The following is a 56,816-nucleotide window of genomic DNA, read 5'->3' on the forward strand; positions in this document are numbered from 1 at the left end:
ATCTGCCTGCCGCTGACACTGTATGTCAGCCACTTTCTGCAAGCTTCGGTGGGCCGTGCGCTGGCGCTGTGTCTGGCCTATGCCACCAGCAGCGGTATCTTCTCCACATCGATGTTGTTGTGCGTGGTGGTGATGTTCAACGTCGGGCACAAGCGCGCCGCCGCGCGAATCATCCGTGAATACTGCCCGCGCCCGCTGTTCCTCATCGGCTTTCTCGCCGCCCTCAGCGATGCCCTGACCAGCCCGCAGATCGCCCGGCAACTGGGCGGCAATATCACCAGCAGCATCGCCGTGTTCACCGGACTGATCGCCTCGGTGATTTTCGGTTTGCTGGTGATTCGCCTGCGCCGGCCGGTGGCACATCTGATCCGCAATCGCCCGCTCGCTCAGCGCTTGAAACAACCGTCGCTGCAGGAATCGCTGCGGATATTTTCCGGGCTGTGGTATTGGCCGATCGTGCTGATGGTGCTGGTCTCGGCAGTCAGCCTGATTGGCATCGGCGAGGACAATCAGAAAGCCCTGCGCTGTGCCTTGTTCACTACCGTGCTGCTGATCGCCACAGTGTTTCTCAGCACCGTGTTGCAGCATTTGTTCAAATCACGCAAGGCTGAGGCGATCCAGCGCAGCAGTGCCTACAAGGAACGTTTTCTCAGCCTGTTGCATGCGTTGCTGCGCATCGTCATGGCGATTGTGTTCATCGATATTCTCGGGCGGATCTGGGGCGTGTCGTTGCTCGATTTCGCCCAGAGCAGCACCGTCGGTCGAGCGATCAGCAACGCCTTGAGCAGCATCGGCCTGATCTTCCTGGTGACGTGGCTGCTGTGGGTGGTGCTCGACACGGCGATTCAGGAGGCACTGAAACCGCCGCTGAGCAAACGCGCGGCACGCCAGCCGAGCACGCGGGTGAAAACCATCCTGCCGCTGTTGCGCAATGCGATCAAAATCATCCTCGTGGTGATCTGCGCGATTACCACCATGGCCAATCTGGGGATTAACGTTGCGCCTCTGTTGGCCGGTGCGGGCGTGGTCGGTCTGGCGATCGGTTTCGGTTCGCAGCAACTGGTGCAGGACGTCATCACCGGGTTGTTCATCATCATCGAAGACACCCTGTCGATCGGCGACTGGGTGGTGCTCGATTCCGGCCACGCTGGCACGGTGGAAGGCCTGACCATTCGCACCTTGCGCCTGCGGGACGGCAAGGGTTTTGTGCACTCGGTGCCGTTCGGCCAGATCAAGGCTGTGACCAACCAATCACGCCAGTTCGCCTTCGCATTTTTCTCGGTGCAGTTCACCTACGACACTGACGTCGACAAAGCCATTGAGCTGATTCGCGAGGCCGGTGATTCGATCCGCGAAGACCCGTTCCTCAAGTACAACCTGCAAGGGCCGCTGGATGTGTTTGGCGTGGACAAAATGGATCTCAACGGCGTGGTGTTGACGGCGCAATTCCGCACGGTGTCCGGTGGCCAATATGCGGTGAGCCGCGCGTTCAACCAGCGCTTGAAGAAGCTTGTGGATAACACACCGAATGTGCATTTTGCGCAGACTTATCCACAGCAGGTGTTGTTGCCGAAGCGGCAGGAGGAGGGGGCGGTGGTTGCGGATGAGGTACCGCAGGAGTCGCGGACCTGACGCCTGTTTGTGTAGAGACAGGGCCGGCGCTTTCGCGAGCAGGCTCGCTCCCACAGGGGCAATGGGATTGGACTGTGGGAGCGAGCCTGCTCGCGAAGACGCCGGTGCGAACACTCTCAATGCCGGATCAGCTTGGCATGCAGTTGTCCCATGGCTATCGGATCCAGCTCTACCCAAACCTGCTGCTTGCCGGCAATCACCGCGGCCACCGGCACCCCATCGCGATACACCAGCCGATTGCTCACCAGCGCCGGCACTTTCACCCCGGGCAATAACGTTCCGGCCAGATTCAATGGATCAACCCCACACACCGCCACCAGGCTGCCGTCCTGCGGGCGTCGGCGTACTTCGCGCAGCAAGGGAATGGCTTCGGGCAAAGCAAACTGCTCGCCAGCCAGACCACTGACAAACCGCCCGCCACGAATCTCGCCCCGCGCCTCCAGACGATGAAAGGTGCGCAGCAATTCCCGCCAGCTCGGCAACCAGTCCGCTTCGCGTTCCAGCAGACGCCAGAACACCACGCCATAGCGGCGCAGCAGGGTCATGGCGACATGTTCGAGCGTCTCAGCGGCATCTGCTGACGAACCCCGGCGCAGCAATGCCCAGCGTCCAGCATCGTCCATGCCGCCGATAAACGCCCCGCGTCCGCGTCGACTGCTGCGCTGCTGGCGCTTGCTTGCGGGAGTGATCAGCGCGCGCAGACCGGCGAAGCTGTCGGCGTTCACCAAACCTGCGGCGACCAGTTCCTGCAAGGCGATTTCCAGTTCGCTGCGCAGCAGGCGCGCTTCATGAATCAACTCATCGAAAAACAGCGCGCCATGCTGACTCAGCGCCTCGAAGACTTTCTGTGTTTTCGGCGATAACTCGCTCACTGGCGTCTGCTCAGCCAACGCACTCCACAAACCCACCTGGCTACGCGGCAGCAGCACAATCGGTGTACTGCGCAATGCCGAGCCGCTGACTTTCTGCCGCGCGCTGATGCGCGTCCACACCAGTTTGCCGTTGCGGCACAGTTCATCCAGCCAGCTCGGCGAATAGTCCTTGAGGCGTGCCGGCAGGATGTCGCTGTCCCATGCCGAGGCTGCCGCCGGGTAGCCTTCGAACTGGCCGACAATCGCCGGCAGCACCGCACTGCCCTGACCTTGGGTGGCCGGCGTCAGATGCTGCCAGTCGAACAGAAAACGCATGAAGTCCTGCAATGCCACCGGTTCGATTTCCCGGCGCAGGCGCTTGACCGTGTAGCGATGGATGCGCGCCAGCAGATGGCGTTCGCACCATTCTTCAATCGCGCTGTTCGGCGTGAACTGGCCGCGCAACACGTACCCTTCACGCTCCAGTTGCGCGAGGGCCTGACTCACTTGCGCGGCGGGCAGGGCGAGCGGCTCGGCGATGGCCGGCAACGGGATCGGCCCAAAGGCGCCGAGGCGGGCGCGGATCACTTCGACCAGCGCCTCATCGAATGCCCATGCGTCGTCGAAGCCGGGTAGCACGACTGCTGCGCTTGCCAACGTCGCCTGTGGATAAAGTGCTTGCAGGCAACTCAAGCGTTCGCGGGCCAGCCATAACTGATGCTCGGCGTCGATCTGCAACAGGCAGGCGCGGCCGCTGGCCATCAGCGTTTGCAGCCAGTCCGGCCAACCCGCATTGGCGCGGGCTTCGGCATCGCTGATGCAGGCGAGGCTCATCAGCGCTTCGTGCATTTCATCCATGGAATTGGGCGACGGCCAGGCTTCTTCGCGCACCGCCGTGATCGCGTCGGCGTCCAGCGCGCCGAGATCATCGGTCGACTGCGGATCGCTCCAGCGTCGATTAATCACCGCTTGCGTGCGGCGTTCCTCCAGCGGCGCGTCGTCGAGAAACGTGTAGGGGCGGGCGCTGAGGATTTCTGCCGCGAGCGGCGACGGCGCAGGTAAATCCCGGGCGATCAGGCGCACCTCGCCACGCTCCATGCGCCGCAGCAGGGTCAGCCAGCCTTCGCTGTCCATAGCTTCGTGCAGGCAATCGTCGAGGGTCTGTTCCACCAGCGGATGTTCGGGGACTTCACGCTCGCCGGCGAGGTTTTCCAGGCAGGCGATCTGGTCGGGAAACACACTGGCGATCAGGTCTTCGCTTTTCATCCGTTGCAGTTGCGGAGCGACTTTGCGCCCGCCGGTGAAGCGCGGCAACGCCAGCGCCACCCCGGCATTCCAGCGCCAGCGCACGCCAAACAAGGGCGCATCGAGCACGGCTTGAATAAGGGTGTGTTCGGCGCTGTTGCTGTGCAGGTAACGCCAAACCTCGTCGAGCTCGAAGCTGTGACTGGTGGACAGCGACAGCACGATCGCGTCTTCGCTGGCGGCGGCCTGCAACTCGAAGTTGAAGGTGCGGCAGAAACGCTTGCGCAAGGCCAGGCCCCAGGCGCGGTTGATGCGGCTGCCGAACGGCGTGTGAATGATCAGTTGGGTGCCGCCGGACTCGTCGAAAAACCGCTCCATCAACAGCGTGTCCTGCGAGGGCAGGGCGCCGAGGGTTTGCCGCGCGCGCGCCAGATATTCGACCAGTTGCTCGGCGCTGGCGAGGTTGAGGCCGAGTGTGGCGGTCAGCCAGTCGAGCGCCGGTTGCAGATTGCCGGGGCTGGCGCTGAGCAATTCGTCCAACTGCGCTTGCAGGCGCGCGACGGCCGCCGACAGTTCATCACTGCGCCCCGGCGCTTCGCCGAGCCAGAACGGAATGGTCGGCGGCATGCCCTGCGCATCCTCGACCCGCACTTTGCCGCTTTCCACCCGCAGGATGCGGTACGAGGTATTGCCGAGCTGGAACACGTCGCCGGCGATACTTTCCACGGCGAAGTCTTCGTTGACGCTGCCGATGTTCAAGCCCTGGGGTTCTAGCAATACGCTGTAGTCGGCGTTGTCCGGAATGGTGCCGCCGCTGGTCACGGCGGTCAGTTGCGCGCCCCGCCGGCCACGCAAGGTGCGACTGACGGCATCGCGGTGCAGGTAGGCGCTGCGGATGCCTTGGCGGCCGTTGTAACCCTCAGCGAGCATGCTCAGCAGGGCCTGATAGTGTTTTTCATCGAGATCGCGATACGGCCACGCTCGGCGGAACATCGCCAGCAACGCGTCCTCCGACCATTCCTGGCAACTGACCTCGGCAATGATCTGCTGCGCCAGCACGTCCAGCGGTTTTTCCGGAATGTGCAGCGTATCGAGCTCGCCCCGGCGCACGCAGTCGAGCAGGGCGGCGCACTCGATCAGGTCGTCGCGGGTGGTGGCGAACAAACGCCCCTTGGGGGTGCCGCCGACCTGGTGTCCGGAGCGACCGACTCGTTGCAGAAACGCAGCAATCGAACGCGGTGAACTGATCTGGCAGACCAGGTCGACTTCACCGATATCGATGCCCAGCTCCAGTGATGCAGTGGCGATCAGCACTTGCAGCTCGCCGCGTTTGAGGCGCTGTTCCGCATCGAGGCGAAACTCTTTGGCCAGGCTGCCGTGGTGCGCCGCCACGGCCTGCTTGCCGAGGCGCTCGCTCAGATGCCGGCTGAGGCGTTCGGCAAGGCGTCGGGTGTTGACGAAAATCAGCGTGGTGCGATGCTCGCGGGCGAGTTCGGCGAGGCGCTCATACACCAGTTCCCAGACATCATTGGCCATCACCGCCGACAACGGTACCGGCGGCACCTCGATGCCCAGATCCCGAGGGCGGGCGTGGCCGATGTCGACGATTTCGCAGGGGCGATCGTGACCGACCAGGAACTGCGCCACGGCTTCCACCGGTTTCTGCGTGGCGGACAGGCCGATGCGGGTCAGCGGTTCGGCGCACAACGCTTGCAGCCGTTCAAGGCTCAAGGACAGATGACTGCCGCGCTTGCCGGCGGCCATGGCGTGGATTTCGTCAATGATCACCGTGCGCGTGTTGCCGAGCATCCTGCGCCCGGATTCCGAGCCGAGCAGCACGTACAGCGATTCCGGGGTGGTCACCAGAATATGCGGCGCGCTCTTGCGCATCGCGGCGCGGTCTTTTTGCGGCGTGTCGCCGGTGCGTACGGCGGTGGTGATGGTCAGCTCCGGCAGGCCCATTTCGCGCAATTGCGCGGTAATGCCGGCGAGCGGATTCTGCAGGTTGATCTGGATGTCGTTGGACAGTGCCTTCAACGGCGAGACATAGACCACCAGGGTTTCGGCGGGCAGACCGTCGGGGTGTTCCAGACCACGATGGACAAGCTCATCGAGCACGGCGAGGAACGCGGTCAGGGTTTTGCCGGAGCCAGTGGGCGCGGCGATCAGCGTCGACCGGCGCTGGCGAATCAACGGCCACGCACGGGCCTGAGCGGCGGTGACCGCCGGGAAAGTTTTGTTGAACCAGGCGCTGACGGCGGGGTGAAAACCGGCCAGCGCGCTGTTGGCGGGGAGGGGCAGATTCATGACTGGAGTTATGCGGGCGGGGGCGGGAAGATGCAAGTACCGTTCGGACGCCTTCGCGAGCAGGCTCGCTCCCACCTTGGAATGCGGTCTCCTGTGGGAGCGAGCCTGCTCGCGATAGCGCCAGTGAGGCCGATACAAATCCGCGCATCTACACTTTACGGATGACGGTTGCGCACTAAACCCGCAAAATGCAACGATTCCGGCAATTATCGACGACGGTTCCACAAGAACTGTCGCTAAAGCCATCGTTCCAATCAGACTGGGCCTGCTGACTCTATGCGAATGCGCCTTATGTTACTGGGCGGCGGAAATGCCCTTGGGCAGGCGCTGATTCGCCTCGGTGCGGAAGAAGACATCGGTTTCCTCGCCCCCCGCCCGCCCGAAAACGGCTGGGATGCCGCGAGCCTCACCCAATTGCTCGACGACACCCGTCCCGATGCGTTGATCAACCTCGCCTACTATTTCGACTGGTTCCAGGCCGAGAGCGTCAGCGAAAGCCGCATGATCGGCCAGGAACGCGCCATCGAGCGTCTGGCCGAACTGTGCCAGCACCACAACATTGTCCTCGTGCAGCCGTCGAGCTATCGCGTGTTCGACGGCTCACGTGCTACCGCTTACAGCGAAAAAGACGAACCGGTGCCGCTGGGCCTGCGCGGTCAGGCCTTGTGGCGCATCGAGCAAAGTGTGCGCGCGACCTGCCCGCAACATGTACTGCTGCGTTTCGGCTGGCTGCTCGACGACAGCCCGGACGGCACCCTCGGACGCTTCCTCGCCCGCGCGGAAAAACCCGAAGAGTTGCTGCTGGCCGATGATCGGCGCGGCAATCCGACTCCGGTCGATGACGCCGCGCGAGTGATCATCTCCGTGCTCAAGCAACTCGACTGCGCCGCGCCGCTGTGGGGCACTTACCATTACGCCGGCCACGAAGCGACCACACCGCTGGCGCTGGGCCAGGCGATTCTCACCGAAGCACGCAGCCTGCATCCGTTGGCGATCGAAGCACCGACCGCGCAGGCTCACGCCGCGCGCCCGGACGCCGCCGAAGAGCCGCAACATGCAGTGCTGGCCTGCAAGAAAATTCTCCACACTTTCGGGATCAAACCGCGCGCCTGGCGTGCCGCACTCCCGGGTCTACTGGACAGGTTCTACCGACATGGCTGAAGCAACGGTTTTAATCACTGGCGGAGCCGGATTCATCGGCTCGCACCTGACCGATGCCTTGCTCGCCAAGGGCTATGCGGTACGCGTGCTCGACGACCTGTCGACCGGCAAGCGCAGCAACCTGCCGCTGGACAATCCCAAGGTTGAACTGGTGGTCGGCGATGTCGCCGATGCCGCCCTGGTCGCCCGCGCCATGCAAGGTTGCAGCGCCGTCACGCATCTCGCGGCCGTGGCCTCGGTGCAGGCCTCGGTGGACGATCCGGTGAAAACCCACCAGAGCAATTTCATCGGCACCCTGAATGTCTGCGAAGCCATGCGCCTGGCCGGGGTCAAGCGTGTGGTGTACGCCTCCAGCGCGGCGGTGTACGGCAACAATGGCGAGGGCGAGTCGATTGATGAAGACACGCCAAAAGCGCCGCTGACACCCTACGCCTCGGACAAACTGGCCGGTGAGCAATACTTCGATTTCTACCGTCGCCAGCATGGCCTGGAGCCGGCGATTTTCCGCTTCTTCAACATCTTCGGCCCCCGCCAGGATCCGTCCTCGCCGTATTCCGGGGTGATCAGCATCTTCAGCGAACGTGCGTCGAAAGGTTTGCCGATCACCGTATTTGGCGATGGCGAGCAGACCCGCGATTTTCTTTATGTCGGTGATCTGGTCGATTTGCTGGTGCAGGCGCTGGAAAAGCCTGAAGTGCAGGAGGGCGCGGTCAATGTTGGCTGGAATCAGGCGATGAGCCTGAAGCAGATGCTCGAAGCGTTGAAATCAGTGGTCGGTGAACTGCCGCCCGTGAGTTACGGGCCGGCGCGTTCGGGTGATATCCGCCATTCGCGAGCGGATAACCGACGCTTGCTGCAGCGCTTCGAAATGCCGCCGCAGACGCCGATGAGTGTGGGCTTGGCGCGCTTGCTCGGGCGCTCCTGAGAAGCCCCTCACCCTAGCCCTCTCCCAGGGGGAGAGGGAACTGACTGAGGTGTTTGTGAGAAGTACGCCGACTTGCGATACCCAGTCGAACTCAGGTTTTGAACAACACACAAATCGGCTCCCTCTCCCCCGGGAGAGGGCTGGGGTGAGGGGCCCGGGCCTCCAACGCCCCACATGACTCAGCACCAAATGAAAAAGGCGCCCTGCAACAGGCGCCTTTTTCACGGCCGGAATATCGCTATTCCTGTGGCGAGGGAATGTTATTCCCCGATCGACTGCGTACGGTCGTCGTCAGGTCTGTGCCTGCCCGCCACCAAGCCTCATTCACCACCACGTGAACGTTCGGTCAAAGTCAGCTTAGAACTTATAGCCCAAACCGACCATGTAGATGAACGGATCGACATCCACATTCACCCGTGCGCGGGTGCCGGGTGCGACGGCGTTGTTCTCGACGGTCGCGCGTGTATCGATATCGATGTAGCGCACTTGGGCGTTGAGCATGATGTTGTCGGTGATCATGTAGTCGGCGCCGACCTGCCAGGCCAGACCCCAGGAGTTTTTCGCCTTGAAGTTGCTGAAGCCGTTGGCGCTGGCTTCGCTGCCGACGTGTTCGTCGTAAATCCAGGTGTAGTTGATGCCACCGCCGACATACGGCTGGAAAGGCGATTTCGAATCAAGCGGGTAGTAGACGACGCTGAGGGTCGGCGGCAGGTGTTTCAGGGTGCCGAGCTTGCCGTTGGCGGCGGGCAGGGCGGTGCCCTTGAGCTTGACGTCATGCTCGAACGGCGTGGCTGCCAGCAGCTCGATACCGATGTTGTTGGTGAGCATGTAAGCGAAGTTCAGACCCAGTTGGGTGTCGCTGCTCATGGTCGCCTTGCCGCCCAGATCAGTGCCGCTCAGCGGACCCTGATCGACCTTGACGCTGGAGCTGTCGGCCTTCGGGTTGACGGTGATCGCGCCGGCGCGCACGAGAATGTCACCGGCTTCGTGGGCGTGGGCGAGCGGGGCTGCGAGCGCGAGGGCAAACAGCGAGGCGCTGAGCAAGGACTTGTTCATGGGGGCTCCGAAAGGACATAAAAATTCGATGTCCTAGGGTACGAAGCCGTCTGATACGGTGTTTTGACTCAGCTCAATGAAACAGTGAAGGGGCGGGGTTTTGTGGAACCTTTGAGGGCCTATTCGCGAGCAGGCTCGCTCCCACCTTGGAATGTGATCACCTGTGGGAGCGAGCCTGCTCGCGAAGACGATAGACCAGCCAATACAAAATTACCGGGAATTACTCCGGCAGTTCATACGCATAAATCTTCTCTGCCTCCATCTGATACCCGGCATCGGCCAGCTCACTGCTCGAGGCTTTCACCTGCAACGGTCCCTCAACCCAATACGGCTGATACAGCTCATCGAGCTTCACGCCCAGTTCGCTTTTCACGTGGACGATCTGGTTCGACGGCGGTGGCGGGACGTGGATGCAGGCGCCGAAATATGGCACCAGCAAGAAGTCCGTGGTGCGCCCCTCTTCGCTGACTTCCAGCGGCACGATGTAACCGGGCAGGCGAATGTTCTGCCCGTCGAGGCTCTTCACTACCGGTGCATTGGGCATGTCCTGCTTGGCCGCCGGAGCGGACTCGGCAGAGAGTGCGTCGCCCATCTTCGACAGGTCGTGCAGCGGGGTCATGTTCGGCACTTCCGGCGCGGCGTCCGGTGGGATCATTTCCGACCAGGTCAGGTCTTTCGGCGCCGCCGCCCACACGGGCAGGGCGACCAGCATCAGCAGCGCAAGCAGGGCGCGGGGCATGGTGAACATCCTCATAAACGGATCGACAGGCCATCGGCCAATGATTGGCGATACGCGCGCCAGGCCGGCACGCTGCCCATCAGCAGCGCGGCCGCCAGAATGCCACCGAGCAGCGTCCATTCATACTCGCTCGGCCATGCCAGCGGCAGATACAAACCGTAATTGGCCTGCACGTAACCTTGCGCAGCGGCGATGCCGATGTATAGCAATGCCAGTCCGGCGATGACTCCAGTCAGCGCCAACGCAAAGGCTTCCAGCACCAGCAGGCTTGCGATGTGCCACGGCCGCGCCCCCACCGAACGCAGAATCGCCATCTCGCGGCGACGTTCGTTGAGGCTGGTGAGAATCGCCGTGAGCATGCCGATCAACCCGGTCAGCACAACGAACAGCGAGACCACGAACAAGGCTTTCTCGGCCGTACTCATCAGGCTCCACAATTCCTGCAAGGCCACGCCCGGGAGGATCGCCAGCATCGGTTCGCCCCGGTATTCATTGATCTCGCGCTGCAAGGCGAAGGTGGAAATCTTGCTGTTGAGGCCGAGCATGAACGCGGTGATCGCTTGCGGCGTGAGGTCCATGTTGCGCGCCTGATCAGCGCTGATCCGCCCGTTGCCGCGCGCCGGCACACCGTTGTGCCAGTCGATGTGGATCGCCTCCATGCCGCCGAGGCTGATGTGCAACGTGCGGTCCACCGGGGTGCCGGTGCGCTGGAGGATGCCGACCACGGTGAACGGTTTGTCGTCGTGCTTGACCAGGCTGATCGCCGCCACGCCATGGGCCAGTACCAGTTTGTCGCCGAGCTTGTAGTGCAGCGCTTCGGCGACTTCGGCACCGAGCACCACTTCGAAAGGATCGGTGGCAAACGCGCGACCGTCGGCCAGCGCCAGGTGTTGCTGGCGCCCATACTGGTAGTGCTCGAAATAGGCTTCGGTGGTGCCCATCACGCGATAGCCGCGATGGGAATCGCCCAGGGACATGGGGATTGCCCACTTCACTTTCGGGTTGTTAGCGAAGTGTTCAAAGCTGTCCCAGCGAATGTTGTTGGTAGCGTTGCCGATGCGGAACACCGAATACAGCAGCAGGTTCACCGACCCCGAACGAGCGCCGACGATCAGGTCAGTACCGCTGATGGTGCTGGCGAAACTGGCCTTGGCTTCGGTGCGCACGCGCTCGACGGCGAGCAGCAGGCACACCGAAAGAGCAATGGCGAAAGCAGTGAGCAATGCGGTGAAACGGCGGTTGGCCAGGCTGGCCATGGCCAGACGAAACAGATACATCTCAGACCTCGGCGGACGTGGCGGCGCGATTGAGTTCGGCCAGGGACAGATGACGGTCGAACAGCGGCGCCAGGCTCTGGTCATGGCTGACGAACAACAGACTCGATCCGGCCTCGCGGCACTCGGCAAACAGCAGGCGAATGAAATTTTCGCGGGCGTCGTAATCCAGCGCCGAGGTCGGTTCGTCGGCGATCACCAGCTCCGGTTGGCCGATCAATGCGCGTGCGGCGGCGACCCGTTGTTGCTGGCCGATCGACAGCGAGTCGGCGCGGCGGCTGAGGATGCTTTCGTCTTTCAGACCCAGGTGGGCGAGCAACGTGGCGGCGGCTTGATCGACGCTGCCGTGGCGCTGTTTCGCCCGTTGCGCACGCAGTTTTGAAAAATGACACGGCAACTCAACGTTCTCGCGCACCGAGAGAAACGGCAGCAGGTTGAATTGCTGGAAAATGTAGCCAGTGTGATCGACACGAAACGTATCGCGCTTGCCGGCAGAAAGCTCGGTCAGCTCCTGGCCGAGCAGGCGAATGCTGCCGCGATTGGGCTTCTGCACCCCGCCAAGCAGGCCGAGCAGGGTGGTCTTGCCGCTGCCGCTGGGGCCTTTGAGAAACAGGGTTTCGCCGGCTTCCAGACGAAACGCCGGGATGTCCAGCAGCGGCGGGTGACCGGGCCAGTTGAAGCCAAGGTCGGAAAGTTCGATGAGTGCTTGGGTCATGGCACCGATTTTCATGAAGTGAACACATAACCCTGTGGGAGCGAGCCTGCTCGCGAAAGCGCTGGGTCAGACACCCACCTGTCAACTGACACGCCGCCTTCGCGAGCAGGCTCGCTCCCACAGGGGATTTCGGTGGATCCTAGAATTTCAGCGCAGCTGACTTGGCCGTCACTTCGGTACCTTGCTGGCCGGTCGCGCTGATCAGTTGTACCTGAATCTTCTGTGTCGCCGGGAAGGTCTTGAAGATGTTTGCCAGATTCAGCGTGTTCAGCGCGCCCGGTGTGGCGCAGCTGAATTGGTAATGCGCGTGGATTTCGCTGTGGTCGTGGTGATGCTCGTGACCGTCCTTGTCCGCTTCATCTTCGTCGTGATCGTCGGCGTCCGGCTTGTCGCCGAACAGCGGGCTTTCCAGTTCCTGGCTGACCACCTTGCAGCCGGCCGCAGCGGGCAGGCTGAACAGGGCCAATGGTTTTTCCAGCTGCGCACGAGCGGCAGCGACTTTGGCCTTGTCGGCATCCGACGTCGCGGCGTGTTCAAAACCCACCAGATTCATCGCCGGGCTTTCCAGCTCCAGCTCCAGGGTCTGACCATCGAGCGCGGCATTCAGGCGACCCACACCATGCTCATGGGCGCCGAGGCTGCCGTGCTCATGATCGTGATCGTGCTCATCCACCGCATGAGCAGCGGCCAGCGGCAACAGGGCAAACGGCAAAGCGAGCAGCAAACGACGCATGACGGACTCCGAGAAAAATGAAAAGTTTGTTATGTAATCTTATAACGAAAGTGCGCAGAGTGTGCCCGTGCGCTTGAGATTGCGCAAGACATGGCTAAGCACCGCCCGGGATGAGGTCGCGGGCGGTGCTGGGATTGAATGTCATGCTTGCAGAATCAGAAGCCTGCGCCGGGATAGTCGAACCAATAGTGTCCCGAAAGGACATCGTTGATCAGATTTGCGTCGAGCACGCTCGGGGCATCGCGACTGAAACGCTGTCGCCAAGCCGGAAGCCACCAGTAGTTGATGGCTGTTCCGCGCGGAAATACCACCAGAGTCAGCACCTCCTTATCCATTTTGCCCTGCGTGTAGAGTTGATGACTGCGATCCATCAGGGCCATGTACTGGTCGATTGGCAGTCTGAACATAAGTGCCATGGTGAAGATTTTTTCACTCTGACTGAACGCCGGACTCTGCAGTACCCGCAATGCTTCGCAAGTGTGTGAATTCGGTTGACTCGCTATGCTCTGGCCTTCGGGGGTTGAAAGTATGTCGAAACGATCATCCATGTCTCGCCAGTCGGTCCGGCTATTGCGCTCAAAGTAATCACGAATAACAAGGGTCAGTGGACCTGCAGTTTCCCCGTCAGCGGGACAAGCCGAAAGATCGGCAGGCAACCAGATGCGCCATGCCACGATGAGCAAAAACGGAATTATGAGGAGGAGCGAATAAGGGCGTTTCATTGTGGCGTGCTGTGTTTGTAGCGTCGGAAAATAGTGAAGTCATGGTCGCTGGGATTTGCATTGCCGGTCGCATGGCGAAAACCTGCGTCGTTAACTTCAACTTTTTCCCACCCTGCAGAAATGCATACGCCCTTCGTTAGAACGAAGCCGACATGGCCGCTGGCGTCGGAATAATTCATTGCGTAAGCGCCGACGTCCCCGGGCAACGGCGTGCGCTCGACTTTCCAGCTGTTGAGCAATCGTTGTCCATTCGCCCATTCACCCGCGAGCGGAGGACTAACCTTGGAGAAATATGGCAGGTATTTCGATTTGCCATGTTCAATCAACGCCACGTTGACCCCAATTGCGGTCAGCACGTCGTAGACGAACAGATTGCATTTATTTGTGTTTGGTGGAAATTCCACGCTCTGGCTGAGAGTAGGGTGTGGCAGCGACTTTTTGCTTTTATTCCCTGCCCACTGTGTTGATCCCCGGTGTGACAGCGCCTCCATCAGTATCCTGCGCGGCATGTCCTGAATGACGACTTTCACCGTTCGGGTTTCATTTGTACGTTTCACACCATATTCGACTTCGTAGAATGCGTCGTTCGAGACAGCGCCGCTGGTCGTTAGCGGGACTTTTACCCACGGTGATATCGCTACGATCGAAAGAGACTTCCCTGGATTCAACGTAGCAGTGTGCATACCTTTTTTTGTACCGGAGTTCCCCACAATCTGAACCGTCACTTCGTGGGTGTCTCGGGTTTTGATCGACGGTAGTTCCTTGCCCGCGAGCGTTATAGCGATCTGGCCGTTTTTGGATATCAATGAATAAATGCGAGGCCTGTCATCGTTTTGAACGATGTTGTCATCTACGACCTGACCGTCGATAAGCAGCTGAAATTTTACGCCTGGCGGTGGCTGCATCAGAAAGTCTTTAAAGATGAGTTTGATTTCCGATTTCATGACAAATCCTGTGTCAAGGGCTCTTCATAGGCATAGAAAGTCCATTCGGAATCTTCCCCTACCAACAGGGTGTCGTAATCCGAAGCGTTTTTTACCGGGTGTTCGCAGCCTTCGCCTGTGAGGTTGCAAGTGCTGTCTTGTAAAACGGCAACCTTCGCCTTGTCCTTGAGTTTGTAAGCCAAACCTGGCTTTTCCGTGTCATCAAGGCGTTCGATGATGACCTGCAAGTAGCGATAAGAGGTCAGGGCAGCAATCGGTGGCCCCATGTCAATTGGAGCGGGCCGGCCAATTCCTGCGAAACCACTGTGTTGCTGAGTGAGCAGCTTATTGGTCATGGGCGGACAACCGCAGGCGACGTAGTCACCCTCTAGCGCAGCTGGTCCGGCAGGTAAAATCAGCGTTCTTTCACCCACTGCTACGATGTGGCCTTTGCCAGGCCCACAGACCGGACAACTGGCGAGTTGTCCAATGGAAGCGATTATTCTTCCTTCGATATTGAGGTTCTCATTTCCTTCAAGTATCACGCCACCTGTAGAGGTCGGGCCTCCTTTAGAGGCCAGTTTTCGTCCTGAAGACATTGGGAATCCTTCCCGCAAAAAGAGATTAATTTAGCCGATCAACCGGGAATTACCAGATGTGTTTGGCGCCCTTTACTTGGCGTTGCACAAGTCCCGTGGGAGCATGCAGGTCAGAAAAGTGCAGGAGCGAACTTGATGTTGCGGATACGCGGAACGGTCGGCGAGGTGCCGGTGGATTTGACGGTGGAGCTGGATGACAGCGATTGGGCCAGGCTGGGTTCGGCGCTGAGCGGGCAGGCGCCGGTCGCGCAGTCCGAGGCAGTGGCGTCGGCCCCGGCGGCGAAGCCGGTGAATCAGGACGATGCGCTGTGGCAGGTGGCCAAAGACTTGCTGCGTAAGGCCGGGCAACTCAGTGGACCGGATCTGCTCGATCAACTGGAAGCGCTGACCGGCAGTGCGGTGGCGGGCAAGCGTTTGCTCGTGCGCTTGCGCCACAGTTCCGATGTGAAAGTGGCGAGCGGCGGGGATACGCCGCTCTATAGCTGGATCGGGTAAGGCCTTAATACAGCGCCGCAAACACTTTGCGACGGTAAGCCGTCACCAACGGATGATCATTGCCCAGCAGTTCGAACACCTGCAGCAAGGTCTTGTGCGGCAAGCCTTCGCCGTAGCTGCGGTTGCGGATGAACAGTTTGAGCAAGGCGTCCAGCGCCGCTTCGTATTGCTGGCGCGCCAGTTGCTGGATCGCCAGTTGGTACACCGCTTCATCATCCTGCGGATTTTGCGCCAGGCGGCTTTTCAGGTCGGCGGCGTCCGGCAGGTCGCGGGCGAGGCCGAGGAACTGGATCTGCGCCTTGGCCCCAGCGAGTGCGGCTTTGTGCTCATCGCTCTTGACCGCGTCGAGCACAGTTTGCGCTTCGTCCAGTTCGCCGCGTTCGGTCAGGCAGCGTGCGTAAAGGATCAGCGCTTTGGCGTTGGTATTGTCTTCATTGAGAATGGTCACCAGCACCGCTTCCGCCTCGGCGAAGTGACCTTCGTCGAACATCGCCTGAGCCTGTTCGAACGGGTCGGCAGCAGCCGGTGGCGGCATCTGCACATGCGGTTCGAGCAGGGCGCGCACGGCGGATTCCGGTTGTGCCCCGGCAAAGCCATCGACCGGCTGACCGTCCTTGAACAGCACCACGGTCGGCAGGCTGCGAATGCCGAAGCGGGCGACGATGTCCTGCTCGATGTCGCAGTTGACCTTGGCCAGCAGCAACTCGCCCTGATAGCTCTCGGCAATGCCTTGCAGCATCGGCATCAACGCCTTGCACGGCGCACACCATTCGGCCCAGAAATCCACCAGCACCGGTTTGTTGAAGGAGGCTTCGATCACCGACTGGTCGAAATCGGCAGTCGTGGCGTCGAAGATGTACGGCGTTTGCTCACTCATGGGGGATCTCGTCAAAGCGTGGATGGGGCAACTATAAGGCTTGGTGTGGGGTGGCCGGAAGCGGGGCGGGTCGAGAGGTGTGTTGCATGGGCGGACGCCTTCGCGAGCAGGCTCGCTCCCACAGGGGATTTATGAACGACACAGATCCAGTGTGGGAGCGAGCCTGCTCGCGAAGCTTTTAGCTAGCGCCGTGCATGGTAGAGGCTGACATGTCTGAATTCCTCAGGCTCGGCCAGATCCGGCAAGGTCATCGCCTCGAGCATTTCAATTCGCTCATAAAGCGGATGCCGAAAATCCCGCACCCGTGAATCCGCCACCAGCGCCTCGCGTCCGCGACTGAGAAACGCGTCGAGCAGCGGCAAGTTCGCCCGGTCGTACAACACGTCGGCGACCAGGATCAGATCGAAGCGATCGGCCTCGGCAAAGAAGTCCATCGAGTAGCTCATCTGCACATTGTTGAGCTCGGCGTTCGCCTTGCACGCGGAAATCGCCAGCGGATCGAGATCGCAGGCCACCACTTCCAGCGCCCCGGCCTTCACCGCCGCGATACCGGCAATCCCGGAGCCGGCGCCGAAATCCAGCACGCGCTTGCCGCGCACCCACTCTGGAAACTGTGCCAGATAACGCGCCACGGCCAAGCCGCTGGCCCAGCAAAAGCTCCAATAGGGCGGTTCATGCAGGATGCGCTGGGTTTCTTCCTGGCTGAATTCGCGGGCCATGTTGTCACCGTCGATCAGCCACAGCTGCAAATCGGTGCCGGGCAACGCGCAGGCTTTCAGTCTGGCGTCGCCGAGCAATTCCCCCAAGGCCTGTTGCAGGTCGAGCGGTGCTGTCATGGCGCTTTGACGAATTGCAGCTGGCCCAAAGCCTGAGTGGTCGGTTGAGTGATGGTCTGCGATGGCAGGTGCAGAATCAGTTGTCCGGACTGGCTCGCGCGACCGCGCAGCTCAACCCGTGCGCCGGCCGGAAACGCCTCGGGGTTGAAGCGCAGGTGAAACGGCAGGATCTGGTTGTTGCCGATCAGGCTGGAACTGGCGAGCAATTGTTGCGGGCGGTCCTTTTCATCGATTACCAGCAGCGCCAGTTCGACTTCGGCGCCGGCCGGCACCCCTTGCAGGCTGCCGCTCAATTCGCGCTGATGCGCCGGCAGCGGCCCAAGGTCGGCGGCCTCTTTGGCTTTTTTCTGCGCCTGCTGCGGCGCGGGGCCTGGCGTCGGCGGTTGCGGCTTGGGTGCGTCGCTGCCACAGGCCACCAGCAGGCTGAAAAGACTGAGCAGAACGAGCGGACGTAACGGCATTGGAGGCTCCGGCAGAATGAATTCCATGGATCAGACGATCATGCCGTTCTGTATACCGCAAAGCCTATGGCTTGTCTTGCCACGGGGATGCGCTACCATGGCCCTCCCATTTTTTGTTGCCAGCCACCATGCACTGTCCCTTCTGCGGTGCCAACGACACCAAGGTCATCGACTCGCGTCTGGTCGCCGAGGGCGAACAGGTGCGCCGCCGGCGTGAATGCCTGGCCTGCGGCGAACGTTTCACGACGTTCGAGACGGCCGAACTGGTGTTGCCGCGCCTGATCAAAACCGACGGCAGCCGCCAACCGTTCGACGAAGAAAAACTCCGCGCCGGCATGCAGCGCGCGCTGGAGAAACGTCCGGTCAGTGTCGAGCGCCTCGAATCCTCTCTGGTCCACATCAAGCACAAGCTGCGCGCCACCGGCGAGCGCGAGGTCAAGTCCCTCGTGGTCGGCGAGCTGGTGATGGCCGAGCTGCAAAAGCTTGATGAAGTCGCCTACATCCGCTTCGCTTCGGTGTACAAGCGCTTCCAGGACCTCAATGAATTCCGCGAAGAGATCGACCGCCTCGCCCGCGAACCGGTGAAAGAATGACCACCGCCGCCGAGCAGGCGATCCTCGACGCCCATTTCATGGCCCGCGCGCTGGAACTGGCGCGCAAGGGCCACTACACCACCCACCCCAATCCGCGGGTCGGTTGCGTGGTGGTGCGTGACGGGCAGATTGTCGGCGAAGGCTGGCATGAGCGCGCCGGCGAACCCCATGCCGAAGTCCATGCCCTGCGCGCCGCCGGCGAGCAGGCCCGGGGCGCGACGGCGTATGTGACCCTCGAACCTTGCAGCCATCACGGACGCACGCCGCCGTGCGCCGACGCCTTGGTGACCGCTGGCGTTGCCCGGGTCGTGGCGGCGATGCGTGATCCCAATCCACAAGTTGCCGGGCGCGGTTTGCAGCGCCTGGCCGAGGCCGGTATCGCCACGGAAAGTGGGGTGCTGGAAGCGGAAGCACGCAAGCTCAATCAAGGTTTTCTGAAACGCATGGAGTTCGGCTTGCCATTCGTGCGGGTCAAGTTGGCCATGAGCCTCGACGGGCGCACGGCGATGGAAAGCGGCGAGAGCCAATGGATCACCGGCCCGGCGGCGCGTTCGGCGGTGCAGCGTTTGCGCGCTGAGGCGGCGGTGGTGCTGACCGGCGCCGATACGGTGCTGGCCGACGGCGCTCGGTTGACCGTGCGCGCGGACGAACTCGGTCTCGACAGCGAGCAAACCGCGCTGGCCATGAGTCGCCCACCATTGCGCGTATTGATCGATGGCCGCCTGCGAGTGCCGCTGGATGCGCCGTTCTTCAAGGCCGGGCCGGCGCTGGTGGCCACCTGTGTCGCGGTCGAGGAGCAATACGCCAATGGCCCGGAATGCCTGATCGTGCCGGGTGCCGACGGCCAGGTCGATCTGCATCAATTGCTCATCGAACTGGCCAATCGAGGCACCAACGAGGTGCTGGTCGAGGCCGGGCCGCGTCTGGCCGGTGCCTTTGCGCAATTGGGGTTGGTCGACGAATTCGTGATCTTCATTGCCGGCAAATTCCTCGGCTCCACGGCGCGTCCGCTGCTCGACTGGCCGCTGGCGCAGATGAAAGACGCGCCGGAGCTGAAAATCACTGAAATCCGCGCGGTGGGCGATGACTGGCGAGTCACTGCGATCCCTGTCCCTTCAGCCCGCGTATAATTCCCGGCCATTGCGTTAGCGCTGGCCTCGTTCTCAAGGAGAACCCCATGTTCACCGGCATCATCGAATCCATCGGCAGTATCCGCGCACTGACCCCAAAGGGCGGTGATGTGCGGGTGCACGTCGCAACCGGCAAGCTCGATCTGAGCGACGTCAAACTCGGCGACAGCATCGCGGTCAACGGCGTTTGCCTGACCGCCGTCGAGTTGCCGGGCGACGGCTTTGCCGCCGACGTCAGCCGCGAAACCCTTGATTGCACCGCCATGAATGACCTGAAAAGCGGCAGCCCGGTCAATCTGGAAAAAGCCCTGACCCCGACCACTCGCCTTGGCGGGCATCTGGTCAGCGGTCACGTCGATGGTGTCGGCGAAGTGGTCTCGCGCAGCGACAACGCCCGCGCCGTGGAATTTCGCATCCGCGCGCCGAAAGAACTGGCCAAGTACATCGCCCATAAAGGCTCGATCACCGTCGACGGCACCAGCCTGACCGTGAACGAAGTCGATGGCGCCGAATTCATGCTGACGATCATTCCGCACACCCTCAGCGAAACCATCATGGCTTCTTACAAGCCGGGCCGCCGGGTGAATCTGGAAGTCGACCTGCTGGCGCGTTATCTGGAGCGTCTGCTGCTGGGTGACAAGGCTGCGGAAAAGACCGCCGGCAGCACCATCACCGAAAGCTTTCTGGCCCAAAACGGCTACCTCAAATAATTCAAAAGAAGGGGGTGCCTTGTGGCGCTCAATAGCATCGAAGAACTGGTTGAAGACATCCGCCAAGGCAAGATGGTCATCCTCATGGATGACGAAGACCGCGAGAACGAAGGCGACCTGATCATGGCCGCCGAATGCTGCCAGGCCGAACACATCAACTTCATGGCCAAGCACGCCCGTGGCCTGATCTGCATGCCGATGAGCCGCGAGCGCTGCGAACTGTTGAAGCTGCCGCTGATGGCGCCGCGCAACGGTTCCGGTTTCGGCACCAAGTTCACCGTCTCGATCGAAGCCGCCGAAGGCGTGACCACCGGCATCTCCGCCGCCGATCGCGCGCGCACCGTGCAAGCGGCAGCCGCCAAAGACGCCAAGGCTGAAGACATCGTCAGCCCGGGTCACATTTTCCCGCTGATGGCCCAGGCCGGCGGCACCCTCGCTCGCGCCGGCCACACCGAAGCCGCTTGCGACCTGGCGCGCATGGCCGGTTTCGAGCCGAGCGGGGTGATCTGCGAAGTGATGAACGACGACGGCACCATGTCCCGTCGCGCTGAACTCGAAGCATTCGCCGCCGAACACAACATCAAGATCGGCACCATCGCCGACCTGATTCACTACCGGATGATCCACGAACGTACCGTTCAGCGGATTGCCGAGCAGCCGCTGGACAGCGAACTGGGCCAATTCAACCTGGTGACCTATCGTGATTCAGTGGAAGGCGACGTGCACATGGCCCTGACGCTGGGCACTGTCTGCGCTGAGGAGCCGACGCTGGTTCGCGTGCACAACATGGATCCGCTGCGCGATCTGCTGATGGTCAAGCAACCGGGCCGCTGGAGCCTGCGCGCCGCCATGGCTGCGGTCGCCGAGGCCGGCAGCGGTGTGGTGCTGCTGCTCGGTCACCCGCTTGATGGTGACGTGCTGCTGGCGCATATCCGTGAAACCGGTGAGCAGGCAGCGCCGAAAAAACCGACCACTTACAGCATTGTCGGTGCCGGTTCGCAGATCCTGCGTGACCTCGGCGTGCGCAAAATGCGCTTGATGTCGGCACCAATGAAGTTCAACGCGATATCCGGTTTCGATCTGGAAGTTGTAGAATACGTGCCCTCCGAATAATGACCGGCTGTTTCCGGACTCCGATTCGCGGCAAATAATCACTGAGGGGCGCGTAGCAGACGCGTCCCGGCTCTTTAAGAGAACTGACGAATGACCCTGAAGACCATCGAAGGTACCTTCATCGCCCCCAAAGGCCGCTACGCTCTGGTAGTGGGCCGCTTCAACAGCTTCGTGGTTGAAAGCCTGGTCAGCGGTGCCGTTGATGCCCTGGTTCGCCACGGCGTGAGCGAAAGCGACATCACCATCATCCGCGCGCCGGGCGCCTTCGAAATCCCGCTGGTTGCGCAGAAAGTCGCCCAGAAAGGCGAGTTCGCAGCGATCATCGCCCTTGGCGCGGTCATTCGTGGCGGTACTCCGCACTTCGAATACGTGGCTGGCGAGTGCACCAAAGGCCTGGCCCAGGTCTCCATGGAATTCGGCGTACCGGTTGCGTTCGGTGTGCTGACCGTTGATTCCATCGAACAAGCCATCGAACGTTCCGGCACCAAGGCCGGTAACAAAGGTGCCGAAGCTGCCCTGTCCGCTCTGGAAATGGTCAGCCTGCTGGCGCAGTTGGAGGCCAAGTGATTAGCGACGAAAGCGATCGTTTCAACCCGCGCGATCCGAAACCTGCGGATGCCGGCAAGCCGTCGAAAAGCGCCAAGCGTCGCGAAGCCCGTCAGCTCGCGACCCAGGCGCTGTACCAGTGGCACATGGCCCGGCAATCGCTGAACGAGATCGAAGCGCAGTTTCGCGTTGATAACGATTTCACCGATGTTGACGGTGCCTACTTCCGTGAAATCCTTCACGGGGTTCCGCAGTTCAAGACCGAAATCGACACCGCCCTGACGCCGTGCCTGGATCTGGCGATCGAAGAGCTGGACCCGGTTGAACTGGCGGTTCTGCGCCTGTCGACCTGGGAACTGCTCAAGCGCGTCGACGTGCCGTACCGCGTTGTGATCAACGAAGGTATCGAACTGGCCAAGGTGTTCGGTTCGACCGACGGCCACAAGTTCGTTAACGGTGTGCTCGACAAGCTGGCCCCGCGCCTGCGTGAAGCTGAAGTGAAGGCGTTCAAGCGCTGATCGGCGCTTGAATACTTTTTCTCGGCCATGGGCGAGTTTGAGCTGATCCGCAATTTCTTCGCCGCCGCGCCTTGTGCGCAGGGCGGCGAGGGCGTTGCTTTGGGGATCGGCGACGACTGCGCCTTGCTGGCAGTTCCCGTTGGGGAACAGCTGGCGGTTTCCACCGATACGCTGGTGGCCGGTGTGCATTTCGCCGACCCCTGCGATCCGTTTCTGCTCGGTCAGCGCTCGCTGGCCGTCGCGGTCAGTGACCTGGCCGCCATGGGCGCTGCCCCCGTTGCCTTTACCCTTGCCCTGACTCTACCGACGGTGACTGCCGATTGGCTGCAAGCCTATGCCCGGGGTTTGAATCGCATGGCGCAAAGCTGCGGCGTCGCCTTGGTCGGCGGCGATACCACGCGCGGGCCGTTGAGCCTGACGGTCACCGTGTTCGGCCGCGTACCCGCAGGCGAGGCCTTGACCCGCAGCGGTGCGCAGGCCGGTGATCTGCTCTGCGTCGGCGGCGAACTGGGCAATGCGGCCGGCGCCTTGCCGCTGGTATTGGCTCAACGTGATGCCGAAGCGCATATCGCCCAGCCGCTGCTCGATCATTACTGGTCGCCACAGCCGCAACTGGCGCTCGGTCAGGCCCTGCGCGGCAAGGCCACGGCGGCACTGGACATCTCCGACGGCCTGCTCGCCGATTGCGGGCATATCGCGCTGGCGTCGAAGGTGCGACTTGAGATTGAACGCGAGCGTGTACCGTTGTCGGATGCTTTAGTCGCGTTTCTCGGCCAGCGCGGTGCCGAGCGCGCGGCATTGAGCGGTGGTGATGATTACGTACTGGCCTTCACCTTGCCGTCCGCCGAGTTGCCGGCACTGCTGGCCGACGGCTGGCCGATCCATGTGATCGGGCGAGTGCTGCCGGGCCAGGGCGTGGTGCTGCTGGACCGCGACCGACACGACATCACTCCGCAGATTCGCGGCTACCAACATTTTCAGGAGACACCGTGACAGATCACCCGAAACAGGTTCCTGCCGAATTCGTGCCTCCTTCGGTCTGGCGCAATCCGTGGCATTTCCTCGCGTTCGGCTTCGGCTCCGGCACCTTGCCAAAAGCGCCGGGCACGTGGGGCTCGCTGGTGGCGCTGCCGTTCATTCCGCTGTGGCAGATGCTGCCCGACTGGGGCTACTGGCTGATGCTTGGCATCACCATGCTGTTCGGCTTCTGGCTGTGCGGCAAAGTCGCTGACGATTTGCGCGTTCACGACCACGAAGGCATCGTCTGGGACGAAATGGTCGGCATGTGGATCACCCTGTGGCTGGTGCCGGAAGGCTGGTACTGGTTGCTCGCGGGTTTTCTGGTGTTCCGCTTCTTCGATATTCTCAAGCCGTGGCCGATCCGCTGGATCGACAAGCATGTGCATGGCGGCGTCGGCATCATGCTCGACGACGTGCTGGCCGGTGTGTTCGCCTGGCTGGCGATGCAAGGGCTGGTATGGGTATTCGCCTGATTCGACTCACGTGAGGAACCACGCAATGCTGCGACGCGGGTTGGCGCTGCTGCTTCTGGCTCTGCTGGGCACGTTCGCCCATGCGCAGGCCGCCGCGCCTGTGCCTGGGGTAATCCATCTGGCCAGCGAAGACTGGGAGGATTACACCGCCGCCGATGGCCATGGTCTGGCCTGGGACGTGTTGCGCAAAGTGTTCGAGCCGGCCGGGGTCAAGCTGGATATTCGCACGGTGCCGTACACCCGTTCGATCGGGCTGGTGCAGTTGAAGGAAGTCGACGCGCTGGTCGGCTCCTACCGCGACGAAGCCACGCAGGTGCTGTACCCGCAGTGGAAGTTCGATTCCGATCACATCTACGCGCTGGGCCTGGCCAGCAGCCCGCCGCCGACCCTGGCGACCCTGGGCAGATACCGTTTGGCCTGGGTGCGCGGCTACCGTTACGAAAACTACTTGCCGAACATCCAGCGCTTCAACCAGATCGAAAGGCGCACCGGCATTCTGCTGATGCTCAAGCAGGGCCGGGCGGATTACTACATCGATGCGCTGACCGAGATTGAAGCGGTCGTGCGCGATGCCGCAGATCCCGCGCAGTTTCGCTATTCGCATCTGGCTGAGTTGCCGCTGTTTCTCGGTTTCGCTGATACCCCGCAGGCTCGCGCGTTAATGGCGCTGTATGACCGGCGCATGGCGGAACTGGTCAAGAGCGGGGAGTTGAAGCCGATCTTTGAGAGGTGGCAGCAGCCGTATCCGTTTGATCCAAAATGATCACAATGTCCTGTGGGAGCGAGCCTGCTCGCGAAGGCATTGGTTCAGCCGCATTTGAATCGACTGACACGCCGCCTTCGCGAGCAGGCTCGCTCCCACAGAGGACCAGCGCATGGCAGCTGTCATCAAACTTTTTGATGTTTATGCCCGATAATTCAGCCTAAGCGTCTACAGGAACCTGCTGTTACAATGCCGGCCTGCGAATTTTCAGTCTTCTAGATCAGGAGCACATCGGTGCCTGTCGTCTTCGTCGCCGCTTCCAAGCTGCCAACGCCTTTTGCGCAATTCACCATGCACGGCTTTCTCGATGAGAGCACCGGGCGTGAGCACGTCGTGCTGAGCCTCGGTGAAATTGCCGATGGCGCCCCGGTACTCGGTCGCCTGCATTCCGAATGCCTGACCGGCGATGCCTTGTTCAGCCAGCGTTGTGACTGCGGCTCGCAACTGGAAGCCGCGTTGCAGGCGATCGCCCGCGAAGGCCGGGGCGTGCTGCTGTATCTGCGTCAGGAAGGGCGCGGCATCGGGCTGCTGAACAAGATCCGCGCTTACGAGTTGCAGGACGGCGGCGCCGATACCGTGGAAGCCAACGAGCGTCTGGGCTTTGCCGCCGATCAGCGCGACTACGCCATGTGCCTGCCGATGCTTGAGCATCTGGGCGTGAAATCCCTGCGCCTGATGACCAACAACCCGCGCAAGGTCAAAGCGCTGACCGACATGGGCATCGTCGTCGCCGAGCGCGTGCCGCTGCACACCGGGCACAATCCGCACAACAAACTCTACCTGGCGACCAAGGCCAGCAAGCTCGACCACATGATGGGCAACGAGCATCAGGGCGAGGCCGACCGCGCGTGACCCGCGGCCAGGTGCGGCGGCGGTTGTCGGTGGCATGGTGGCAATACCTGGCGCTGGCCCTGTTGCCGCTGTTTGTGCTTAACGCGCTGTTCGGTGAAGGCCAGGGCCTGCTGCCGGTGCTGGCGATGCCCTTGTTCATCGCCGGCGTCGCCTCGATGTTTGTCAGCCTCAAGTATTTCGCCCGCTACAAACACGCGTTGATCGCCACGCAAAAAGCCCTCGATACCGCCGAAGAACCCGCCGCCTGGATTGCCCTTGCGGCGCGTCGGCGTGCGGCGTTGCTGGTGGCGTCTTTGCCGGCCTGGATCGGCGCACTGGCGGTATTCGTCGGCCTCGAAGCCGTGCCGTTGATGTTGCTGGCGCTGTCCACCGCCGTGCTGTTCTATCTCTATCGTATTCCGCGTCAACTCGGCTGATGCATCGCCTGTGGCTGGCGGTTCTGCTGCTCGCCCTGAGCAGCCCGGCGCTGGCCGCACTGCGTGTGGTCAGCCTCGCCCCCTCGCTGTCTGAAATCGTCGTTGAACTGGACTCTGCCGATCTGTTGGTCGGCGTGCTGGATGCGGGCGAGCGGCCGGCAGCCATTGCCGATGTTCCATCAGTGGGCCGCTACGGCCAGCTCGATATGGAGCGCTTGCTAAGCCTGAAACCGGATTTGCTGCTGCTCTGGCCCGGCAGCGTCGGCGCCGGGCAGCGTGATCAGCTCAAGCGCCTGAACATTCCAACCTTCGTCGCCGAGCCGCATACGTTGACGCAACTGGCGACGCAAATTGAAGCGATCAGCAAACAGCTCGGGCGTCCAGAACGTGGGGCGAAACGAGCGGCCGAATTGCGCGAGCAACTGAATGATCTGCGCCAGCGTTATAGCCGTGACGAACCGCTGCGGGTTTTCTATCAAGTCTGGGACAAACCGCTATACACCGTCGGTGGCGGGCAGATCATCAGCGATGCGCTTGAAGTGTGCGGTGCGCGCAATGTGTTTGCCGAGCTGAATCTGCCGGCACCGCAGGTGAGTATCGAGGCGGTATTGCAGCGTGATCCCGAAGTGATTGTCGCCGGTGACCAGGCGCAGCTAGGCGCGTGGAAGGCCTGGCCGCAGGTGGCAGCAGTCAGGCAGGGGAGACTGCTATTGGTCAGTGACAAAGGTCTGGAACGGCCCAGTGGTCAGATGATCAGTGCGACCGCCAAACTCTGCCAATTGATCGCGCCGGATCGGTAGACCGCATCGCCTGTATTCGCGAGCAGGCTCGCTCCCACACTGGATTTGCGGTGAAAACAAACTGTGTGGCCGCACTCAGTCTACTGTGGGAGCGAGCCTGCTCGCGAAGAGGCCAGCCAGCCAATACAAATCTCAGCTCAGAGTTCAGGAGTCCAGGTGACCCCAAACATCCACGCCCGACCTTCCTCGCGATAGCCATACTGCGCGCCGTCATAGCTGTAGTTCGCCCGGCTGTAGCCCTTGTCCAGCAAGTTATCTACCTTCAGATCCAGCTTGATCTCACGGTTCAGCGCCCAACTGCTGCGCAGCCCGAGCGTGCCGTAGCCGCCCAGCGACTGGGTGTTGTTCAAGTCGTCGTAACTGCCACTGACCAATTGCCAGCTGGCGCCCACACCCAAGCGATCGAACTGCCGATCCAGATCCCAACTGGCCGTGCGCCGCGCCCGTCGCGCCAGGGTATGCCCGGTATCGCGATCTCGCGGGTCAATGATCGCCACGCCGAGATTGCTCTGCCAGCCAAACAGCTCCTGCTTCAGCGCTGCTTCAAAACCGTTGATGCGCGCTGACGCAACGTTCTGCGGGCGTGAGTTGCTACCGAAGATGATCGCGTCTTGCAGATCGGTGCGGTAAATCGAGGCCTCCAGCCGCGCGCTGTCGCTCAATTGGCTGCGCCATTGCAGTTCGTAGCTTTTTGAGGTTTCCGGTTTCAGGTCGGGATTGCTGAAATCCGGGTAGTACAGGTCGTTGAAGGTCGGCGCGCGGAAACCTTCGCTGTAGCTCAGCAGCACGTCGTTATCCGGATTGAGCGGCAGGGTGAAAGTACCGCTCCAAGTGTTCTGGCTGCCGAACTGCTGGTTGTCGTCGTGGCGCACGCCGATCTCGGTGGAGAAGCTGTCGGCCTGATAGCGATGCTGGATGAACGCTGCGCGATTCCAGCGGCTGTCCTCGTCGAACGCAGTGCTGCTGTTGATCCGGTCTTCGTACCAGTCACCACCGAGCATCAGGCTGTTGCGCGGGTCGAGCGTCAGGTCGTTCTGCCAGTTCACTGAGTCGCGATAGGTGTTGAACACCGTGCGCTCGTCACTGAGCTTGTCGAAAGTCTTCTCGCGGTTTTCGCTGTGGCCGAATTCGACGCGGGTTTTCCAGGTTTCGTTGACCCGCGCATCGACGTAACTGCTCACGCTACTGATATTGAAGTCGCTGTACGGCTGCTGTTGCACCGACTCAAACGTGTCCATGTCGAAGCGGCCGAACGGATTGTCGAATTCGCTCCTGCCACGGTTATCCAGCAGATTGGCGCCGACTTCGATGTCCTCGTTCAGCGCGTGGCTGAGGCTCAGACTCAGGGATTTGTTGCGGTAGGCGTCATGGTCGCTGTCGCTTGGATACGACTCGTGGGTACGGTCGAGCCCGGCCGTTTCGTCGAGGCTGGCGCCGAGGTTGAAACGGGTTTTGTCGTCACCGCCGGACAAGCCGAGGCTGCGTTCCCAGGTCTGCTGACTGCCAAAGCCCAGATGCAGGCGTGGCTGCAAGCCTTGCTCGGTGCCGCGCCGGGTGAAGATCTGGATCACCCCGCCAATCGCGTCGCTGCCGTAAATCACCGAGCGTGAACCACGCAGCACTTCGACGCGCTCGATCTGCTCGATGTTCAGATGTTGCAGATTGCTGTCGCCGGAAGTCGAATTGCCGATGCGCTGGCCATCGACCAGCACCAGGCTCTGCGCCGATTGCGTGCCGCGAATGTAGATCCCCGGCAGACTGCCGCGCCCGCCAGTCTGCGCCACTTGCACGCCGGGCACCCGACGCAGCAGATCGGGCACGTCGCTTGGTTGCAGGCGATCAATGTCTTCGCGGGTGAACACGGTGTTGGCGGCGCTGCTGTCGTTGCGCGCCTCGACCTGACGATTGGCGCTGATCAGCGTGTCCGGCAGCTTCAGCGCCTGATCGCGCTCGAATGTATCGGCAAGGGCGCTGGCGGTTGGCAGCAGGAGGAGGGGCAGGGCGAGGCGCGAGAGGTTCATGGACAGTCCAACGGGAGTTTCAGGTGTACACAAATCAAATGTGGGAGCGAGCCTGCTCGCGAAGGCGGTGTATCAGTCAGTTCGTCTGTGACTGACAGTCCGCTTTCGCGAGCAGGCTCGCTCCCACAAGGGTATTGCGTTTATTGGGCGAGCAATGCCAGGCGCTGGCGAATCGACGCTTCGATCCCGGCCTCATCCAGCCCGCACTCGGCAAGCATCTGCGCCGGTTTCGCATGCTCGACGTAAATGTCCGGCAAGCCCAGATGCAGCATCGACTTGAGGATGTTCTCGCGGGCGAGGAATTCGCTGACCGCGCCACCGGCGCCGCCCATGATTGCGTTCTCTTCGATAGTCACCAGCAACTCGTGGTTGCCGGCGATCTCGCGCACCAGCGCTTCATCCAGCGGTTTGACGAAACGCATGTCGACCACGGTGGCGTCGAGCTTCTCGGCGACTTTCAAGGCTTCGCTCAGTTGCACGCCGAACACCAGCATGGCGACCTTGCTGCCCTGACGACGGACGATGCCCTTGCCGATTTCGATCGCTTCGAGATCTTTTTCAATGACTGCATTCGGCCCGCTGCCACGCGGGTAACGCACTGCCGCCGGGCCGTTGTAGAGGTGGCCGGTGGTGAGCATTTTGCGCAATTCGTTTTCATCGCTCGGGGTCATGATGAGCATGCCCGGGATGCAGCGCAGGTACGACAGGTCGTAGCTGCCAGCGTGGGTCGGGCCGTCTTCGCCGACTAGGCCGGCACGGTCGATGGCGAACAGCACGTCAAGGTTCTGCACGGCGACGTCGTGTACCAGTTGGTCGTAACCGCGTTGCAGGAATGTCGAATAGATCGCCACCACCGGTTTCGCGCCTTCGCAGGCCATGCCGGCGGCGAACGTTACCGCGTGCTGCTCGGCAATCGCCACGTCGAAATAACGCTCCGGGAAACGCTCGCTGAACGCCACCAGATCCGAGCCTTCCTTCATCGCCGGGGTGATCCCGACCAGGCGCGCGTCAGCCGCCGCCATGTCGCACAGCCACTCGCCGAACACCGCCGAATACTTTGGCCCGCTGGCGGCTTTCGGCGCAGCGGCCGGGGCGTCCAGAGGTTCGAGTTTGGTGATGGCGTGGTAGCCGATCGGGTCGACTTCCGCCGGGGCGAAGCCTTTGCCTTTTTTGGTGACGATGTGCAGGAACTGCGGGCCTTTGAGATCGCGCATGTTGCGCAGGGTGGCGATCAAGGTTGGCAGATCGTGGCCGTCGATCGGGCCGATGTAGTTCCAGCCCAGCTCTTCGAACAGGGTGCCGGGGACCAGCATGCCTTTGGCATATTCTTCGGTACGACGGGCGATTTCCCAGGCGCCGGGCAGGCGCGAAAGGACTTTCTTGCTGCCCTCGCGCATGCTTGCGTAGGTGCGGCTGGAAAGGATCTTCGCCAGATAATTCGACAGCCCGCCGACGTTGCGCGAGATCGACATATCGTTGTCGTTGAGAATCACCAGCATGTTGGCGTTGACTTCCGGCGCATGGTTGAGCGCCTCGAAGGCCATGCCGGCGGTCAGCGCGCCGTCACCGATCACGGCGATGGCCTTGCGATCGCTGTCCTGCAGGCGGGCGGCAATGGCCATGCCCAGCGCGGCGCTGATCGAAGTGCTGGAGTGGCCGACGCCAAAGGTGTCGTACTCGCTCTCGGAGCGGCGCGGGAATGCGGCAATGCCGTCCTTCTGACGCAGGCTGGCCATGCGCTCGCGGCGACCGGTGAGGATCTTGTGCGGATACGCCTGATGCCCGACGTCCCACAGCAGACGGTCGTCCGGGGTGTCGAAGACGTAATGCAGCGCGATGGTCAGCTCGATCACGCCCAGGCCGGCACCGAAATGCCCACCGGTCTGGCCGACCGTGTAGAGCAATTCCAGGCGCAACTCATCGGCCAGGGTTTCCAGCTCGGCTTCGCCTAACCGGCGCAGGCCGTCCGGCGTGTTCGCGCGGTCGAGCAGGGGCGTGGTCGGGCGCTTGCGGGGAATCTCATGAAACGTCGTGGGCATCAGGCGAATCGTTATAGGTATAAAAGATGCGGCAGTTTACCTGATGCATCGGCCCCTGCCCACGCGTTGGTCTTTTTTGGCCGATACGCCGTCAGTTGCGCCGCTCGACGATATACCGCGCCAGCTCGCGCAGCGGCTCGGCGGCCGCGTCAAACGGTCGCAGCGCCTGCAAGGCCTGATCGCGCAGTTCCAGAGCGTAGGCCTTGGCAGCGTCGAGGCCGAGCAGGGCCGGGTAGGTCGGTTTGTCCCGGGCGATATCGGCGCCCTGGCGTTTGCCGAGGGTCGCGGTATCGCTTTCCACGTCGAGGATGTCGTCCTGCACCTGAAAGGCCAAGCCGATGGCCTGTGCATAAGTCTGCAATGCCTGCAGCTGATCAGGCTGGGCGCGGCCGCTGGCCAGGGCACCAAGCTTGACGCTGACTTCAATCAGCGCGCCGGTCTTGTGTCGGTGCATCTGTTCCAGGGCTGTTTGATCGAGCTTGAGACCGACCGAGCCGAGGTCGATGGCCTGACCACCGACCATGCCCTCCGGACCGGCTGCATGGGCCAGCGCTGTGACCATCTGCAGACGGATTTCGCTGCTGCAATCGCTCAGGCGCGGGTCGAGCAGGGCGCTGAAGGCCAGGCTCTGCAAGCCGTCACCGGCGAGGATCGCGCAGGCTTCGTCGAATTTCTTGTGGGTCGTGGGCTGGCCGCGACGCAGATCGTCATCGTCCATCGCCGGCAAATCGTCATGCACCAGCGAGTAGGCGTGGATCAGCTCGACCGCACAGGCCCCGCCGCTGGCCTGTTCAGCCTTTGCGCCGAGGGCTTCGCACGCCGCGTAAGCCAGCAACGGGCGCACGCGCTTGCCGCCGTTCATCACGCTGTAGCGCATAGCTTCGTAGAGCCGCGCCAGTTCCGGCAGCGGCGCGTTGAACAGCGTTTCCAGCGCCGCGTTGACCCGGGCCTGACTACTCGCCGAATACGCCGCGATCATTCTGGCTCATCCGCGTCGAAGGGTTCCTCGGCGAGTTCGCCATCACGCTCCAGCAGCACCTGCACTTTCTGCTCGGCCTGGGCCAGCGCCGCCTGGCAGTCACGGGTCAGACCGATGCCCTGCTCGAAAGCGGTCAGCGAGTCTTCCAGCGACAATTCACCGTTTTCCAGACGCTCAACCAGTGTTTGCAGGTCGGCGAGGGATTGTTCGAAATCCAGTGCAGCTTTTTTGCGGGCCATGGCGGCAATTTCCGGTAGACGTTAAACCGGCGCGACACTAGCAGATAGGGGGGGTATGGGCAAATGAGACGCCCCACCCAAAGCCGCGCACACGACCCCGTGGCGAGGGGATTTATCCCCGCTGGGTTGCGTAGCAACCCTAAAACCAGACAACCGATACTCTCAGGAAAATCGAAGTCGCCGGTTTTACGACTGCTGCGCAGCCGAGCTGGGATAAATCCCCTCGTCACAAAGTTAATGTGAAGTTTCGGGGCTGAGGCTTATTCGGCTCATTTTATGAGCCGAATAACTTCGCTATTCGGCTCACGCCCTCTCGAAAGCGAGATTCCTACAGCAATCACACATGTATCCGATTGTTAAAAAACTGCCGAATCGCTAATCTTCGCGGCTTCTACGGCCCCGACAGTTGCGGGGCATTCAGACGAAACGCAGTTCACCGCTGTGAAGTACCGAGGATCGGGTGCAAGGTTTCGTTCAAGGCATGGCAGGAGGCGTCACATGCGTTTATTTCTTTTGCTGCTGATCGGCTTCGCCTGCGCGCCTGTGCTGTGGGCCGCGCCGGCTGCGCAATTGTCCGAGCCGGTCGGCGGCTGGCGTTATCACGGCCTGCTCGATCGTTCGGAAAATTCGCAGGTCGCCTACCCGACGCCGCCGATCGATCGCGGCATTCAGCGCAATCGCACGATGATCCAGGGCCAGCTCAAAGCCCTCGGCCACATGCGTCCGCCGCACACCCTCGCCGTCAACGGCAATCCATTGAATCTGTACACCGATGATCAGGGACGTTTTGCCCGGCCCTACGCATTTGGCGCCGGTTCCAACAGCGTCGAAGTGATCAGCGCCGAGGGCCAGTCGCTCAAGCGCGTGCAATTTTATGAAGCAAATAATCTGCGCACGCCGGCGCAGATTCGTCTTGTCTTGGGATGGGACGACCCGAAAGCCGAGCTGGATCTGCATATTGTCACCCCCGACGGTCAGCATGCCTTTTGGGCACGGCCGGCGCTGAGCAATGGCGGCGGCCTCGACCCGGATGGCGTCGACGGCCCCGGCCCGGAAATGTTCACCATGACCGCGCCGCTGCACGGCACGTATCTGGTCTACGTCAACTATTGGGGCAACTACGGCGATGGTGGCTATAACTTCGAGGAGACCAGCAATCAGAACGAGGTGATCACTTCGCAGATCACCCTGGTGCTCAACGAAAACACCGTCGACGAAAAACGCGAAACCTTCATCGTGCCCCTGCGGGCGATCGGTGATCTGTTGCTGGTCAAGACTTTCAACTATTAAGCATCCCGCCACGGATGAACTCGGATGTTGTGAACATGAGCGATAACACTGTGACTCCAGCTGCCGCGACACCGGCGGCCAAACCTTCGCGGCGCTGGCCGCTGGTCTTGCTCGGCCTGTGCCTGGTGGCCGGTGTGGCGGGCGGTTTCGGCTGGCTGCTGCTCAAGCCCAAAGCGCCGCCAGCGGCACTGGCCAGTGACAGGCTCGGCCTCGGCCGTCCGGATGCCTTGCTCGAAACCCGTTCACTGAGCCAGTTGCCCAAGGACCTCCTGACGGTGCCGTTTCTCAAGGCCACGCTCACCGAGGATTTCGTCTTCTATTACGAAACTCACGCCGATCGCCTCGGCCTGATCGGCAGCCTGCGCCGGATTATCTACGAGCATGACCTGAAGTTGCAGGACAGCCTGATCGAGCAGCTTTTCGATCAACCGGCCGATGTTGCGCTGTGGCGTGGCGCCGATGGTCGTTTGAAGGATTTCCTGCTGGTGATGGATCGCGGCGGGTTGGCCAAGCTGCTCGAGCCATTGGCGAAAGTGGCGCTGGATGACACCCAGCTCAGCGTCTTCGGCACTCTCAAAGTCGGCAGCGACGAAGTGCCGCTGTATCAACTCAGCTACAACGCCAGCAAATCGCTGCTGTTCGCGTCGCGCGGCGACAAACTGGTGGTGCTGTCCAATCCAGCCAAGTACTACGACCCGGAAAGCGGCGTCTCGGAAGAATCGGGCCGCGTCTCCGCGCAAGCGCTGGCGGCGTTGCTCAACGGTGAAAAACTTTTCCCCGAAGCGTTCGGCTTGCCGGCGAAAAGCCCGGAAACCAGGCAGCGTCTGTCGGTCAATTCCAGCGTGCTCGCCATGGGCTATCAGCGCTTCATCCCGAATTTCGCCGGGCTGCGTTTCGACATGGATGACAAGGGCTGGCACAGCTATCTGGCCATGGATGAGCTGGAAAACCAGCCGGACTTCGACTTCAAACCGGTCTGGCAAGCGATGCCGCTGGGGGCGAGCGCTTGCGTGGCCCTGCCGGTGGCGGCCGAGCCGCAGAAGCCGATATTGATCAAACTCGGCGCCGAAGAAGCGGTGGCGCAGACCCTCACCGAACATATCGCCGGCGCGGCCGGCCTGTGCTGGTACGCCGATTCGCGGCTGTACACGCCATTGCTGGTCGCCAGCCTCAAAGACGAGGACAGCAGCAAGCTTGATGGTGATCTGGGCAAGTTGTTCGGCTCGATGGTCGGCGCGTTCGAAGCCAATGTCGCCGAAAGCGTATTCCCGGTGATCGACAAGCAGGAAGGCCAGAGCCACGTCTGGCAGCGTCAGGTCAGTTCCAGTTTCGGGCCGTACGCGGCGAAGACCGCCGAGAACCCGGAGGCGATTTCCGGCAAGGCGTTCATGAAAGTCAGCCTCGCCCGTCACGGCTCGACGCTGCTGTTTTCCCTCGACGACAAACTCGTCGACAAAGCCCTCGGCACCCTCGACAAGCGCTTCCCGCCGATGGCCGACGTGCTGCCAAAAGACGTATTGATGCCGATCTACTTCGGCCCGGACGCGATGGCGCAACTGATGCAGCGCGAAACCCTCGACAGCCTGCCGCAGGACATGGAGCCGGTGTTCTACAACGCCGCGCAAACCTACCTGATGCCGAAACTGCGCACCCTTGGCGGCTACGGCAAATATGCCCTGACCCTGCCCGAAGGCAGTGAGCCGGACGGCCACTGGCAATGGCTGCCGCTGGAATGGAAAGCGCTGTGAGCGCACTGATCCGCAGCCTCGGCTTGCTTGCTTTGCTGCTGAGCGCCGGCGCCCGTGCGGTTGAAGCGCCAGCGCTCGACCCGGCGCAATCCCAGGTGTTTCGCGCCTGGTTTGTGCGTATTGCTCAAGAGCAATTGAGCCAAGGCCCAAGCCCGCGCTGGTATCAGCAGGACTGCGCCGGCCTGGTGCGCTTTGCCGCCAACGAAGCGCTGAAAGTCCACGACGACAAATGGCTGCGCAGCAATGGTCTGTCCAATCGCTACCTGCCGCCGGAACTGGCGCTGAGCGACGAGCAACGCAAGCTCGCGCAACAGTGGCAGCAGGGCGGCGGCAAGGTCGGGCCGTACGTCAACGCGATCAAACTGATTCAGTTCAACAGCCATCTGGTCGGCCGCGATGTGGCGCAGGCGCGGCCCGGTGACCTGATGTTTTTCGATCAGGGCGACGATCAGCACCTGATGATCTGGATGGGCCGCTACATCGCCTATCACACCGGCACCACCACCCCCACTGACAACGGCATGCGTTCGGCAAGCCTGCAGCAACTCATGACATGGAAGGACACCCGATGGATACCCGACGCAGCCAACCCCAACTTCATCGGCGTCTATCGACTGAACTTTCTCTCCCAATGACCGGTGCCCGCATGTTGCGTATCTGTTCGCGAATTTCTTTGCTGTTAGCGTTGTTGCTGCCGTTTACCTGGGTCAACGCCGAAGACTCGGTGGAGCCGAGCAATTACACGCCGGTGGCCGGTGAGAGTTTCTTCCTGCTCGCCGACAGCAGTTTTGCCAGCGACGAGCCGGCGATGGTCCGCCTCGAAGCCCCGGGTCGTGACTACCGGCGCTTTCGCATGGAGCCGTACGGCGGCGCCGACATTCGCGTATATCGCATCGACAAGCCGCTGGATTTCCTCAAGCGCCAGAAGAACCTGCACCGCGTCGTCAGTGACGGCCAGTTCAAGGGCGAAGGTCTGTCCAACACCCTCGCGTATCTGTGGGACAACTGGTATCGCAAATCCCGGCGGGTGATGCAGCGTGCGTTCTCTTACGAATCGCGCAAGCAGGTCACCGAAGAAGTGCCGGAACTGAAAATGGGCGAGGCCATGGCCGCGCCGACGCCGTACGACGCGCAGCCGCAATTTGCGCTGATCCCGGGTCTGCCGGTGGTCAGCCAGTTCCGTTATCCGCTGTGGCAGGCCAAGCCGATTCAGCCGCCGGCCGGGGTCAATCTGGCCGGCTCGTCCAGCGACTTTGTCAGCGTCGCACCGGGCAACGTGTACATCCCGCTGGGCAACCTGAAGCCGGGGCTGTATCTGGTCGAAGCGCTGATCGGCAAGTACCGCGCGACCACCATGGTTTTCGTCTCCAACACCGTCGCGGTGAGCAAGATTGCCGGTGATGAATTGCTGGTCTGGGCCGCGCGCAAACACGAAGGCAGCTCGGTGCCGAAGGTCAATGTGCTGTGGACCGATGGCCTCGGCGTGATGAGCAGCGGTGCTACCGATGCCGACGGTCTGCTGCGTCTGAAACACGTCAGCCCGGAGCGTTCGTTCGTCATCGGCGAGGACGAAGAGGGCGGCGTATTCGTCTCGGAAAACTTCTACTACGACAGCGAAATCTACGACACCAAACTGTATGCCTTCACCGATCGGCCGCTGTATCGCCCGGGCGATTGGGTGTCGCTGAAAATCGTCGGGCGCGAGTTCAAGAATGCCCGTGATTCGGTGCTGCCGGGTGCGGCGGATGTCAGTGTCAGCGTGCTCGATGCCACGGGGACCGAACTGCAAACCCTCAATCTGAAGCTTGATTCGAAAGCAGGTACCCAGGGTCGCTTCCAGTTGCCGGATAACGCCGTGGCCGGTGGTTACGAGATCCGTTTCAACTACAAGGATCAGGCCTACAGCAGTGCTTTCCGCGTCGCCGAATACATCAAGCCGCACTTCGAAATCTCGCTGAATCTGGCCAAGCAGGATTACCGCACCGGTGAGCCGGTGAAAGGCAATCTGGTGCTGCTCTATCCGGACGGCAAACCGGTGGCCAACGCCAAATTGAGCCTGAGCCTGCGCGCCCAGCAACTGTCGATGGTCGACAACGAGCTGCAATACCTCGGGCAATTCCCGGTGGAATTGACCAGCACCGAACTGACTACCGACAGCAAAGGCAACGCGACACTGGATCTGCCAGCGGCGGAAAAACCGAGCCGCTACATGCTCACCGTGTTCGCCAGCGATGGCGCGGCGTATCGGGTCAAGACCACCAAGGAAATCCTCATCGACCGTGGCGCGGCGAGTTTTCGTTTGAGCGCGCCGCAACGCTTCAGTGCAGTCGGTGACAAGGTTGCGTTCAGCTACGCCAACGAGGGCGGCACTGAGCAAAGCAAAGCGGTGACCCCAAGCACGTATGGTTGGGTGCGTCTGGAAGACCAGAGCACAGGCGAGGGCAAACTCGCGGAGAATGACAAAGGCTTCAGCATGGCCTTCGAACGCCCGGGCACGTACAACCTGACGCTGAAGGATCAACACGGTCGCGTCCTCGGCGCCACCGGCCATTCGGTCACCGGCGACGGTGTGAAAGCGGTGCCGGGCACGGTGGAAATCGTCCTCGACAAGCCCGAGTACAAGGCGGGCGAAGAAGCGCTGGCGCTGATCACCTTCCCTGAGCCGGTCAGCGACGCACTGCTGTCGCTGGAGCGCGACAAGGTCGAGGCCACTGCGCTGCTGGCCAAGGGCGGCGACTGGCTGAAACTGGAAAAACTCAGCGACACCCAATACCGCGCGCGCATTGCGGTGAAAGACAGCTTCGCGCCGAACCTGACCTTCTCCGTGCTCTACACCAAGGGCGGTCAGTACAGCTTTCAGAACGCCGGGATCAAAGTGGTCGCGCCGCAAATCGACGTGGCGATCAGCACCGACAAAGCGGTGTACCTGCCGGGCGATACGGTCACGGTCGACCTGACCACGCAGTTCGCCGGCAAAGCGGTTCCGGCACACTTGACGGTCAGCGTGGTCGACGAAATGGTCTACGCGCTGCAACCGGAAGTCGCGCCGAGCATCGACCAGTTCTTCTATCACCCTCGGCGCAACAACGTGCGCACCAGTGCCAGCCTGTCATTCATCAGCTACGACGTGGCATTGCCGGGTAGCCCCGGCGCCCCGGGTAAAGCCAATCGCAGCGAACGCGGCGTGAAGGTGCTTGAGCGTCCGCGCCGTGAAGACGTCGACACCGCTGCGTGGCAGCCGGAGCTGTTGACCGGCGCCGACGGCAAAACCCGCTTCACCTTCAAGATGCCGGACTCGCTGACCCGCTGGCGCATCACCGCTCGAGCGATTGCCGATGACGGTCAGGTCGGGCAGAAGAAGCAGTTTGTCCGTTCGGAAAAACCGCTTTACCTGAAGTGGAGCGGGCCGAGCAAATTCCGCAAGGGCGATCAGCCGCAGCTGGGTGTGTTCGCTTTCAGTCAGGCAGAGAAACCGGTCAAGGCGGAACTGGTGACTCACTATGCCGGTACCGAACAACGTCTGCCGGTGACCCTGAACAGCGGCATCAATTACCTGCCACTGCCGGCGTTCGCTTTGGCCTCTGGCGAGTGGACGGCGGAGTTGGTGCAGGACGGCAAAGTCGCCGATGCCCTGGCTGTGCGCTTGAGTGCCACCGGTGAAGGCTGGCAAGTCACGCAAACGCAAAGTCTCGATGTGGTCAGCGGCGACACACCCTTGAGTTTGCCGGCGGATGCCACGGATATCCGCCTGCGTCTGGATGACAGTCCGCAAGCGCTGTTCCGTTCCGCCCTCGATGATCTGCTCGGCTACCCGTACGGCGGCGTCGAGCAGACGGCCAGTCGCTTGCTGCCGCTGAGCATCGCTTATCCATCGCTGGCGTCGAACCCGCAGATTCGCGATCGCTTGCGCCTGATCATGCAGAACAGCCGCCTGCGTCTGGTGCAAATGGCCGGGCCGTCGGCGAGCTTCACCTGGTGGGGCTACGACGGCGAGCCGGATGCATTTCTCACCGCCTATGCCTATTACGCTGACTGGAATGCCAGCCGCGTACTCGACCTGACCCTGCCGCCGGAGCACTGGCAGCGCGTACTCGAGGTGTACGCCAAGCAAGCGCCGAATACGCCATTGCTGCAGCGGGCGCTGATTCTGTCGTTCGCCAAACAGATGCAGCTGCCAGTGAACACGCTGCTCAGCGGTCTGATCGACGATCTGGTCAAGGCCGGTGAAGGCAGTGCCGAAACCTTGCTCGACGACGGCCAGGACAGTCTGGTGATGAACGACCCGGATTCGGCACTTGGTCTGGCGACGGCGCGGGTACTCACTGCATCGTTGGCCACGCAGGCGAAAGTTGCTTTGCCGGAGGCGTTCAATCGGCAACTGGGCGCAGCGCAACAACGTCTGGCCGTCAGCTCGCAGCCCTTCGTTGAAGCACTGAACCTGTCGCTGCAACCGTTCGATCAGGCTCGCGCCACGGCGTTGTTGCAACGTCTGTTGCCGCAGCAATCGACACTGGAACGTGCACTGGCGCTGACCTGGCTGCAACGCAGCATCGCTCAGGCCTCGCCGACCATCGCGCTGATGCCGGGTGAGGGCTGGAAGAAAAACTACGGCGCCAGCGGCGAGATGTACTGGACATGGCAAGGCGCGACGCCTTTGCCGAACGTACTGAGCGTGTCCGGCGCGCAAGAGCGGCCGTTGCGTGCAGCGCTGAGCTTCCAGACTCAACAGCCGCAGGTCGATCCGATGGCCGTGAGCGTCACTCGGCGTCTGTCGCGGCTGGTGCCGGGCGACGAAGCGTTCACCTTCAAACTCGAGCCGGTCGGCACCAAGCCGCTGTCCAGCGACAGCCTGTACCTGGACGAGGTGATCCTCACCAGCAAGGCACCGAAACCGCTGCGCTACGGCATGCTCGAAGTGCCGCTGCCACCGGGCGCGGATGTCGAGCGCACGACATGGGGCATCAAATTGCAGGGCAAGGACGGCACCGAACCGACCGCGCTGGAGAAGGCGCGTTTCGAACCGGGACAACTGGCATACGCGGTGCCGGTCGACGCGCTGAGTGGTGAGTTGCGCCTGCGTCATCTGGTGCGCTTCTCGCAGAAGGGCCAGTTCAACCTGCCGCCGGTACGCTTCAAGCAAGTGTATGCACCGCAACATCAGGCCCAGGAGGCGAAAGCCGCCCTCGGTCAGGTCACGGTCAACTGACATGCGCCGGCCGCTGTTGTGGCTGCTGATGGGTGTGATGCCTGCGCTGGCGACAGCGCAGGACGAGCCGTTGCGCGTGGCCTATCAGGGCGATTTGTTGTCGTTGAGTCAGACGCAACTGATCAAGCGCGAACCGTTGCCAGCGTCACTGGATGCGCCGCTGGGCAGTCTGTGGAAGTTGTTCGTCTACGCGTGGCTGGTGGATACCGGTGCACGGGAACCGGCTTATGAATGTCGCGGGCAGTCCAAAGAAGAAGTTTATTGCTGCTCGGCGGGCGGCAAGATCGAGCGGGATCAGGCACTGGTGAAGTCCTGCGGTCTGTATTTCGAACCGGCGCGGTTGGGCATTGCAGCGACGGATTGGCGAGCGTATTGGCAGGCGCGGCAGGCGCCGTCATGGTTGCTGGATTTGCCAGCCGTGCAACCGGCAACAAGGGTTTCGGTTGCCGAGTTATTGAGCGTTCTGGCATTGCTGCCAGCGCAGGATCAGACGCGCCGCGTGCTGCTCGATGTCGTGCTGAACGCGGCGGATGGCAATGTCGTCGGCGAGTTGGGCGGGCGCCTGCGGGTGAAAACCTGGAGCTGGCTCGGCGACCAGGATGCACTATCACGCCAGGGTGGATTCGCCGGCTGGAGCGCCGACGGCGCGCCGATCTGGGCGGGTGGGCGCGGTACCAGTCAAATGGTACTGCGCCATTACGGTCAGGCGCTGGCCAGCGTATTACCGACGGCTTGGCCAGCGGACGCGGGGCGTTGTGTGGAAGTCGGGCTGTTTTCGAAATATCCGGTTTCGAAGGTTCTGGTCGGGGATCGTGTCGCCACGTCCGGGCCATTGCGCGGCGACTACCGCGTCGAATTCGCCAACGGCAACGCGCTGGACATCCACAGCGATGGCGAACTGTTTCTGCTCAACGACAAACTCGTCGCAAGGCTTGATCGCGAAGAGTACGTCGCCCGCGTGCTGGAGCGCGAAGCCAAACCTGAGCCGGCCGAAGCCGCCAAGGCCCTCGCCATAGCGATCCGCACCTATCTGCTGCAAAACGCCACGCGCAACGGCGATTGTCTGAGCATTGACGACAGCAGCAATCGCCAGCGCGTCGCCCCGCGTCCAGCCTCGGCCGAGTCACGCAACATCGCGGCGTGGACGGCGGATCTGGTACTGGCCGGCAGCACCGTCACCTATCACTCCGACCAGCCCGGCCCGGACAAACTCGCCTGGCAGCAAGCCGTCGAGCAAGCGAACGCCGGCCAGCGCTACGACGCGATTCTGCTGCACGCCTATCCACGCGCCAGCCTCAGCCGCTGGGATAACCCGGTCGCCTCCTGCGAAGCATTGCCCGCCGCGCAAGACTGGCTGCAGAAGCAGCGACGCAGCTGGCGTCCGAGGCTCGAAAGCGAAACCGGCTACAACGAAGTCAGCACTTTCGCCGTGTGCAAACTCGCCTTCGGCCGGCCCTTCGTCGACCGCGAACGCCAGCGCATATACGTGCGCGGCGTGCTGAGCCTGCAGGATCGCCTCGATCTGACCCACGAATATCTGCACCTGGCCTTCGAAGCACACCCCAACGGCCAGGATGAAACCTACATCGAAGGGCTCGCCCGTCACCTTTTGCTGGAATAGACCATGACACTCCGTTATCCACAGGTCTTGCTGCTGCTCTGTGCCCTCAACGTGCTGCCGCAAGCGTTCGCCGCCGATGGCGTCAAACTCGACACCCCGGTCGGCGGCTGGCGCAGCGGCGCACCGCAAGGCGAGGGCGAGAGCTTTCGCCAGACCGTCAACTACCCGGCCTCGTCGGTCAACACACCGCTTGGCCAGGCCAATACCGCGAGAATCAGCGGCCAGATCAAAGCCGCGCCGAAAAACAATGAACCCGGGCGCCTGATCGTCAACGGCGTCAGCATGCCGCTGAAAATCGACCCCGCCGGCGGCTTCGATCGCCCGTTCTCCTTCCCCAATGGCAGCAACAGCGTCGAAGTGCGCAGCGCCGACGGCCAGCAACGCCACCGCACGCAATTCCTCAACGCCCGCGGCGGCGTCACACCGGCCAAATTGCGCGTGTTGCTGGCCTGGGACAGCGACGGCACCGACCTCGACCTGCACCTGATCACCCCCGACGGCGCCCACATCTGGTACGGCAACCGCAGCGCCGCCAACGGCGCCGCCCTCGACGTCGACGTCACCACCGGCTACGGCCCGGAAATCGCCGCCATGCCCACGCCGATCAAGGGGCAGTATCTGGTGTATGTGAATTATTACGGCGGCGGATATCGCGGGGATGACGAAGGTGGGGATGAAGCGGTGCAGGCGCTGACCACGGCGCAGGTGACGGTGATTACTGAAGAAGGCACGCCGAGCGAAAAGATGGAGACGTTTGTAGTGCCGATGCGGACGGCGGGGGAATTGACGCTGGTGAAGTCGTTCAGTTATCCGTGAGGGGAATTTGTCCAACGGGTTGTTGGACAAATTCAGCAACTGTAGCTGGGCGCTCGAACAGCTTACAGATCAGCCAGACTGACCTGCATTCGCTGAGGAGCGGCGAGGCGCTCGTGAACGATGGCGGCAAGTTCGTCATCTTCTTCACTGGCCAACTTATCTTCGGCAGGCGGCTCGCCTCGTTCGGCGGCGCGCTTCAGCGCGTCCTCAATGGGGAATGAGGTTTTGGGCATTTGGTGTTTCCTGCGATATTTGGCGGGACGGTAACCAGTGCATTGGGCGCTATACAAGCTGGAATGCAATTTCAGCAATGGATATGGTTTGTTGCAGGCATTAAAAAGCCGGCTTGTGGCCGGCTTCTCGGGGACTGGCTTGGTTTATTTTTGGTAAACCGCGCCAGCCTTCAAAACGTACATCCGGATCTGCGTCCGGCTGTGGGACTTGGTCAGACGTTGGTCTGCCGCGTCGGGCGTCATCCGAGCCGCTGGGCGGGTCGATGCGCGAATGTGGGGCGCAGGATACTGAGTTTTGCTCTGGATTCCCAGCCTCAAGTGCGGTTTAGAGCGACTGAAACGGTACAAACTCGAGATTTGTACCGGTTGTCAGGGCCTTTTCGCGGGCAAGCTCGCTCCCACAGGTTCGAGTGAAATGTCATAGAAACGGCACCACCGGCCGGCGCTTGCCCAGTGTCGACCACCAGAACACCCAGCCAAGAATATGAATCCGCTGCTCTTCGATCTGCGCTGGCCGGAAGACCTCGTCGGGGTATTCGGCGCTGTTGTGGCTGCGCATGCGCAGGCCGTTGCCGGGCATGCGGTGCAGGTATTTGATGCGCAGCATGCCGTCGTGCTCTACGGCGTAGATTTCGCCGTCGACGACCTGGGTCAGGCCGCGGTCGATGGCGACGATGGAGCCGTCTTCGATGCGATCGGCCATGCTGTTGCCGATCATGTGCGCGCAGATGGCGTTGGCGTGCTGGATGTCGAGTTGATCGAGGTGGGCGCGGGGCAGGCGCAGGGATTGGTCGGGGTCGAGGATGACGTGGGTTTTACCGTCGCCGTTGGCGATCGGGGTTTCCTTGAAAAATGCCAGGTCGATGTCGCTGGGGTTGATGACGGTGTAGACGCCGCAGATGGCCTGGGCATCGAACGTGTCGCCATTGCTGGCGGGTGGGTGCAGGCGCGCGACCTCCTTGACGCCTTCCCCGGTTTTCAGCCATTCACTATTGACCGACAACAGGCGTGAGACTTCTTCCATGCGATACGCCGGGACGCCCCGGGTGTACCAGTTATGAACGTTTTGGGCTTCCGTGCCCCAGAACCTTGCGAAATCCGTGGTGCTGATGTTCGCTGCTTCCAGGAGTGCCTTGAATCGTGGACCGCTAGTGTTCTTTCTCATAAACACGGAGTCTACGGCCGGACTAGAGCGGTTTGAATAAACCGGGCGTTCAAAAAAAGCCTGTATTTTGCGACGGGATGTAAGACGTACTTGTGGGAAATTAAACAGATTAAAACTGCATGTAGGAATTTAAACGGTTTGTTTAGTCGGGCTTTTTCAAGAGCCCCTCACCCCCACCCTCTCCCGGAGGGAGAGGGGGCCGACCAAGGTGTATTTCGAGTTACATAGACCTGAACAACCGAGTCGATTATGCAGACGCCAATAACAAAAAACCCCGGAAATCCGGGGTTTTTTCAAGCGTCACGCAAGGCGCAATTGCTTAGCCCTTGTAGGCGGCAACCGACTTGGTGATCGCTTCGCGGGCGGCGTCTGCACCGGCCCAGCCTTCGATCTTGACCCACTTGCCCTTCTCGAGATCCTTGTAGTTCGCGAAGAAGTGCTCGATCTGCTGGATCAGCAGGGGTGGCAGGTCGGTGTATTCCTTCACATCGACGTACAGCTGCGACAGCTTGTCGTGTGGCACGGCGATGACTTTGGCATCGCCGCCGCCGTCGTCGGTCATGTTCAGGATGCCGACCGGACGGGCGCGGATTACCGAGCCTGGAGCAACCGGGTAAGGGGTTACGACCAGCACGTCGAGGGGATCACCGTCGTCAGCCAGGGTGTTCGGGATGTAACCGTAGTTGGCCGGGTAGAACATTGGGGTGGCCATGAAACGGTCAACGAACAGGCAATCGCTGTCTTTGTCGATTTCGTATTTGATCGGCGCGTGGTTGGCCGGGATCTCGATCGCGACGTAGATGTCGTTCGGCAGGTCTTTGCCAGCCGGAATCTTGCTGTAGCTCATTGGGCGTTGCCCCCGTAGTTGACCAAAAACACTTGGCCGGATTGACCAAAAAGTGGCGGCGATTATAGGCACATTCCTACGCCGACGCCACGTACCAGAAGTCGTGCAGAGCTCAGTCGTGCGCCTGATAGACCGGGTCTGTGGCCTGAAGTTGCCGCAGTCTGCCCAACGGATCCTGCCGGTAGAAAAGCTGCAGTTGCAAGTAGACCTGTGGATAAGCCTCGTGGAGCAGATCCGGGGCGCTGAAGAAGTATTCGCTGGCGACGGCGAAGAACTCTGCCGGGTTCTCGGCGGCGTAGGGATCGATGGCGGTTTCGGCGTCTGGATCGTGGTCGAGTTGGCGGTTGAGGTCGTCGTAAGCGGCCTGCATCACTTTGGCCCAGTCGCTGACGCGCATGTCGGCGTGCAGTGGCGGCAGGCCGTTGGCGTCGCCGTTGAGCATATCGAGCTTGTGCGCCAGTTCGTGGATCACCAGGTTGTAGCCTTCCCAGCCACCGCTGGCCTGTACGCCGGGCCAGGCGAGAATCACCGGCCCCTGCTGCCAGGCTTCACCGCTGTGTTCGCCGTCCCACTCATGCTCGACGCCGCTGGCATCGCGATGGCGTTGCGGGCTGAGGAAGTCATCCGGGTACAGCACGATCTCGTGGAAACCCTGGTACCAGTTCAGATCGCCGAGGTGCAGCAACGGCAACTGCGCCTGGGCGGCGAGCAGCAGGCGTTGCTCCTGATGCAGTTCGACACCGGGCAGGGCGGTCAGGTGTTTGTCGTCGAGAAACAGCACGCAGGCTTCGCGCAACCACTGGTCTTCAGCAGCGCTGATGCCATCGAGGAAGGAGAGTTGATGGCGCACCCGTTGCCACAGGTCGTCGGCAATCGGGTGCCTGGCCAGGAGGCGCCGGCGTCGCCAGGCGCTCAGTGACCACATCGGATCAGTGCGATTGCACTTTGGTGCCGCCGAACCGGCTGCGCACCACGCCGATGATCATCGGTACCAGCGACAGCAGGATGATTGCCACCACCAGCAGCGAGAGGTTTTTCTTGATGAACGGCACGTTGCCGAAGAAGTAACCCAGAGTGACGAGACCGCCGACCCAGAGGATGGTGCCGAGCACGCTGAAGCCGAAGAAACGCGGGTACGGCATCCGCGCGACACCGGCGACGAACGGCGCGAAGGTGCGGATGATCGGCAGGAAACGCGCCATGGTCACGGTCTTGCCGCCGTGCTTGTCGTAGAAGTCGTGGGTTTTTTGCAGGTAATCGCGACGGAAGATTTTCGAGTTCGGGTTGCTGAACAGCTTCTCCCCGGCCGTGCGTCCTATCACGTAGTTGGTACTGTCGCCCATGATCGCCGCCAGCATCAGCAGGCCACCGAGCAGCACCGGATCCATGCCGCCGCCGGCCGCCACTGCGCCAGCGATGAACAGCAGCGAGTCACCCGGCAGGAACGGCATCACCACGAGCCCGGTTTCACAGAAGATCACCATAAACAGGATGGCGTAGATCCATGGCCCATAGTTGTTCACCAGCAAATCGAGATACACATCGAGATGCAGGATAAGGTCGAGCGGGTTGAAATCCATGGGGGCACCTGTATGACGGCCCGACTCGGCAGGCCTGTGCGGATGACTTCGTGTAAGCCTACAGCGGGGTGTAGTTTTTCTTACAAGCCGGAAAGATCGGGATTATACGGTCTGAGCGATGAAAAGCGCGTCGGTTTTGTAGCGGGGAGTGTCGCGAAGTGAGCAATTGTCAGGGAAAAGGTGGCCGTGGCGAGGGAGCGAACTCCCTCATCACCGAAGCCGTTGGAGTCAGAGCTCGTCGCTGATCGGCAGTACGTAGTTCTTGAACTCGGTGTCTTCCTTGAAGCCGATCGATTCGTAGGTTTTCTGCGCCACTTCGTTGTTCGCGCTGGTCGAGACGCGCATGCGCACGGCTTGGGTTTCCTTGGCCATTTTCTTCGCGGTACGGATCAGATTGTCGGCGACCAGTTGCCGGCGCGCGTCTTCAGCAACGTAGATATCGTTGAGAATCCACACGCGTTTGAGCGACAACGAAGAGAAGCTCGGATAGAGCTGGCAGAAACCCATGAGTTTCTTGTCGTCATCGTCGGCCAGGGCCAGATAGATTACCGACTCTTTGCGGCGCAAGCGCTTTTCGAGGAACGCGCGGGAGGAATCCGGGTAAGGCAGGGAGCCGTAGAACTCGCGATATTTGACGAACAAAGGAGTCAGCAAATCCAGATGTTCGAGGGTCGCTTGAATAATCCGCATGATAGGTCTCGTCTTCAAGTGGCTGTCTTCAACTGCTCTGACGGCGATGGGAAACCCGGGCGGCCGTGCGTCGATCCTGCCTGAAAGCAGCGCAGAAAGGCAATGCGGAAACGGTTCAGGCTGGCGGTGGATCGAGCAGGAAGTTGCCTTTCATGTCGACAGCGTCGTCCGCCTCCAATGTGTGCAACTGAGCTTCATCCTTCAGATTGACCCCCGACAGCTGCCGCCGACACGCCTCGCGCATCAGATACAGCAAGCGATGCGCCGCCATGCCGTAGCTCAAACCTTCAAGCCGGACATTGGAAATGCAATTGCGATAGGCGTCGGTGAGGCCGACCTTTGGCGCGTAGGTGAAATACAGCCCGAGGCTGTCCGGCGAACTCAGGCCCGGGCGCTCGCCGATCAGCATCACCACCATTTTCGCCCCGAGCAACTGGCCGATTTCGTCTCCGATGGCCACTCGGCCCTGTTCCACCAGCACCACCGGTGCCACGGACCAGCCGTCGCCGCTCATCTGCTCTTCCAGGCGCGTCAGGAACGGCAGGGTGTGGCGATGCACCGCCAGTGCCGACAGGCCATCAGCGACGACAAGCACCAGATCGACGCCGCCTGGATGTTGGCTGGCGTAGTCGCGCAAGGTCTGCGCCGATTCATCGCTGAGCTTGCGCCCCAGGTCCGGGCGTTGCAGATAGGTGTGTCGGTCCGGCGCGGCGCTTTGCAGCGCCAGGGTTTCCCGCCCGCGGTCGCTCAGTTGTGCGCTGATTTCGCTGTGATCGAAGGCCAGATGCACGGCATCACGGGCTTGGGCGTGGGCAAACTGAAAATCCAGCTGCGCCCGCGTCGGCAGACTGGTGCCGGTTCGGCCCAGGGCAATCCGCGCCGGGGTCAGGCGGCGCAGTTCCAGCCAGGGGTTTTGCGGATCGACCGGTGGTTTTTCCATAAGACTTATCCCAAGTGCGCCAAGGCCTGGCGGAAGGCCGGCGGCAGGTTGTTGCCGAAGCGAACCTTGCCGTCCGCCTGGGTGAAGATGCCCATGTTGGCCAGCCATTGCTCGAACTCCGGCGCCGGTTTCAGGCCCAGGGTCTGGCGGGCGTACAAGGCGTCGTGAAACGAAGTGGTCTGGTAATTGAGCATGATGTCGTCGGAGCCGGGGATGCCCATGATGAAGTTGATCCCGGCGACGCCGAGCAACGTCAGCAGGGTATCCATGTCGTCCTGGTCGGCTTCGGCGTGGTTGGTGTAGCAGATGTCGCAGCCCATCGGCACGCCGAGCAGCTTGCCGCAGAAGTGATCTTCAAGGCCGGCGCGGATGATCTGCTTGCCGTTGTAGAGGTACTCCGGGCCGATAAATCCTACGACGGTGTTCACCAGGAATGGCTTGAAATGTCGCGCCACGGCGTAGGCCCGTGTCTCGCAAGTCTGTTGATCGACGCCGTGGTGGGCGTTGGCCGACAGCGCGCTGCCCTGACCGGTTTCGAAATACATCAGGTTCTGCCCGAGGGTGCCGCGCTTGAGACTGAGCCCGGCGTCGTAGCCTTCTTGCAACACGTTGAGGTTGATGCCGAAACTGGCGTTGGCCGCTTCAGTGCCGGCAATCGACTGGAAGACCAGATCCAGCGGCACGCCACGGTTGATCGCCTCGATCGAGGTGGTGACGTGGGTCAGCACGCAGGCTTGGGTCGGGATGTCATAGCGCTGGATGATCGCGTCGAGCATCTCCAGCATCGCGCAGATCGAAGCGATGCTGTCGGTGGCCGGGTTGACCCCGATCATCGCATCGCCGTTGCCGTAGAGCAGGCCGTCGAGAATGCTCGCGGCGATGCCGGACGGCTCGTCAGTCGGGTGGTTGGGTTGCAGGCGGGTCGACAGGCGCCCGCGCAAACCGAGGGTGCCGCGAAATTGGGTGACCACGCGGATTTTCTGCGCGACCAGCACCAGATCCTGTACACGCATGATCTTCGACACGGCGGCGACCATTTCCGGGGTCAAACCGGGGGCGAGGGCGCGCAGGCTGGTTTCGTCCGCCGCATCACTGAGCAGCCAGTCGCGAAAGCCGCCAACGGTGAGGTGACTGACCACGGCGAAGGCTTGTTTGTCGTGGGTGTCGATGATCAGCCGGGTGACTTCATCGGCTTCGTAGGGAATCAGCGCTTCCTGCAGGAAGTGCGTGAGCGGGATGTCCGCCAGGGCCATTTGCGCGGCCACCCGTTCGCCGTCGTTGAGCGCGGCGATCTCGGCGAGAAAATCCCCCGAGCGGGCGGGGCTGGCCTTGGCCATGACGTCTTTGAGGCTGTCGAAGCGGTAAGTCTGCGCGCCGACCGTGTGAGCAAAACTGGCCATTCAGCGTTCTCCGTGACGGCGCAGAATGCGTCTGCGCCGTGGTTTTCGACAATCAGTGCAAGGCTTGTTCAGCTTTTTGAATCGCCGCGAATTCTTCTTCCGGCGTGCCTGCTACCAAGTGATGCCGACTGTAGAAAGCAAAGTAAGCAATTAACACTCCATAGATGATCGCGGCGCCGATCACCACCCGTGGATCGACGAGGAAACCCGCCACCACGGCGATGCACGCCAATACCAGCGCCACACCCGAGGTGAAAATGCCGCCCGGCGTGCGATACGGCCGGTCCATTTTGGGGCGCCGGATACGCAGGGTGATGTGTGCGGCCATCATCAGCACATAGGAAATGGTCGCGCCGAACACCGCGACCAGAATCAGCAAATCGCCCTGGCCGGTCAGCGACAGACCAAAGCCGATGATGCCGGGAATCACCAGAGCCAGCACCGGTGCCTTGCTCTTGTTGGTCTGCGACAGTTTGCGCGGCAGGTAACCGGCCCGCGACAGCGCGAAGATCTGGCGCGAGTAGGCGTAGATGATCGAGAAGAAACTGGCGATCAGCCCGGCCAGACCGACGAGATTGACGAAGCTGCCCATCCAGGTCGAGCCACCGTAGGCCTTGCTCAGTGCTTCGACCAGCGGGTTACCCGACGTCAGCAGCGAATTCGCACCAGCGCCGCCAGGGCCGACGATCAGAATCAGCAGGGCAAACATCAGCAGCACCAGCATCGCCCCGATCAGGCCACGCGGCAGATCGCGCTTGGGGTTTTTGGTTTCTTCGGCGGCCAGCGGCACGCCTTCGACGGCGAGGAAAAACCAGATCGCATAGGGAATCGCCGCCCACACGCCGACATAGCCGAACGGCAGAAACGGACTGGCACCGACCGCAGTGGTCACCGGGATGTCGAGCAGATTGGCGACGTCGAAGTGCGGCACCATCGCCACCAGAAACACCCCCAGCGCCAGCGCGGCGACGGCGGTAATGATGAACATCAGCTTGAGCGCTTCGCCGACCCCGAAAATGTGGATGGCGATGAAGATGATGTAGAACGCCAGATAGATCATCCAGCCGCCAATACCGAACAGCGACTCGCAGTAGGCGCCGATGAACACCGCGATGGCGGCGGGGGCGATGGCGTACTCGATGAGGATCGCGGTGCCGGTGAGAAACCCGCCCCACGGCCCGAACGCACTGCGGGCGAAACCGTAGCCGCCGCCAGCGGTGGGAATCATCGACGACAATTCGGCCAGGGAAAAACACATGCACAGGTACATGGTCGCCATCAGCAGCGTGGCGAGAAACATCCCGCCCCAGCCACCTTGGGCGAGGCCGAAGTTCCAGCCGGCGTAGTCGCCGGAAATCACATAGGCGACGCCGAGGCCCACCAGCAGGACCCAGCCGGCGGCGCCTTTTTTCAGTTCGCGTTGTTGGAAGTAATCGGTGCCGACTTTTTCGAAGTCGACGGAGGAGCCGGTCGCCGGAGCGCCGGCCGGGGATTCGCTTGGCATAGGGTTCACCATTTTTATTGTTTTATTGGCCCGGCTACAGCCAGGAACCTGATCGTTCCCACGCGCAGCATAGGAATGTATCAACGGACGCTCCGCGTTCGGCTTTGAAGGAACGCGGAGCGTCCCGGGCTGCATTCCCACGCAGAGCGTGGGAACGATCAGCATCGCAGGATCAGAAGAATCCCAACGGATTGATGTCGTAGCTCACCAGCAGGTTCTTGGTCTGCTGATAATGGTCGAGCATCATCTTGTGGGTTTCACGCCCGACGCCGGACTTCTTGTAACCGCCGAACGCGGCGTGCGCCGGGTACAGGTGATAGCAGTTGGTCCACACGCGACCGGCCTTGATCGCCCGGCCCATGCGGTAGGCGCGGTTGATGTCGCGGGTCCACAGGCCGGCGCCGAGGCCGAACTCGGTGTCGTTGGCAATCGCCAGGGCTTCGGCTTCGTCCTTGAAGGTGGTGATGCTCACCACCGGGCCGAAGATTTCTTCCTGGAACACGCGCATCTTGTTGGTGCCCTTGAGCAGGGTCGGCTGGATGTAATAACCGGTGGCCAGGCTGCCCTCGAGTTTTTCCACCTTGCCGCCGGTCAGCAGTTCCGCACCTTCGCCCTTGGCGATTTCCAGGTACGAGAGGATCTTATCGAATTGCTGCTCCGATGCCTGGGCGCCGACCATGGTGTCGGTGTCCAGCGGGTCGCCACGTTTGATCTGGCTGACTTTCTTCATCACTGCCTGCATGAATTCGTCGTAGATCGATTCCTGCACCAGCGCGCGGGAAGGGCAGGTGCACACTTCGCCCTGGTTGAAGAACGCCAGCACCAGGCCTTCGGCGGCTTTTTCGATGAAGCTCGGCTCGGCCTGCATGATGTCTTCGAAGAATATGTTCGGCGACTTGCCGCCCAGTTCCACGGTCGACGGAATGATGTTTTCCGCTGCGCATTTCATGATGTGCGAGCCGACCGGGGTCGAGCCGGTGAAAGCGATCTTGGCGATACGCTTGCTGGTTGCCAGTGCTTCGCCGGCCTCTTTACCGAAGCCTTGCACGACGTTGAGCACGCCCGGCGGCAGCAGGTCGCCGATCAGTTCCATCAGCACGCAGATGCCCAGCGGGGTTTGCTCGGCAGGTTTGAGCACCACGCAGTTACCGGCGGCCAGCGCTGGCGCGAGCTTCCACGCCGCCATCAGCAGCGGGAAGTTCCACGGGATGATCTGGCCGACCACGCCCAGCGGTTCATGGATGTGGTAGGCCACGGTGTTGCCGTCGATTTCCGCAGCGCTGCCTTCCTGGGCGCGCAGGCAACCGGCGAAATAACGGAAATGGTCAGCGGCGAGCGGGATGTCGGCGTTGAGGGTTTCGCGGATGGCTTTACCGTTGTCCCAGGTTTCGGTGATCGCCAGCAGTTCGAGGTTTTCTTCGATGCGGTCGGCGATTTTCAGCAGGATCAGCGAGCGTGCCTGCACGGAAGTGGCGCCCCACGCATCGGCGGCGGCGTGGGCAGCGTCCAGCGCCTTGTCGATGTCTTCGGCGGTGGAGCGGGGGAATTCGGCGATTGGCTGGCCATTGACTGGCGAGGTATTGGTGAAGTACTGACCTTTGACCGGCGCGACGAATTCGCCGCCGATGTAGTTACCGTACTTGCTCTTGAACGAGACTTTGGCGCCGTCGGTACCGGGATGGGCGTAACGCATGATGATGTTCTCCTTGGCTTTGTACTTATTAGAGAAACGCGCAAGTGCGCTTGCTTTAAGCGTAGAGCAAGGGCCGGGCCACTGCCGTGCAGGTCAGGCAAATCAAGGGTTTGGCCGGTTTGTCTCGGACGAATGGAGTGGCGCTGTGACGGTTTCGGTACAGCGTCCGTGACAATTTGTACCGCTTGCGACACAGCCCGTGACCGGACGGTCTTGCCAGCATTGCAATGCGCTGTTGGCTGAGGGATCCTCAGCCAACAGCAATCCGCTAGGAGCTGCCGAAGGCTGCGATCTTTTGATTTTGTTTTTGAAGATCAAAAGATCGCAGCCTGCGGCAGCTCCTACACGGGATTGCGTCGACCTCTCGGGGAGAACAATAAGAAATGCACGACAACCATTTGAGTCGCCATGCCCGCCAGGTTCTCACCGTCACCCAGGGCAAGCCGCACCTGCACGGCCCCGGCGCCGATCCATCGATCGCCCGTTCGTGGCTGCGTTGCCTTGAGGACTATCACCTCGATCCTTCTGTGACCATCGCGCCGACCGTGCTCGAGCATGGCCGAGTGCTGGAAAGTCGCGAACGTCTGCAGCAAGTGCTGCAAATCGCCGGCACCGAGATGAGCAGCCTGCATCAGCAACTGTCCGGCGCCGGCCATGCGGTGCTGCTGACTGACGCGCGCGGTGTGATCCTCAATTGCGTGACCGCGCCGGCCGAACGGAAGATTTTCGAGCGCGCCGGTCTCTGGCTCGGCGCTGACTGGAGCGAAGCCTGCGAAGGCACCAACGGCATCGGTACCTGCCTGGTCGAGCGTCAGGCGCTGACCATTCATCAGGACGAGCATTTTCGCGGCCGCCACACCGGGCTGACCTGTTCGGCGAGCCCGGTGTTCGATCCGCACGGAGAATTGCTGGCGGTACTCGACGTGTCCTCGGCGCGGCCGGACGTTTCACGGCAAAGCCAGTTCCACACCATGGCGCTGGTCAATCTGTCGGCGAAGATGATCGAGAGCTGCTACTTCCTGCGCTGTTTCGACAATCAATGGTTGCTGCGTTTTCATCTGCAGGCCGAGTCCGTCGGCCTGTTCAGTGAAGGGCTGCTGGCGTTTGACGGCGAAGGGCGGATCAGCGCAGTCAACCAGAGTGCGCTGAACCTGCTCGGGCATATTCGCGGCGGTTTGCTCGGTAAATCGGTGGAAGCGTTTTTCGATTGTTCGCTGGATGACCTGCTTGGTCGCGCGAGTGCCAACGCCAGCGCCAGTTGGCCGCTGCGCACCCGTGATGGCCGGCATCTATTTGCCGTGTTGCGCGGTGAATCGCGCAAACCTACTGCCATTGTTCCAACGCCAATCACTGCTCCAGCGCCCCGCCTGTCCGGCATTTGCCTCGGCGACGAAGCGTTGCAGGCGGAGTTTCGCAAAGCCCTGCGCGTGTTCGAGCGCGACGTGCCGCTGTTGATCAACGGCGAAACCGGCTCGGGCAAGGAAGCGTTTGCCAAGGCAGTGCATCAGGCCAGCCAGCGCTCCGGCAACGCCTTTGTCGCACTCAATTGCGCGGCCATTCCGGAAAGCCTGATCGAGAGCGAACTGTTCGGCTATCGCGGCGGCAGCTTCACCGGCGCACGCAAGGACGGCATGCGCGGCAAGCTGCAACAGGCCGATGGCGGCACTTTGTTCCTCGACGAAATCGGCGACATGCCACTGGCGTTGCAGACGCGTTTGCTGCGGGTGCTGGAAGATCGGCAAGTGGTGCCGATTGGCGGTGAACCGCAAGCGGTGGACGTGCGCATCATCAGTGCGACGCACCGCAATTTGCTCGAACGAGTCGAGGACGGCAGTTTCCGTGAAGACCTGTATTACCGCTTGAACGGGCTGGAAGTGGCGTTGCCGGCATTGCGTGAGCGCAGTGATAAATCGCAGTTGCTGGATTTTCTCCTGGCCGAGGAGGCAGGGGGCGAAACGATTCTGATCGACGAACCGGCGCGGCAGGCGTTGTTGGCATTCAACTGGCCGGGCAATGTGCGGCAGTTGCGCAATGTCCTGCGCACCCTGGCGGCGTTGTGTGATGGCGGGCGGGTCGGCGTTGAGGATTTGCCGGTGATGATTCGGCAGGCGCGGCCGGCGGTTGTGGCGGCGCAGATCGCCGCCCAGCCACTGGACGACGCCGAGCGTCTTGCATTGCTCAATGCGCTGGAGCAGACGCGCTGGCACATGACCCATACAGCGCAGCAACTGGGCGTAAGCCGCAACACCCTTTATAGAAAACTGCGTAAACACGGAATTGAGCGGCGTGTCAGCTGAAAGCCCTCACCCTAACCCTCTCCCAGAGGGAGAGGGGACTGACCGAGGTGTTTTGGCGATTTACGCCGACCTGAAATATCGAGCCGAACTAAAAATTTGAAAGCGACCGAGATCGGCTCCCTCTCCCTCGGGAGAGGGCTGGGGTGAGGGGCTGCGGTCTGAAGCCGTGCGCAGATGTAGCCGCCAACCCGTCTCCATCCTTCAGCTAAAGAGTGCCATTTCCCCCTCCCTACGCTAACCTGCGGCCATGTTTTACGAGGTCGACTATGCACATTCATATTCTGGGTATCTGCGGGACTTTCATGGGCTCGATGGCGGTGTTGGCCAAAGAGCTGGGCCATCACGTCACCGGCTCCGACGCCAACGTCTATCCGCCGATGAGCACACAGCTCGAGGCCCAGGGCATTCAGCTGACGCAGGGTTATGACCCGGCGCAACTCGATCCGGCGCCGGATCTGGTGGTGATCGGCAATGCCATGTCCCGTGGCAACCCGGCGGTGGAATATGTGCTGAACAAAGGCCTGCCATACGTCTCCGGCCCGCAGTGGCTGGCTGACCACGTGCTGCAAGGGCGCTGGGTGCTGGCCGTGGCCGGTACGCACGGCAAGACCACTACCAGCAGCATGCTCGCCTGGGTGCTGGAGCATGCCGGCATGAGCCCGGGTTTCCTCATCGGCGGCGTGCCGCAGAATTTCTCGGTGTCGGCGCGCCTGGGCGGTACGCCGTTTTTTGTGATCGAGGCTGACGAATACGACAGCGCCTTCTTCGACAAGCGCTCGAAGTTCGTCCACTACCGTCCACGCACGGCAATTCTGAACAACCTTGAATTCGATCACGCCGACATCTTCCCTGATCTGCCAGCGATCGAGCGTCAGTTCCACCATTTGGTGCGCACCATTCCGAGCGAAGGGCTGGTCATCCACCCGACCACCGAACCAGCGTTGCAGCGCGTGATCGAAATGGGCTGCTGGACGCCGGTGCAAACCACCGGCGCTGGCGGTCAGTGGCAGGTCAAACTACTGAGCGAGGACGGCTCGGCGTTCGAAGTGATGTTCGAAGGCGTGTCCCAGGGCACCGTCGAGTGGGAATTGACCGGTCAACACAACGTCGCCAACGCCTTGGCTGCTCTGGCCGCCGCGCGTCATGTTGGCGTGGTGCCGTCCATGGGCATCGCCGGGTTGAGCGCGTTCAAGAACGTCAAACGACGCATGGAGAAAGTCGCCGAGGTGCGCGGCATCACCATTTACGACGACTTTGCCCATCACCCGACCGCCATTGCTACCACCCTCGACGGCCTGCGCAAACGCATCGGCGACGCGCCGCTGATTGCGATCATCGAGCCGCGCTCCAATTCGATGAAGCTCGGCGCCCACCGTGACGGTCTGCCGGACAGCGTGGTCGATGCCGACCAAGTGATCTGGTATGCCCCGGCCAACCTCGGCTGGGACCTTGGCGCGACCGCTGCCCTGTGCACCGTGCCGTCAATCGTCAGCGATTCCCTGGAAGGCATCATCGAACGCGTGAAGAGCCAGGCGCAGCCCGGCACGCACGTGGTGATCATGAGCAACGGCGGCTTCGGCGGCCTGCACGGCAAGCTCGCCGAGGCACTGCAATGAACACTTTTTCCCAGGCCGGCGGCCCGGAACGCATCACCCTGGCGATGACCGGTGCTTCGGGCGCGCAGTACGGCTTGCGCCTGCTCGATTGCCTGGTGCGCGAGGATCGCGAAGTGCACTTCCTGATCTCCAAGGCCGCGCAACTGGTGATGGCCACCGAGACCGACGTGTCCCTGCCGAACAAACCGCAGATGATGCAGGCGTTTCTGACCGAATACACCGGCGCCGCTGCCGGGCAGATTCGCGTGTACGGCAAGGAAGACTGGATGTCGCCGGTAGCCTCCGGCTCCGGCGCGCCGGCAGCCATGGTGGTGGTGCCGTGTTCGACCGGCACGCTGTCGGCGATTGCCACCGGCGCCTGCAACAACCTGATCGAACGCGCGGCGGACGTCACCCTGAAAGAGCGC

General features: G+C 61.7%; 51 protein-coding genes (2 of these 51 only partly in view). 25 read left to right on the forward strand and 26 right to left on the reverse strand.

Annotation, left to right across the window (positions count from 1 at the left end):
- Positions 1-1,632: the 3' portion of a mechanosensitive ion channel domain-containing protein gene (locus tag ACV8MC_RS09840; protein WP_122603807.1), read on the forward strand. The gene continues 471 nt to the left of window position 1, outside the view; only the last 1,632 of its 2,103 coding nucleotides appear in the window; the start codon falls outside the window, past its left edge; the stop codon is at positions 1,630-1,632.
- A 116-nt stretch (positions 1,633-1,748) separates the two neighbouring features.
- Here the strand turns inward: ACV8MC_RS09840 and ACV8MC_RS09845 are convergent, their stop codons facing one another.
- Positions 1,749-6,035, reverse strand: coding sequence for a DEAD/DEAH box helicase (locus tag ACV8MC_RS09845; RefSeq protein WP_457265127.1), 4,287 nt, complete (start codon positions 6,033-6,035; stop codon positions 1,749-1,751).
- A gap of 276 nt (positions 6,036-6,311) precedes the next feature.
- Here ACV8MC_RS09845 and ACV8MC_RS09850 point away from each other — a divergent pair, with 276 nt between their 5' ends.
- Both ACV8MC_RS09850 and ACV8MC_RS09855 read left to right on the forward strand, forming a co-directional pair.
- Positions 6,312-7,196: a sugar nucleotide-binding protein gene (locus ACV8MC_RS09850; protein ID WP_095181938.1), complete on the forward strand. Its 885-nt coding sequence runs from the start codon at positions 6,312-6,314 to the stop codon at positions 7,194-7,196.
- Positions 7,189-8,121 carry an NAD-dependent epimerase/dehydratase family protein gene (locus tag ACV8MC_RS09855; protein ID WP_150638351.1) on the forward strand — a complete coding sequence of 311 codons (933 nt, stop codon included), beginning with the start codon at positions 7,189-7,191 and terminating at the stop codon, positions 8,119-8,121. The genes ACV8MC_RS09850 and ACV8MC_RS09855 overlap by 8 nt, the downstream gene beginning before the upstream one ends.
- A 357-nt stretch (positions 8,122-8,478) precedes the next feature.
- Here ACV8MC_RS09855 and ACV8MC_RS09860 read toward each other — a convergent pair whose 3' ends face one another.
- The 8 genes from ACV8MC_RS09860 to ACV8MC_RS09895 all read right to left on the reverse strand — a co-directional run bounded on the left by ACV8MC_RS09860 (position 8,479) and on the right by ACV8MC_RS09895 (position 14,882).
- Entirely contained in the window at positions 8,479-9,177 is a 699-nt protein-coding gene (locus ACV8MC_RS09860; RefSeq protein ID WP_095181936.1) for an OmpW/AlkL family protein, read from the reverse strand.
- Between the two features lie 220 nt (positions 9,178-9,397).
- Positions 9,398-9,916 carry a DUF3299 domain-containing protein gene (locus ACV8MC_RS09865; RefSeq protein WP_024014502.1) on the reverse strand — a complete coding sequence of 173 codons (519 nt, stop codon included), beginning with the start codon at positions 9,914-9,916 and terminating at the stop codon, positions 9,398-9,400.
- An 11-nt stretch (positions 9,917-9,927) separates the two neighbouring features.
- Positions 9,928-11,193 (reverse strand): ABC transporter permease, encoded by a 1,266-nt coding sequence (locus ACV8MC_RS09870; protein WP_071173729.1) that lies wholly within the window; start codon positions 11,191-11,193, stop codon positions 9,928-9,930.
- 1 nt (position 11,194) lies between these two features.
- The gene (locus ACV8MC_RS09875) at positions 11,195-11,905 is read right to left on the reverse strand and encodes an ABC transporter ATP-binding protein (RefSeq protein ID WP_076567723.1); all 711 of its coding nucleotides are present in this window, start codon (positions 11,903-11,905) and stop codon (positions 11,195-11,197) included.
- Positions 11,906-12,044: 139 nt separating this feature from the next.
- Entirely contained in the window at positions 12,045-12,638 is a 594-nt protein-coding gene (locus ACV8MC_RS09880) for a DUF2796 domain-containing protein (protein ID WP_041477685.1), read from the reverse strand.
- 155 nt (positions 12,639-12,793) lie between these two features.
- Positions 12,794-13,360 carry a hypothetical protein gene (locus ACV8MC_RS09885; protein ID WP_024014498.1) on the reverse strand — a complete coding sequence of 189 codons (567 nt, stop codon included), beginning with the start codon at positions 13,358-13,360 and terminating at the stop codon, positions 12,794-12,796.
- Positions 13,357-14,304, reverse strand: coding sequence for a CHAP domain-containing protein (locus ACV8MC_RS09890; RefSeq protein WP_095181933.1), 948 nt, complete (start codon positions 14,302-14,304; stop codon positions 13,357-13,359). Before ACV8MC_RS09890 ends, ACV8MC_RS09885 begins: the two co-directional genes overlap by 4 nt.
- Positions 14,301-14,882: a PAAR domain-containing protein gene (locus ACV8MC_RS09895; RefSeq protein WP_457265130.1), complete on the reverse strand. Its 582-nt coding sequence runs from the start codon at positions 14,880-14,882 to the stop codon at positions 14,301-14,303. The genes ACV8MC_RS09890 and ACV8MC_RS09895 overlap by 4 nt, the downstream gene beginning before the upstream one ends.
- Positions 14,883-15,017: 135 nt before the next feature.
- Between ACV8MC_RS09895 and ACV8MC_RS09900 the strand changes: the two genes are divergently transcribed.
- Positions 15,018-15,377 carry a hypothetical protein gene (locus ACV8MC_RS09900; RefSeq protein WP_056790738.1) on the forward strand — a complete coding sequence of 120 codons (360 nt, stop codon included), beginning with the start codon at positions 15,018-15,020 and terminating at the stop codon, positions 15,375-15,377.
- 4 nt (positions 15,378-15,381) lie between these two features.
- Here ACV8MC_RS09900 and trxA read toward each other — a convergent pair whose 3' ends face one another.
- From trxA to ACV8MC_RS09915, 3 genes are all read right to left on the reverse strand, one after another.
- Positions 15,382-16,254 (reverse strand): thioredoxin, encoded by an 873-nt coding sequence (gene trxA, locus ACV8MC_RS09905; protein ID WP_457265132.1) that lies wholly within the window; start codon positions 16,252-16,254, stop codon positions 15,382-15,384.
- Between the two features lie 182 nt (positions 16,255-16,436).
- Entirely contained in the window at positions 16,437-17,090 is a 654-nt protein-coding gene (locus ACV8MC_RS09910; protein WP_457265134.1) for a class I SAM-dependent methyltransferase, read from the reverse strand.
- A complete protein-coding gene (locus ACV8MC_RS09915; protein ID WP_056790730.1) occupies positions 17,087-17,551 on the reverse strand; it encodes a YbaY family lipoprotein in 465 nt (154 codons plus the stop codon). The genes ACV8MC_RS09910 and ACV8MC_RS09915 overlap by 4 nt, the downstream gene beginning before the upstream one ends.
- A 128-nt stretch (positions 17,552-17,679) precedes the next feature.
- Here ACV8MC_RS09915 and nrdR point away from each other — a divergent pair, with 128 nt between their 5' ends.
- The 12 genes from nrdR (at position 17,680) to ACV8MC_RS09975 (ending at position 26,485) form a co-directional block, all read left to right on the forward strand.
- Positions 17,680-18,144 (forward strand): transcriptional regulator NrdR, encoded by a 465-nt coding sequence (nrdR, locus tag ACV8MC_RS09920; protein ID WP_007910946.1) that lies wholly within the window; start codon positions 17,680-17,682, stop codon positions 18,142-18,144.
- Complete coding sequence (ribD, locus tag ACV8MC_RS09925) at positions 18,141-19,274, forward strand: bifunctional diaminohydroxyphosphoribosylaminopyrimidine deaminase/5-amino-6-(5-phosphoribosylamino)uracil reductase RibD (RefSeq protein ID WP_252878975.1); 1,134 nt, start codon at positions 18,141-18,143, stop codon at positions 19,272-19,274. Before nrdR ends, ribD begins: the two co-directional genes overlap by 4 nt.
- A gap of 47 nt (positions 19,275-19,321) precedes the next feature.
- Positions 19,322-19,984 (forward strand): riboflavin synthase, encoded by a 663-nt coding sequence (locus ACV8MC_RS09930; protein WP_016772981.1) that lies wholly within the window; start codon positions 19,322-19,324, stop codon positions 19,982-19,984.
- Positions 19,985-20,005: 21 nt separating this feature from the next.
- Positions 20,006-21,097: a bifunctional 3,4-dihydroxy-2-butanone-4-phosphate synthase/GTP cyclohydrolase II gene (gene ribBA, locus ACV8MC_RS09935; RefSeq protein WP_039761895.1), complete on the forward strand. Its 1,092-nt coding sequence runs from the start codon at positions 20,006-20,008 to the stop codon at positions 21,095-21,097.
- 90 nt (positions 21,098-21,187) lie between these two features.
- On the forward strand, positions 21,188-21,664 hold the full coding sequence (gene ribH, locus ACV8MC_RS09940) for a 6,7-dimethyl-8-ribityllumazine synthase (protein WP_003228649.1): 477 nt from the start codon (positions 21,188-21,190) through the stop codon (positions 21,662-21,664).
- Positions 21,661-22,161, forward strand: coding sequence for a transcription antitermination factor NusB (nusB, locus tag ACV8MC_RS09945; RefSeq protein ID WP_024014489.1), 501 nt, complete (start codon positions 21,661-21,663; stop codon positions 22,159-22,161). Before ribH ends, nusB begins: the two co-directional genes overlap by 4 nt.
- 27 nt (positions 22,162-22,188) lie before the next feature.
- Positions 22,189-23,154, forward strand: coding sequence for a thiamine-phosphate kinase (gene thiL / locus ACV8MC_RS09950; RefSeq protein WP_310220005.1), 966 nt, complete (start codon positions 22,189-22,191; stop codon positions 23,152-23,154).
- A complete protein-coding gene (locus ACV8MC_RS09955) occupies positions 23,151-23,654 on the forward strand; it encodes a phosphatidylglycerophosphatase A family protein (protein ID WP_039761886.1) in 504 nt (167 codons plus the stop codon). The genes thiL and ACV8MC_RS09955 overlap by 4 nt, the downstream gene beginning before the upstream one ends.
- Positions 23,655-23,679: 25 nt before the next feature.
- Positions 23,680-24,417 carry a substrate-binding periplasmic protein gene (locus ACV8MC_RS09960; protein WP_457265139.1) on the forward strand — a complete coding sequence of 246 codons (738 nt, stop codon included), beginning with the start codon at positions 23,680-23,682 and terminating at the stop codon, positions 24,415-24,417.
- Positions 24,418-24,651: 234 nt separating this feature from the next.
- Positions 24,652-25,269 (forward strand): GTP cyclohydrolase II, encoded by a 618-nt coding sequence (gene ribA, locus ACV8MC_RS09965; RefSeq protein ID WP_041477692.1) that lies wholly within the window; start codon positions 24,652-24,654, stop codon positions 25,267-25,269.
- Positions 25,266-25,685 (forward strand): MFS transporter, encoded by a 420-nt coding sequence (locus ACV8MC_RS09970; RefSeq protein ID WP_258603821.1) that lies wholly within the window; start codon positions 25,266-25,268, stop codon positions 25,683-25,685. The genes ribA and ACV8MC_RS09970 overlap by 4 nt, the downstream gene beginning before the upstream one ends.
- Positions 25,685-26,485, forward strand: coding sequence for a cobalamin-binding protein (locus ACV8MC_RS09975; protein ID WP_315435957.1), 801 nt, complete (start codon positions 25,685-25,687; stop codon positions 26,483-26,485). The genes ACV8MC_RS09970 and ACV8MC_RS09975 overlap by 1 nt, the downstream gene beginning before the upstream one ends.
- A gap of 137 nt (positions 26,486-26,622) precedes the next feature.
- On the opposite strand, the gene ACV8MC_RS09980 is transcribed toward ACV8MC_RS09975, so the two are convergent.
- From ACV8MC_RS09980 to ACV8MC_RS09995, 4 genes are all read right to left on the reverse strand, one after another.
- The gene (locus ACV8MC_RS09980; RefSeq protein WP_457265142.1) at positions 26,623-28,506 is read right to left on the reverse strand and encodes a TonB-dependent receptor domain-containing protein; all 1,884 of its coding nucleotides are present in this window, start codon (positions 28,504-28,506) and stop codon (positions 26,623-26,625) included.
- Between the two features lie 140 nt (positions 28,507-28,646).
- The gene (gene dxs, locus ACV8MC_RS09985; protein ID WP_457265144.1) at positions 28,647-30,545 is read right to left on the reverse strand and encodes a 1-deoxy-D-xylulose-5-phosphate synthase; all 1,899 of its coding nucleotides are present in this window, start codon (positions 30,543-30,545) and stop codon (positions 28,647-28,649) included.
- A 91-nt stretch (positions 30,546-30,636) separates the two neighbouring features.
- Positions 30,637-31,524, reverse strand: a complete 888-nt coding sequence (ispA, locus tag ACV8MC_RS09990; RefSeq protein WP_457265146.1) for a (2E,6E)-farnesyl diphosphate synthase — start codon at positions 31,522-31,524, stop codon at positions 30,637-30,639.
- Positions 31,521-31,763 (reverse strand): exodeoxyribonuclease VII small subunit, encoded by a 243-nt coding sequence (locus ACV8MC_RS09995; RefSeq protein WP_016772991.1) that lies wholly within the window; start codon positions 31,761-31,763, stop codon positions 31,521-31,523. The genes ispA and ACV8MC_RS09995 overlap by 4 nt, the downstream gene beginning before the upstream one ends.
- A gap of 498 nt (positions 31,764-32,261) precedes the next feature.
- Here ACV8MC_RS09995 and ACV8MC_RS10000 point away from each other — a divergent pair, with 498 nt between their 5' ends.
- Genes ACV8MC_RS10000 through ACV8MC_RS10025 form a run of 6 tightly spaced genes read left to right on the forward strand, consistent with a single transcriptional unit; the run spans position 32,262 to position 42,444 of the window.
- Complete coding sequence (locus ACV8MC_RS10000) at positions 32,262-33,053, forward strand: YfaP family protein (protein WP_457265148.1); 792 nt, start codon at positions 32,262-32,264, stop codon at positions 33,051-33,053.
- 35 nt (positions 33,054-33,088) lie between these two features.
- Positions 33,089-34,801: a DUF2138 domain-containing protein gene (locus tag ACV8MC_RS10005; protein WP_457265149.1), complete on the forward strand. Its 1,713-nt coding sequence runs from the start codon at positions 33,089-33,091 to the stop codon at positions 34,799-34,801.
- The gene (locus ACV8MC_RS10010) at positions 34,786-35,436 is read left to right on the forward strand and encodes a DUF1175 domain-containing protein (RefSeq protein ID WP_423664906.1); all 651 of its coding nucleotides are present in this window, start codon (positions 34,786-34,788) and stop codon (positions 35,434-35,436) included. The genes ACV8MC_RS10005 and ACV8MC_RS10010 overlap by 16 nt, the downstream gene beginning before the upstream one ends.
- The gene (locus tag ACV8MC_RS10015) at positions 35,433-40,007 is read left to right on the forward strand and encodes an alpha-2-macroglobulin family protein (protein ID WP_457265151.1); all 4,575 of its coding nucleotides are present in this window, start codon (positions 35,433-35,435) and stop codon (positions 40,005-40,007) included. The genes ACV8MC_RS10010 and ACV8MC_RS10015 overlap by 4 nt, the downstream gene beginning before the upstream one ends.
- A 1-nt stretch (position 40,008) precedes the next feature.
- Complete coding sequence (locus ACV8MC_RS10020) at positions 40,009-41,628, forward strand: DUF2300 domain-containing protein (protein ID WP_457265153.1); 1,620 nt, start codon at positions 40,009-40,011, stop codon at positions 41,626-41,628.
- A gap of 3 nt (positions 41,629-41,631) precedes the next feature.
- Complete coding sequence (locus tag ACV8MC_RS10025) at positions 41,632-42,444, forward strand: YfaP family protein (protein WP_457265155.1); 813 nt, start codon at positions 41,632-41,634, stop codon at positions 42,442-42,444.
- 62 nt (positions 42,445-42,506) lie between these two features.
- Here the strand turns inward: ACV8MC_RS10025 and ACV8MC_RS10030 are convergent, their stop codons facing one another.
- From ACV8MC_RS10030 to exaC, 10 genes are all read right to left on the reverse strand, one after another.
- On the reverse strand, positions 42,507-42,677 hold the full coding sequence (locus tag ACV8MC_RS10030) for a hypothetical protein (RefSeq protein WP_016772997.1): 171 nt from the start codon (positions 42,675-42,677) through the stop codon (positions 42,507-42,509).
- A gap of 418 nt (positions 42,678-43,095) precedes the next feature.
- Complete coding sequence (locus tag ACV8MC_RS10035) at positions 43,096-43,842, reverse strand: S24 family peptidase (RefSeq protein ID WP_041477707.1); 747 nt, start codon at positions 43,840-43,842, stop codon at positions 43,096-43,098.
- 319 nt (positions 43,843-44,161) lie between these two features.
- Positions 44,162-44,689: an inorganic diphosphatase gene (ppa, locus tag ACV8MC_RS10040; protein WP_003205933.1), complete on the reverse strand. Its 528-nt coding sequence runs from the start codon at positions 44,687-44,689 to the stop codon at positions 44,162-44,164.
- Between the two features lie 112 nt (positions 44,690-44,801).
- Complete coding sequence (locus ACV8MC_RS10045; RefSeq protein ID WP_056790687.1) at positions 44,802-45,614, reverse strand: M90 family metallopeptidase; 813 nt, start codon at positions 45,612-45,614, stop codon at positions 44,802-44,804.
- A gap of 4 nt (positions 45,615-45,618) precedes the next feature.
- Positions 45,619-46,269: a DedA family protein gene (locus ACV8MC_RS10050; RefSeq protein WP_095181915.1), complete on the reverse strand. Its 651-nt coding sequence runs from the start codon at positions 46,267-46,269 to the stop codon at positions 45,619-45,621.
- Positions 46,270-46,497: 228 nt separating this feature from the next.
- Entirely contained in the window at positions 46,498-46,959 is a 462-nt protein-coding gene (locus ACV8MC_RS10055) for a GNAT family N-acetyltransferase (protein ID WP_016773002.1), read from the reverse strand.
- Positions 46,960-47,074: 115 nt separating this feature from the next.
- The gene (gene eutC, locus ACV8MC_RS10060) at positions 47,075-47,899 is read right to left on the reverse strand and encodes an ethanolamine ammonia-lyase subunit EutC (RefSeq protein ID WP_406227581.1); all 825 of its coding nucleotides are present in this window, start codon (positions 47,897-47,899) and stop codon (positions 47,075-47,077) included.
- Between the two features lie 5 nt (positions 47,900-47,904).
- Positions 47,905-49,299 (reverse strand): ethanolamine ammonia-lyase subunit EutB, encoded by a 1,395-nt coding sequence (locus ACV8MC_RS10065; protein WP_039761855.1) that lies wholly within the window; start codon positions 49,297-49,299, stop codon positions 47,905-47,907.
- A 52-nt stretch (positions 49,300-49,351) separates the two neighbouring features.
- Positions 49,352-50,803 (reverse strand): ethanolamine permease, encoded by a 1,452-nt coding sequence (gene eat / locus ACV8MC_RS10070; RefSeq protein ID WP_024014466.1) that lies wholly within the window; start codon positions 50,801-50,803, stop codon positions 49,352-49,354.
- A 172-nt stretch (positions 50,804-50,975) separates the two neighbouring features.
- Positions 50,976-52,496 (reverse strand): acetaldehyde dehydrogenase ExaC, encoded by a 1,521-nt coding sequence (gene exaC / locus ACV8MC_RS10075; RefSeq protein WP_024014465.1) that lies wholly within the window; start codon positions 52,494-52,496, stop codon positions 50,976-50,978.
- A 383-nt stretch (positions 52,497-52,879) separates the two neighbouring features.
- Here exaC and ACV8MC_RS10080 point away from each other — a divergent pair, with 383 nt between their 5' ends.
- From ACV8MC_RS10080 to ubiX, 3 genes are all read left to right on the forward strand, one after another.
- Positions 52,880-54,793, forward strand: coding sequence for a sigma-54-dependent Fis family transcriptional regulator (locus ACV8MC_RS10080; RefSeq protein WP_252868350.1), 1,914 nt, complete (start codon positions 52,880-52,882; stop codon positions 54,791-54,793).
- A gap of 266 nt (positions 54,794-55,059) precedes the next feature.
- Positions 55,060-56,409: a UDP-N-acetylmuramate:L-alanyl-gamma-D-glutamyl-meso-diaminopimelate ligase gene (gene mpl, locus ACV8MC_RS10085; RefSeq protein ID WP_016773007.1), complete on the forward strand. Its 1,350-nt coding sequence runs from the start codon at positions 55,060-55,062 to the stop codon at positions 56,407-56,409.
- Positions 56,406-56,816, forward strand: the 5' portion of a protein-coding gene (gene ubiX / locus ACV8MC_RS10090; protein WP_110646092.1) for a flavin prenyltransferase UbiX. 237 nt of this gene lie beyond the right edge of the window; only the first 411 of its 648 coding nucleotides appear in the window; it begins with the start codon at positions 56,406-56,408; its stop codon lies beyond the right edge, outside the window. Before mpl ends, ubiX begins: the two co-directional genes overlap by 4 nt.

Source organism: Pseudomonas sp. PK-RTE-24 (genome assembly GCF_054052265.1).

Excerpts from the sequence above, each read along its gene's own strand:
- ACV8MC_RS09845 (WP_457265127.1), bottom strand. The coding sequence starts at position 6,035 with ATGAATCTGCCCCTCCCCGCCAACAGCGCGCTGGCCGGTTTTCACCCC.
- ACV8MC_RS09850 (WP_095181938.1), top strand. The coding sequence starts at position 6,312 with ATGCGAATGCGCCTTATGTTACTGGGCGGCGGAAATGCCCTTGGGCAG.
- ACV8MC_RS09855 (WP_150638351.1), top strand. The coding sequence starts at position 7,189 with ATGGCTGAAGCAACGGTTTTAATCACTGGCGGAGCCGGATTCATCGGC.
- ACV8MC_RS09860 (WP_095181936.1), bottom strand. The coding sequence starts at position 9,177 with ATGAACAAGTCCTTGCTCAGCGCCTCGCTGTTTGCCCTCGCGCTCGCA.
- ACV8MC_RS09865 (WP_024014502.1), bottom strand. The coding sequence starts at position 9,916 with ATGCCCCGCGCCCTGCTTGCGCTGCTGATGCTGGTCGCCCTGCCCGTG.
- ACV8MC_RS09870 (WP_071173729.1), bottom strand. The coding sequence starts at position 11,193 with ATGTATCTGTTTCGTCTGGCCATGGCCAGCCTGGCCAACCGCCGTTTC.
- ACV8MC_RS09875 (WP_076567723.1), bottom strand. The coding sequence starts at position 11,905 with ATGACCCAAGCACTCATCGAACTTTCCGACCTTGGCTTCAACTGGCCC.
- ACV8MC_RS09880 (WP_041477685.1), bottom strand. The coding sequence starts at position 12,638 with ATGCGTCGTTTGCTGCTCGCTTTGCCGTTTGCCCTGTTGCCGCTGGCC.
- ACV8MC_RS09885 (WP_024014498.1), bottom strand. The coding sequence starts at position 13,360 with ATGAAACGCCCTTATTCGCTCCTCCTCATAATTCCGTTTTTGCTCATC.
- ACV8MC_RS09890 (WP_095181933.1), bottom strand. The coding sequence starts at position 14,304 with ATGAAATCGGAAATCAAACTCATCTTTAAAGACTTTCTGATGCAGCCA.
- ACV8MC_RS09895 (WP_457265130.1), bottom strand. The coding sequence starts at position 14,882 with ATGTCTTCAGGACGAAAACTGGCCTCTAAAGGAGGCCCGACCTCTACA.
- ACV8MC_RS09900 (WP_056790738.1), top strand. The coding sequence starts at position 15,018 with ATGTTGCGGATACGCGGAACGGTCGGCGAGGTGCCGGTGGATTTGACG.
- trxA (WP_457265132.1), bottom strand. The coding sequence starts at position 16,254 with ATGAGTGAGCAAACGCCGTACATCTTCGACGCCACGACTGCCGATTTC.
- ACV8MC_RS09910 (WP_457265134.1), bottom strand. The coding sequence starts at position 17,090 with ATGACAGCACCGCTCGACCTGCAACAGGCCTTGGGGGAATTGCTCGGC.
- ACV8MC_RS09915 (WP_056790730.1), bottom strand. The coding sequence starts at position 17,551 with ATGCCGTTACGTCCGCTCGTTCTGCTCAGTCTTTTCAGCCTGCTGGTG.
- nrdR (WP_007910946.1), top strand. The coding sequence starts at position 17,680 with ATGCACTGTCCCTTCTGCGGTGCCAACGACACCAAGGTCATCGACTCG.
- ribD (WP_252878975.1), top strand. The coding sequence starts at position 18,141 with ATGACCACCGCCGCCGAGCAGGCGATCCTCGACGCCCATTTCATGGCC.
- ACV8MC_RS09930 (WP_016772981.1), top strand. The coding sequence starts at position 19,322 with ATGTTCACCGGCATCATCGAATCCATCGGCAGTATCCGCGCACTGACC.
- ribH (WP_003228649.1), top strand. The coding sequence starts at position 21,188 with ATGACCCTGAAGACCATCGAAGGTACCTTCATCGCCCCCAAAGGCCGC.
- thiL (WP_310220005.1), top strand. The coding sequence starts at position 22,189 with ATGGGCGAGTTTGAGCTGATCCGCAATTTCTTCGCCGCCGCGCCTTGT.
- ACV8MC_RS09960 (WP_457265139.1), top strand. The coding sequence starts at position 23,680 with ATGCTGCGACGCGGGTTGGCGCTGCTGCTTCTGGCTCTGCTGGGCACG.
- ACV8MC_RS09975 (WP_315435957.1), top strand. The coding sequence starts at position 25,685 with ATGCATCGCCTGTGGCTGGCGGTTCTGCTGCTCGCCCTGAGCAGCCCG.
- ACV8MC_RS09980 (WP_457265142.1), bottom strand. The coding sequence starts at position 28,506 with ATGAACCTCTCGCGCCTCGCCCTGCCCCTCCTCCTGCTGCCAACCGCC.
- dxs (WP_457265144.1), bottom strand. The coding sequence starts at position 30,545 with ATGCCCACGACGTTTCATGAGATTCCCCGCAAGCGCCCGACCACGCCC.
- ispA (WP_457265146.1), bottom strand. The coding sequence starts at position 31,524 with ATGATCGCGGCGTATTCGGCGAGTAGTCAGGCCCGGGTCAACGCGGCG.
- ACV8MC_RS09995 (WP_016772991.1), bottom strand. The coding sequence starts at position 31,763 with ATGGCCCGCAAAAAAGCTGCACTGGATTTCGAACAATCCCTCGCCGAC.
- ACV8MC_RS10000 (WP_457265148.1), top strand. The coding sequence starts at position 32,262 with ATGCGTTTATTTCTTTTGCTGCTGATCGGCTTCGCCTGCGCGCCTGTG.
- ACV8MC_RS10005 (WP_457265149.1), top strand. The coding sequence starts at position 33,089 with ATGAGCGATAACACTGTGACTCCAGCTGCCGCGACACCGGCGGCCAAA.
- ACV8MC_RS10010 (WP_423664906.1), top strand. The coding sequence starts at position 34,786 with ATGGAAAGCGCTGTGAGCGCACTGATCCGCAGCCTCGGCTTGCTTGCT.
- ACV8MC_RS10015 (WP_457265151.1), top strand. The coding sequence starts at position 35,433 with ATGACCGGTGCCCGCATGTTGCGTATCTGTTCGCGAATTTCTTTGCTG.
- ACV8MC_RS10020 (WP_457265153.1), top strand. The coding sequence starts at position 40,009 with ATGCGCCGGCCGCTGTTGTGGCTGCTGATGGGTGTGATGCCTGCGCTG.
- ACV8MC_RS10025 (WP_457265155.1), top strand. The coding sequence starts at position 41,632 with ATGACACTCCGTTATCCACAGGTCTTGCTGCTGCTCTGTGCCCTCAAC.
- ACV8MC_RS10030 (WP_016772997.1), bottom strand. The coding sequence starts at position 42,677 with ATGCCCAAAACCTCATTCCCCATTGAGGACGCGCTGAAGCGCGCCGCC.
- ACV8MC_RS10035 (WP_041477707.1), bottom strand. The coding sequence starts at position 43,842 with ATGAGAAAGAACACTAGCGGTCCACGATTCAAGGCACTCCTGGAAGCA.
- ppa (WP_003205933.1), bottom strand. The coding sequence starts at position 44,689 with ATGAGCTACAGCAAGATTCCGGCTGGCAAAGACCTGCCGAACGACATC.
- ACV8MC_RS10045 (WP_056790687.1), bottom strand. The coding sequence starts at position 45,614 with ATGTGGTCACTGAGCGCCTGGCGACGCCGGCGCCTCCTGGCCAGGCAC.
- ACV8MC_RS10050 (WP_095181915.1), bottom strand. The coding sequence starts at position 46,269 with ATGGATTTCAACCCGCTCGACCTTATCCTGCATCTCGATGTGTATCTC.
- ACV8MC_RS10055 (WP_016773002.1), bottom strand. The coding sequence starts at position 46,959 with ATGCGGATTATTCAAGCGACCCTCGAACATCTGGATTTGCTGACTCCT.
- eutC (WP_406227581.1), bottom strand. The coding sequence starts at position 47,899 with ATGGAAAAACCACCGGTCGATCCGCAAAACCCCTGGCTGGAACTGCGC.
- ACV8MC_RS10065 (WP_039761855.1), bottom strand. The coding sequence starts at position 49,299 with ATGGCCAGTTTTGCTCACACGGTCGGCGCGCAGACTTACCGCTTCGAC.
- eat (WP_024014466.1), bottom strand. The coding sequence starts at position 50,803 with ATGCCAAGCGAATCCCCGGCCGGCGCTCCGGCGACCGGCTCCTCCGTC.
- exaC (WP_024014465.1), bottom strand. The coding sequence starts at position 52,496 with ATGCGTTACGCCCATCCCGGTACCGACGGCGCCAAAGTCTCGTTCAAG.
- ACV8MC_RS10080 (WP_252868350.1), top strand. The coding sequence starts at position 52,880 with ATGCACGACAACCATTTGAGTCGCCATGCCCGCCAGGTTCTCACCGTC.
- mpl (WP_016773007.1), top strand. The coding sequence starts at position 55,060 with ATGCACATTCATATTCTGGGTATCTGCGGGACTTTCATGGGCTCGATG.